Source organism: Roseiflexus sp. (genome assembly GCF_057785375.1).
In genome coordinates this window covers 1-55,955 of the sequence record NZ_JBYNRX010000066.1, presented here as the reverse complement: position 1 = coordinate 55,955, position 55,955 = coordinate 1, and the positions used below count along the sequence as shown (strand labels likewise).

General features: G+C 60.7%; 38 protein-coding genes, 1 pseudogene and 1 CRISPR repeat array. Of the genes and pseudogenes, 31 read left to right on the top strand and 8 right to left on the bottom strand.

Going from position 1 to position 55,955, the window contains the following annotated elements; genetic code table 11:
* Positions 1-141: 141 nt before the first annotated feature.
* The gene (locus AC3EA7_RS11905) at positions 142-969 is read right to left on the bottom strand and encodes a class II aldolase/adducin family protein (RefSeq protein WP_488614276.1); all 828 of its coding nucleotides are present in this window, start codon (positions 967-969) and stop codon (positions 142-144) included.
* 222 nt (positions 970-1,191) lie between these two features.
* Between AC3EA7_RS11905 and AC3EA7_RS11900 the strand changes: the two genes are divergently transcribed.
* From AC3EA7_RS11900 to AC3EA7_RS11890, 3 genes are all read left to right on the top strand, one after another.
* A complete protein-coding gene (locus AC3EA7_RS11900) occupies positions 1,192-3,117 on the top strand; it encodes a histidine kinase N-terminal 7TM domain-containing protein (RefSeq protein ID WP_488614275.1) in 1,926 nt (641 codons plus the stop codon).
* Positions 3,114-4,064, top strand: coding sequence for a carbohydrate kinase family protein (locus AC3EA7_RS11895; protein ID WP_488614274.1), 951 nt, complete (start codon positions 3,114-3,116; stop codon positions 4,062-4,064). Before AC3EA7_RS11900 ends, AC3EA7_RS11895 begins: the two co-directional genes overlap by 4 nt.
* A 233-nt stretch (positions 4,065-4,297) precedes the next feature.
* Positions 4,298-6,355, top strand: a complete 2,058-nt coding sequence (locus AC3EA7_RS11890) for a S9 family peptidase (protein ID WP_488614273.1) — start codon at positions 4,298-4,300, stop codon at positions 6,353-6,355.
* Positions 6,356-6,446: 91 nt separating this feature from the next.
* On the opposite strand, the gene AC3EA7_RS11885 is transcribed toward AC3EA7_RS11890, so the two are convergent.
* Positions 6,447-7,166, bottom strand: coding sequence for a DUF4397 domain-containing protein (locus AC3EA7_RS11885; RefSeq protein ID WP_488614272.1), 720 nt, complete (start codon positions 7,164-7,166; stop codon positions 6,447-6,449).
* 264 nt (positions 7,167-7,430) lie between these two features.
* On the opposite strand from AC3EA7_RS11885, the gene AC3EA7_RS11880 reads away from it, so the two are divergent.
* Together AC3EA7_RS11880 and AC3EA7_RS11875 are read left to right on the top strand one after the other, a co-directional pair.
* Entirely contained in the window at positions 7,431-7,841 is a 411-nt protein-coding gene (locus AC3EA7_RS11880) for a hypothetical protein (RefSeq protein WP_488614271.1), read from the top strand.
* A gap of 270 nt (positions 7,842-8,111) precedes the next feature.
* Positions 8,112-10,613 carry a beta-mannosidase gene (locus AC3EA7_RS11875; RefSeq protein ID WP_488614270.1) on the top strand — a complete coding sequence of 834 codons (2,502 nt, stop codon included), beginning with the start codon at positions 8,112-8,114 and terminating at the stop codon, positions 10,611-10,613.
* A gap of 9 nt (positions 10,614-10,622) precedes the next feature.
* Here AC3EA7_RS11875 and malQ read toward each other — a convergent pair whose 3' ends face one another.
* The gene (gene malQ, locus AC3EA7_RS11870; RefSeq protein WP_488614269.1) at positions 10,623-12,173 is read right to left on the bottom strand and encodes a 4-alpha-glucanotransferase; all 1,551 of its coding nucleotides are present in this window, start codon (positions 12,171-12,173) and stop codon (positions 10,623-10,625) included.
* An 897-nt stretch (positions 12,174-13,070) separates the two neighbouring features.
* Here malQ and AC3EA7_RS11865 point away from each other — a divergent pair.
* Positions 13,071-13,865 (top strand): hypothetical protein, encoded by a 795-nt coding sequence (locus tag AC3EA7_RS11865; RefSeq protein WP_488614268.1) that lies wholly within the window; start codon positions 13,071-13,073, stop codon positions 13,863-13,865.
* Between the two features lie 25 nt (positions 13,866-13,890).
* On the opposite strand, the gene AC3EA7_RS11860 is transcribed toward AC3EA7_RS11865, so the two are convergent.
* Both AC3EA7_RS11860 and AC3EA7_RS11855 read right to left on the bottom strand, forming a co-directional pair.
* A complete protein-coding gene (locus AC3EA7_RS11860; protein WP_488614267.1) occupies positions 13,891-14,322 on the bottom strand; it encodes a hypothetical protein in 432 nt (143 codons plus the stop codon).
* Between the two features lie 73 nt (positions 14,323-14,395).
* Entirely contained in the window at positions 14,396-15,643 is a 1,248-nt protein-coding gene (locus tag AC3EA7_RS11855) for an MFS transporter (protein ID WP_488614266.1), read from the bottom strand.
* Positions 15,644-15,869: 226 nt separating this feature from the next.
* Between AC3EA7_RS11855 and AC3EA7_RS11850 the strand changes: the two genes are divergently transcribed.
* The 7 genes from AC3EA7_RS11850 (at position 15,870) to AC3EA7_RS11820 (ending at position 20,931) form a co-directional block, all read left to right on the top strand.
* Positions 15,870-16,082: a type II toxin-antitoxin system VapB family antitoxin gene (locus AC3EA7_RS11850; RefSeq protein WP_488614265.1), complete on the top strand. Its 213-nt coding sequence runs from the start codon at positions 15,870-15,872 to the stop codon at positions 16,080-16,082.
* Positions 16,079-16,486: a type II toxin-antitoxin system VapC family toxin gene (gene vapC, locus AC3EA7_RS11845; RefSeq protein ID WP_488614264.1), complete on the top strand. Its 408-nt coding sequence runs from the start codon at positions 16,079-16,081 to the stop codon at positions 16,484-16,486. Before AC3EA7_RS11850 ends, vapC begins: the two co-directional genes overlap by 4 nt.
* 405 nt (positions 16,487-16,891) lie before the next feature.
* Positions 16,892-17,203, top strand: a complete 312-nt coding sequence (locus AC3EA7_RS11840; RefSeq protein ID WP_488614263.1) for a hypothetical protein — start codon at positions 16,892-16,894, stop codon at positions 17,201-17,203.
* Between the two features lie 266 nt (positions 17,204-17,469).
* The gene (locus AC3EA7_RS11835; protein WP_488614262.1) at positions 17,470-18,117 is read left to right on the top strand and encodes a hypothetical protein; all 648 of its coding nucleotides are present in this window, start codon (positions 17,470-17,472) and stop codon (positions 18,115-18,117) included.
* Positions 18,118-18,199: 82 nt separating this feature from the next.
* Positions 18,200-19,261, top strand: a complete 1,062-nt coding sequence (locus AC3EA7_RS11830; RefSeq protein WP_488614261.1) for a chymotrypsin family serine protease — start codon at positions 18,200-18,202, stop codon at positions 19,259-19,261.
* The gene (locus AC3EA7_RS11825) at positions 19,258-19,497 is read left to right on the top strand and encodes a hypothetical protein (protein WP_488614260.1); all 240 of its coding nucleotides are present in this window, start codon (positions 19,258-19,260) and stop codon (positions 19,495-19,497) included. Before AC3EA7_RS11830 ends, AC3EA7_RS11825 begins: the two co-directional genes overlap by 4 nt.
* A gap of 15 nt (positions 19,498-19,512) precedes the next feature.
* Positions 19,513-20,931: a helix-hairpin-helix domain-containing protein gene (locus AC3EA7_RS11820; RefSeq protein ID WP_488614259.1), complete on the top strand. Its 1,419-nt coding sequence runs from the start codon at positions 19,513-19,515 to the stop codon at positions 20,929-20,931.
* 181 nt (positions 20,932-21,112) lie between these two features.
* Here AC3EA7_RS11820 and AC3EA7_RS11815 read toward each other — a convergent pair whose 3' ends face one another.
* Positions 21,113-22,843: an AfsR/SARP family transcriptional regulator gene (locus AC3EA7_RS11815; RefSeq protein WP_488614258.1), complete on the bottom strand. Its 1,731-nt coding sequence runs from the start codon at positions 22,841-22,843 to the stop codon at positions 21,113-21,115.
* 569 nt (positions 22,844-23,412) lie between these two features.
* Between AC3EA7_RS11815 and AC3EA7_RS11810 the strand changes: the two genes are divergently transcribed.
* Positions 23,413-25,665, top strand: a complete 2,253-nt coding sequence (locus tag AC3EA7_RS11810) for a methyl-accepting chemotaxis protein (RefSeq protein WP_488614257.1) — start codon at positions 23,413-23,415, stop codon at positions 25,663-25,665.
* 1,050 nt (positions 25,666-26,715) lie between these two features.
* On the opposite strand, the gene galE is transcribed toward AC3EA7_RS11810, so the two are convergent.
* The gene (galE, locus tag AC3EA7_RS11805; RefSeq protein WP_488614256.1) at positions 26,716-27,705 is read right to left on the bottom strand and encodes a UDP-glucose 4-epimerase GalE; all 990 of its coding nucleotides are present in this window, start codon (positions 27,703-27,705) and stop codon (positions 26,716-26,718) included.
* 280 nt (positions 27,706-27,985) lie between these two features.
* On the opposite strand from galE, the gene AC3EA7_RS11800 reads away from it, so the two are divergent.
* Positions 27,986-28,417, top strand: coding sequence for a hypothetical protein (locus AC3EA7_RS11800; RefSeq protein WP_488614255.1), 432 nt, complete (start codon positions 27,986-27,988; stop codon positions 28,415-28,417).
* On the opposite strand, the gene AC3EA7_RS11795 is transcribed toward AC3EA7_RS11800, so the two are convergent.
* Positions 28,409-29,743, bottom strand: coding sequence for a CpXC domain-containing protein (locus AC3EA7_RS11795; RefSeq protein ID WP_488614254.1), 1,335 nt, complete (start codon positions 29,741-29,743; stop codon positions 28,409-28,411). The genes AC3EA7_RS11800 and AC3EA7_RS11795 overlap by 9 nt on opposite strands.
* 179 nt (positions 29,744-29,922) lie before the next feature.
* Here AC3EA7_RS11795 and cysK point away from each other — a divergent pair, with 179 nt between their 5' ends.
* From cysK to AC3EA7_RS11715, 16 genes and pseudogenes are all read left to right on the top strand, one after another.
* On the top strand, positions 29,923-30,852 hold the full coding sequence (gene cysK / locus AC3EA7_RS11790; RefSeq protein WP_488614253.1) for a cysteine synthase A: 930 nt from the start codon (positions 29,923-29,925) through the stop codon (positions 30,850-30,852).
* A 591-nt stretch (positions 30,853-31,443) separates the two neighbouring features.
* Entirely contained in the window at positions 31,444-32,379 is a 936-nt protein-coding gene (msrP, locus tag AC3EA7_RS11785) for a protein-methionine-sulfoxide reductase catalytic subunit MsrP (RefSeq protein WP_488614252.1), read from the top strand.
* A gap of 388 nt (positions 32,380-32,767) precedes the next feature.
* A complete protein-coding gene (locus AC3EA7_RS11780; RefSeq protein ID WP_488614251.1) occupies positions 32,768-35,572 on the top strand; it encodes a cation-translocating P-type ATPase in 2,805 nt (934 codons plus the stop codon).
* 23 nt (positions 35,573-35,595) lie between these two features.
* Positions 35,596-36,240, top strand: a complete 645-nt coding sequence (locus tag AC3EA7_RS11775) for a potassium channel family protein (RefSeq protein ID WP_488614250.1) — start codon at positions 35,596-35,598, stop codon at positions 36,238-36,240.
* Positions 36,241-36,243: 3 nt separating this feature from the next.
* Positions 36,244-36,906 (top strand): potassium channel family protein, encoded by a 663-nt coding sequence (locus tag AC3EA7_RS11770; protein WP_488614249.1) that lies wholly within the window; start codon positions 36,244-36,246, stop codon positions 36,904-36,906.
* A 178-nt stretch (positions 36,907-37,084) separates the two neighbouring features.
* Positions 37,085-39,817 (top strand): cation-transporting P-type ATPase, encoded by a 2,733-nt coding sequence (locus AC3EA7_RS11765; RefSeq protein ID WP_488614248.1) that lies wholly within the window; start codon positions 37,085-37,087, stop codon positions 39,815-39,817.
* 618 nt (positions 39,818-40,435) lie between these two features.
* Positions 40,436-42,166: a sensor histidine kinase gene (locus tag AC3EA7_RS11760; protein ID WP_488614247.1), complete on the top strand. Its 1,731-nt coding sequence runs from the start codon at positions 40,436-40,438 to the stop codon at positions 42,164-42,166.
* Positions 42,126-42,569 carry a response regulator gene (locus AC3EA7_RS11755; protein ID WP_488614246.1) on the top strand — a complete coding sequence of 148 codons (444 nt, stop codon included), beginning with the start codon at positions 42,126-42,128 and terminating at the stop codon, positions 42,567-42,569. Before AC3EA7_RS11760 ends, AC3EA7_RS11755 begins: the two co-directional genes overlap by 41 nt.
* 14 nt (positions 42,570-42,583) lie before the next feature.
* On the top strand, positions 42,584-44,518 hold the full coding sequence (locus AC3EA7_RS11750) for a response regulator (RefSeq protein WP_488614245.1): 1,935 nt from the start codon (positions 42,584-42,586) through the stop codon (positions 44,516-44,518).
* 433 nt (positions 44,519-44,951) lie between these two features.
* Positions 44,952-46,059: pseudogene (locus AC3EA7_RS11745) on the top strand (substrate-binding domain-containing protein).
* 12 nt (positions 46,060-46,071) lie between these two features.
* Positions 46,072-47,580: a sugar ABC transporter ATP-binding protein gene (locus AC3EA7_RS11740; protein WP_488614277.1), complete on the top strand. Its 1,509-nt coding sequence runs from the start codon at positions 46,072-46,074 to the stop codon at positions 47,578-47,580.
* On the top strand, positions 47,577-48,545 hold the full coding sequence (locus tag AC3EA7_RS11735; protein WP_488614244.1) for an ABC transporter permease: 969 nt from the start codon (positions 47,577-47,579) through the stop codon (positions 48,543-48,545). The genes AC3EA7_RS11740 and AC3EA7_RS11735 overlap by 4 nt, the downstream gene beginning before the upstream one ends.
* Positions 48,542-49,504 (top strand): ABC transporter permease, encoded by a 963-nt coding sequence (locus tag AC3EA7_RS11730; protein ID WP_488614243.1) that lies wholly within the window; start codon positions 48,542-48,544, stop codon positions 49,502-49,504. The genes AC3EA7_RS11735 and AC3EA7_RS11730 overlap by 4 nt, the downstream gene beginning before the upstream one ends.
* Before the next feature lie 117 nt (positions 49,505-49,621).
* A complete protein-coding gene (locus AC3EA7_RS11725) occupies positions 49,622-51,664 on the top strand; it encodes a putative glycoside hydrolase (RefSeq protein WP_488614242.1) in 2,043 nt (680 codons plus the stop codon).
* A 61-nt stretch (positions 51,665-51,725) separates the two neighbouring features.
* A complete protein-coding gene (locus AC3EA7_RS11720) occupies positions 51,726-54,104 on the top strand; it encodes a peptidoglycan recognition protein family protein (protein WP_488614241.1) in 2,379 nt (792 codons plus the stop codon).
* 18 nt (positions 54,105-54,122) lie between these two features.
* Positions 54,123-54,878 carry a hypothetical protein gene (locus AC3EA7_RS11715; RefSeq protein WP_488614240.1) on the top strand — a complete coding sequence of 252 codons (756 nt, stop codon included), beginning with the start codon at positions 54,123-54,125 and terminating at the stop codon, positions 54,876-54,878.
* 330 nt (positions 54,879-55,208) lie between these two features.
* Positions 55,209-55,913: a CRISPR direct-repeat array (repeat unit 37 nt; unit sequence GTTTCAATCCCCTTCATTGCGGGGCTTTTGTTTTCTT).
* Between the last annotated feature and the right edge of the window lie 42 nt (positions 55,914-55,955).

The following is a 55,955-nucleotide window of genomic DNA, read 5'->3' as shown; positions in this document are numbered from 1 at the left end:
CGTGCACCATGCAATGTGCAATGACCATCTTTCAACCTTCAACCTTCGCACCTGAAACCTCTCTCGCCTCTCGCCTCTCGCCTCTCGCCTCTCGCCTCTCGCCTCTCGCCTCTCGCCTCTCACCTCTCACCTCTCGCCTCTTTAGCATATCGTCTGCTCAATACCCAGGGCGCGCGCAATGGCGCGGATCTCGTCGGGTTGCAGCCCATCGGCGAGTTCACCGGCGCTCAGGTTGAGCACTTCGTAGCGCGCGCTCGTTTCCAGATACTCGATCAGATCGGCAGCACGCTTCACCGAAACGTCCGAGTGCGCCATGACGCCATGCTTGCTCCAGACAACCAGGCGATGGGTGTGCAACGCTGCCGCCGTCGCCGTCATCAACTCCGCCGAGCCTGGCAGAATGAAGGGCAGGACGGCAATGCCCTGCGGAAACGTCATGATCGTCTCTGGTTGCCAGCGGAAGAGTCGACGGTTCAGTTCAACCGGGTCGCGGTACTGCGGGATGTGGCTGAGGTACGTCAGGTGCAGTGGTTGCGCATGCACCAGCGCGCTGTACAGTGCGCCGGTAGCCGCTGCCTTATCGTTGTGCACCGCCAGGTGTGAATTGAGTTCGCTCGTGAGTCGGGTAAACCGGCGCGCGGGCGCCGTGTACAATCGGGCGTGCCTGCCATCTGGAGCAACCTGTAACACACCAAGGTTCTCCAGCGGACGGTCGTAGACTTCACGCAGCCGCGTGCCGGAGCCGGTCGCCAGCAGCCAACCGCCTGCCAGGGCAGGAGCGACGACCGGCAACTCGATTTCGTCGACCAGCGGGAAAACCGACTGAACCTCCAGCAACCATCCCGCATACACCGAGATATTGCCAGCCGCGCCTTCGCTGGCGCCAATCTCCGCCATTCGCCGTCCTGCTTCGCCAATCTGCAGCATGATGTCATCGAGCGTCGGAAACGGCGGTTCTTTGAGCGACATATGCAAGACTCCGTGTAGTGCAGACCTGCGCGCAATGACGCGCGAGATGATCGCGCGTTCTCACAGATTGTAGCATCAACACGACGCAACTGCTGCACATCTATGATCGGTGAGCGGTTCAAGTGTGGTATTATCAACCAATTACACAAGACGCGATGGAAATCGTATCTTTCGACGTTCCGTCACGGTTTTCTCACAGAAACGCTGCAACGGTATCGTGCCGTGCTCGACGAGACCACAACCGAATGGCAGCTGGCGCTACCGTACACGCTGCCACTGATGATCAGCGCATCATTAGCGGTGATAGTCGCCATCTTTGTCTGGCATCGCCGTACCGTACCCGGTGCACGACCACTGTTCGCCTTGAGCATCGCGGCTGCGGTCTGGTCGTTTGCTTATGCGCTCGAAATCGCCGCGACTCCGATGCCGATTGCGCTCTTTTGGGCGCGGATGCAATATCCGGGCATTATGACGTTACCGGTTGCCTGGCTTGTCTTTGCGCTGGAATATGCCAGCCTGGATCACTGGCTGACCAGGCGAAACCTGGCGCTGATCCTCATCATTCCCGTGCTGACGCAGATTGCCGTCTGGACGAACGATTACCACGGTCTGATCTGGCCACAGATTCAGGTGAATACCGACGGACCCTTTCCGATCCTCGATTTTGACCACGGACCGGCATTCTGGGTCTGTAACATCTATGCCCATATCTGCCTGGCAGTTGGCATATTGATCCTGCTCCGGCGCTTTGTGCGGTCGCAACGGCTCTACCTGAGCCAGATCGCAATCTTCCTGCTTGGAGCGATGGCGCCCTGGATCGGCAATGGGTTGTACGTATTGAGACTGACGCCGTGGACCGGGCTGGATCTTTCTCCGTTTGGGTTCACGTTCACTGCTGGCGCAATCGCATTTGGCGCCTTGCGATTGCGGTTTCTCGATATCGTGCCCGTTGCGCGCGATATTGTACTCGAAAGCATCAACCAGAGCGTCATCGTGCTCGATGAGCATAATCGGATTGTCGATGTCAACTGCGCCGCTCAACATGTGATCGGCTGCGCTGCCGCCGACATCATCGGAAAGCCAGTCCGTCAGGTGTTGAGCCAGTGGCCACAGATTCTTGATCGCTACTACGAGGTCGTTGAATTGAACGAAGAGGTGCAGATCGAGATTGAGGGACGGACGCTCGTTCTGGAGGTCCTTATCTCACCGCTGCGTGATCGTGATGGACGGCTGCGGGGGCGGGTGATCGTGTGGCACGACATTACTCGCCTCAAGCAGATCGAAGAGGCGTTGCGCCAGCAGAATGATAAGCTGATGACTCTCCAGCAGACCGCGATAGTCGCAAAGGAGCAAGCGGAAGCCGCATATCGCGCCAAGAGCAAGTTTCTGGCGTATATGAGCCATGAGGTGCGCACTCCGCTCAGCGCCATCCTGGGCTATGCCGATCTGATACGCATGGATCTCACACGCCAGGGCCAACCCCTGTATCGGGAGGAACTGGATGCCATCCGCGCCTCGGCGCAGCACCTGCTGGCGATTATCAATAACATCCTGGACCTCTCAAAGCTCGATGCGGGGAAAATGCCTCTGCATATCGAACTCTTCTCGATCGAAGCATTGGTGCACGATGTGACGCAGACAGTGCAGCTGCTCGCTGCGCACAATGGGAATACCCTGACGGTCACCCGCGCACCCGACGCCGATCTTATGATGAGCGAAAAGACCAAAATCCGGCAGACGCTGTTGAATCTTCTGAGCAATGCTGCAAAGTTCACCGAAAACGGCGCGATCACCCTCCGTATCTGGCGCGAGTCGCCTGTCACGCCCTCAACGAATGCAGCCGACGAAAGCGCAGACTGGATCACGTTCGAGGTCGCCGACACCGGCATTGGCATTGCACCTGAACATCTACCGTCGTTATTTCAAGATTTCTCGCAGGTAGAAGATACCGAACATCGCAAGTACAGCGGCGCCGGGTTGGGGCTTGCGATCAGCCGGCAATTCTGCCGGTTGATGGGGGGCGATATTACCATTGCCAGCGAGCCAGGAAAAGGTTCGACATTTACGATGAGGCTGCCAGCCGCAATCCGGTCGGATGATGCCAGCGAACATGCCTTCACGTCTGAACTTGAACAGGTGGATCAATGACGATCATCATGACAGTTGGCGATCTGGTGTGGGATGTGCTGGTCAAACCAGACGGACTGTTGCTCCCCGGCGGTGACACGACCGGCAGCATCAAACTGGCGCCGGGCGGATCGGCGGCCAATGTCGCCGTATGGATCGCCCGGTGTGGTGCGCCTGCCGGTTTTATCGGCGCCGTGGGCGCGGATATCTTCGGCGACCTGATCGCCGCCGACCTGCGCCAGGAAGGTGTCGAGGCGCATATCGTCCGCCTGCGCCACAGTGAAACCGGCGTTGTCCTGGCGCTGATCGACCGCGCCGGGCAGCGAAGTATGGTGACCAATCGCGGCGCCGATCATCGACTGCTGCCCGACATGCTGCCAGAAGCGGCGCTGCGCGCCTGCCGCCATCTTCACGTGACCGGATGGTCGCTCTTCAGCGATCCGCCGCGCGCCGCTGCGTTGCACGCGGCGCATATCGCCGGCGCCGGCGGCGCCACGATCTCGTTCGATCCGGCATCGTACCAGATCATTCGTGAGATCGGGTACGACCAGTTCAACCGGATTACTGCCGAGTTGCCGGTCGATATCCTGCTTCCGAATCGTGATGAGGGTGAAGTGTTGACCGGCGAGCGTGATCCGCAAGCAATCGCCGCAGCGCTGCGTGAACGCTTCCCCGGCGCACTGGTGGCGCTTAAGCTTGATCGCGACGGTTGCTTCATCATGACCCCCACGCTGGCACAGCATGTACCGGGACAGTCCATCGATACGCCGGTTGATACGACCGGCGCAGGGGATGCGTTCAATGGCGCATTTCTGGCGCATTACCTGGCGACCGGCGACGCGCTCACGGCTGCTCGTTTCGCCAACCGGATCGGCGCGTGGGTGGCGCAGCGCACTGGCGCCCGCCCGCCGATCGATGATGAACTGCAACGCATACTGCACGACATTGGACCCAACCCTTTCAAATAACAGGACTTACGCAGTGAGACGTTTTCTGGCGCCGCCAGAGCCCGCGGCAGGGTGACGCTCCCGATGAAGGTGGTGCGGGGCAGCGGCTTTGCCGCCGCACCACAAAAGCAGATACGCACCATGCTGCCGAAGGCAAGCTGTCACGCGGCTCGTCCGTGATGCGACCGCGTATGTCCTGTCAAATAAGCGCGCACAAAAGCGCAAAGATACCTGATCATTCATGAGGTTCCTGCATGCTCACACCCCCCATTCCGCCAAAACGACCGCGGATCATCTCACTTCACGGTGATACGCTCACTGACGATTATTTCTGGATGCGCGAACGCGACAACCCGGACGTGATCGCTCATCTCGAAGCCGAAAACCGCTACACCGAGGCGATGATGGCGCACACCGCCGCGCTCCGTGAGCGTCTGTACGACGAAATGCGCAACCGCGTGAAGGAAGACGACGAAAGCGTCGCGGAGCGTTATGGCGCGTTTGAGTACTACACACGCATCCAGGCGGGGCGACAGTATCCGATGGTCTACCGCCGCACCGCCGGTGCAGACGATGAAGAACTTCTGCTCGACATCAATGCACTTGCAGAAGGACAGACCTTCACCCGCATCGGGCTTTTCCTGCCAGCATACGACGGACGCCTGCTCGCCTATTCGGTCGACGTGGACGGATCAGAAACATATACGCTCTATCTCAAGGACCTGACGACCGGCGCGCTGCTCGATCAGCCCATTCCCAACACGTACTACGGCGCCGCCTGGAGCAACGACGGGCAATACCTGTTCTACACCACGCTCGACGATGCAAAGCGCCCCTATCGTGTGTATCGCCATGCCATCGGGAGCGACCCGGCGGATGACGTTCTGGTGTACGAAGAGCCGGATCCGCTCTTCCATCTGAGCCTGTCACTGACCCGCAGCCGCGCGTATGTCCTGATCACATCCCACAGTAACACAACGTCGGAGGTGCACGCCATTCCCGCTGATGCGCCGATGAACGCACCGCGCATACTATTGCCGCGTCGCCATCGGATCGAGTATACGGCGCATCACTGCGGCGATCATTTCTATTTTCTGACCAACGAGAATGCGCTCAACTTCCGTGTCGTGCGCGCGCCAGTAGCCGATGTGCGCCCGGAACTCCTGGAAGAAGTCATTTCGCACCGCGCCGATGTCATGATCGACGCTATCGACCTCTTCGCCGATCATCTGGTTGCATACGAGCGCTCCAACGCTCAGGAGCGCGTTGAGATCATCGACCTGCGCACTGGAGATGCACATGTACTGTCTTTCCCGGCGCCAGTGTACACACTGCAATCGTGGGACAGGGATGCGCTGTGGGAACCAAACCTGGAATTCGATACGGCAGTGCTGCGCCTGCACTATATGTCGCTGACGCAACCGCGCACCATCTACGATTATGAGATGCCCTCGCGCACGCTGACGCTCTTGAAGCGCGACGACGTATCGGGCTACGATCCATCGCACTACCACAGCGAACGGCTATGGGCGACCGCCAGCGATGGTGTGCGCGTGCCGATCTCGATCGTCTACCGCGCTGATGTGAGCCGTCCGGCGCCGCTGCTCCTGTATGGCTACGGTTCCTACGGCGCCACTGCCGATCCGCGGTTCTCGATCGAGCGGATCAGCCTGTTAGATCGGGGAGTTATTTTCGCCATTGCACATGTCCGCGGCGGCGGGGAACTGGGGCGCGCCTGGTACGAGGCAGGCAAGATGATGCATAAGCGCAACACCTTCACCGATTTCATCGCCTGCGCCGAATATCTGATCGCCGAAGGATACACCTCGCCGGATCGACTGGCGATCCTGGGTCGCAGCGCAGGCGGCTTGCTGGTCGGCGCAGTGGTTACTATGCGTCCCGACCTGATACGTTGCGCGGTCGCCGATGTGCCGTTTGTCGATGTCGTGAACACGATGCTCGATCCGTCGATCCCGCTGACCGCCATCGAATTCGAGGAGTGGGGGAACCCGGCGATTGCAGAGCAGTATGCATATATGCAATCGTATTCACCCTGCGACAACACAACGCCGCGCGCTTACCCGGCGATCCTGGCGACCGCCGGGCTGCACGATCCGCGGGTGCAGTACTGGGAACCGGCAAAATGGGTCGCAAAACTGCGGGATGTCAAAACGAACGATGCCCGTGTGCTGTTGAAGACCGACATGACCGCCGGGCATGCGGGCCCTTCGGGACGATACGACCGCCTGCGCGAAACGGTGTTCGAATATGCGTTTCTGCTCGATGGCCTGGGTATCGGATCAGAACCGTAACCATCAACCCAAACGAGAAGAGACGTTGCAGTGCAACGTCTCTTCGGGGCAACAACCGGTGGAGACGTTGCAGTGCAACGTCTCTGCATTTTTACGGCTTGACGCGCAGTTCGATCAGCGTGAACGTATTCTTACGCACGGAACCGACAGCATGGTAAATCACCGTCTCACCTGGACGCGCCTTCACGCTGCCAACCCGCACCGGATCGGTCGTTCCGGCAAGAGCGAACTGCACCCGGAAGCGCGTATTCACCGGCAATTCAGCCGATACCTGCTGACCATTGGCAAGATTGGGAATGACCGCCAACGCTACCGGGGAGTCGAATGTCTTGACAATCAAATCCACCGGCGGCAGCGGCGCCGTGTGGCGCGCCGTAATGCGGCCATTGCCAGCGCTTGCTGGGGTCACATCGTTGATGAACTTCGAGGCCGTCGGTGCACCGCTGGCAGTCAGGTGGGCAACAATCGTTGCATTCTCACCGCTGGCAAACGGCACGGTCGCAGCGACCGCGACCGGACCACTGCACGGGGGCGTAGACAGAGAGGCGGAGAGATGGATCTTAATGTCGTATGAGCCGGCTGGCAGCTCAATCGGCCCAACGGTATCGGTGTACTTGAAGCGCGTCAGCGCGCACGCGCCGTTGACCGATACATCGACCGGCAAACTCGGCTGGAGACCAAGATCGCGTCCGGGGATGCCGTGTACGACGTAGACCTTCGCGTTGCCAGCAGCCTGTGCAGGGGCGGCGATGAACGATGCAAGCGCAACTGCAACGAGAGCAACGAGCATCACAAATGATCGGCGAACCACGATGAGTGTCCTCCCTTTCTTTCCTTGCGCTTCCTTCTTTGCCGGGGATTGCAAGCGCTTGCGTCAGCAGGCACGTATGTAATTCCAGATCGGATGTCTGGAATGGTGGGCGAGTCTGAATCGAATCGATCGACAGCCAAAAGATGCAACGATCATGCGGGGGGTGAATTTTCTGGACTGCATGGGTGTTTTGCGCATTGTAATGTATGCTATACTTTTGTGCTATACTCTAGCCTGCGATGTAGTCTGCTGAAAGGAAAAGTTATGACACAACGACGCGGCGGCATCAAACGCAGTTCGCAACTGACTTTCCGACGGCGCCTGTTTATTGCGCGCATGTTGCTGCGTGGACCAGCGTCGACCGAGGACCTGATTACAGCCGTGCAACAGGAGCTTGGCGCTGAGGGGTACCCGGCCGCAGCCGTAGCAGCCCTCAAGCACGATCTCGATGCGCTCAAGTCATCCTATGGATGCCGGATCGCGTACCGTCGCGACTCTGGCGGTTATGTGCTGGAAGACCTGGGGACCCTCGCACTTCTGAAAGGTTCGGCTACGGTTCACGAAGCAATACGGGCGCTCGAAGCGCGCTTCCCTGCCGACTCAACCGATGCTGATGCAGCACATATACATACACTGCTCAATCACCTCCGATTGCTGGCGGCGATTGAACACTAATGGTCTATCCGGCAAAGCCTGTCAGGTGAGTGAAGGCAGCGTCTTTACCTACCCGGACGCACGTCACGCGGCGATTTTTCAGATAGCCTCCAGGCGATGGAAAGGATGTTCGGGCGGGCGGGTCTGAGACCCGCCCTTACGGGCAAGGCGGGGCTTTGACCCGCCCTTACGGGAGACCCCCGCGCGCTTGGGGCTGGTCTCAGACCCGCCCTTACGGGAGATGCCTGCACGCTCAGGAGCAGCGTGAGCAGTGAGTGTGAGAGGTCTTTCATGCGGCAGATTGTGCTTTCCGGCGGGTGGCGGCTCAGGCAGTACGATCCAGCGCGTGAATTCGCCGATCAGATCGATGACGACGAGGGATGGATACCGGCAACGATTCCTGGCGTCGTTCATCAGGACCTGATTGCTGCCGGGCTGCTGCCCGATCCGTTCGACGGGCTGAATGAGCACGCCGCACAGTGGGTTGGCGAGGTCGCCTGGCTGTATCGGTGTGATTTCGACGTGCCCGACGATCTTGCGCCGGATGAAACGGTGACGCTGTGCTTCGACGGCCTCGATACGTTTGCAAAGGTCTGGCTCAACGATGCGCTGGTGTTGAACCATGACAACATGTTCGTCCCGCGCCGCATCGAAGCGACCCGCCTGATCTATCCGGGAAGCAACCTGTTGATTGTGCTGTTGGACTCGGCGCTGCGCCGCGGGTGGGCGCGTGAAGCGGAAGGCGGCGCCCTGCCGCTCTGGAACGGCGATAGCAGCCGCCTCTATGTGCGCAAGGCGCAGTACCACTATGGCTGGGATTGGGGACCAACTCTGTTGACCGCCGGTCCCTGGCGTCCAGTTCGCCTGGAGATGTTTACAGCGCGCATTGCCGATCTCTCCTGCCCGGTCGAAGTTGATACCGATCTGCAGAACGCAACGATCGCCGTGCAGGTCGCAATCGAAGCGGGACAACACATTGCGCGCAACGCGGAGGAGATGGCGCGCTTCCTGGCGGGGATGACCATGCAGGTTGATCTGTTCGATCCTGATGGCACGCTGGTTGCTGCGGTCACGCTGCCGGTTGATGGAGGCGGCGGCGCAACCCGGCTGCATGTGTCCGCGCCGCGCCTGTGGTGGCCCAATGGCTACGGCGATCATCCGCTGTATCGCCTGGTTGCCACGCTCCAGAACAGCAATGGCGCACTCGACCGACGCGAGTTGCGCATCGGGCTGCGACGGCTGCGGCTGGTCCAGGAACCGCTCGAAGACGAACCGGGGACAACCTTTTTGTTCGAGGTCAATAACGTTCCCATCTTTTGCGGCGGGGCGAACTGGATCCCCGCCGACAGTTTCGTGACGCGCATCACGCCGGCGCGGTATCGCGCGTGGTGTGAACAGGCGGCGGCGGCGAATATGGTCATGCTGCGCGTCTGGGGCGGCGGCATCTATGAGGACGACGCATTCTACGACGCTTGCGACGAACTTGGGTTGCTGGTGTGGCAGGATTTCATGTTTGCCTGCGGCATCTACCCGGCGCCGGGATGGTTCCGCGACAGTGTGCGCGCCGAGGCGGAAGCGCAGGTGCGGCGCCTGCGACATCACGCCTGCCTGGCCCTCTGGTGCGGCAACAATGAGGATTATCAGATTGCCGCCGCCACCGGACGCTATGATCCCAACCTTACCCCGGAAGAGAACGCCGATCGTTTTCCGGCGCGCCTGATCTACGAACGTCTACTGCCCGACATCTGCGCCACCCTCGATCCAACGCGCCCCTACTGGCCCGGCAGTCCATACGGTGGCGCCGACGGCGCCGATCAAACATTCGGCGACCGGCATACCTGGGAAGTCTGGCATGGACGTGTCGCGCCTTACCAGCAGTATGCCGCCTACCACGGTCGCTTCGTTAGCGAATTCGGCATGCAGGCGTTTCCGGATCGTGCCACGATCGAAGCGTTCGCGCCGCCCGCCGAGCGCTACCCGCAGAGTCGCACCCTCGATCACCACAACAAAGCAGCCGACGGTCCCCGCCGCCTGGCGGTTTACCTGAACGATAACGTGCGCATTCCCTACGACCTGGACGGGTACATCTACGCGACGCAACTGGTGCAGGCTGAGGCGCTGGCAACGGCAATCCGCGCCTGGAGACGGCGCTGGGGAGGACCAGGACGCTATGCGACGGCTGGCGCGCTGATCTGGCAGCTGAACGATTGCTGGCCCGTTGTCAGTTGGTCGCTGATCGACTATTATATGCGCCCCAAACCGGCGCTCTATGCGGTGCGGCGCGCGCTTGCACCCATTGCGCCCGGTCTGGCGCGCACCGCCGATAGCGTCGAACTGTGGGTGGTCAATGGAAAAACGACGACGGCGGATGTCGATGTTGAACTGCGCACCTGGACGCTCAACGGCGACCTGCTGGTGCTCGATAAATTGCAGGTGTCGCTGCTCCCCAACCGCACCACCGAACTGGGGCAGTTTGGCTTCGATCCAGGAGCAGCGCTGATCTTCGACGCCCGTGTCATCGTGAACGGTCAGATTGTGGCGCGCGCCTCGCTCTGGCCCGAACCACTCAAGTATCTGACGTTCCCCGATCCGGTAATCGTGCTCGATCTGGTGTCTGGGGATGAGTTGCACATCCGCGCAGCCCACCCCGCCAAAGGCGTGGTGCTCGCTGCCGGAGACGGCGTTGCCTGGAGCGACAATTACCTCGATCTGATGCCGGACGATGAGCAGGTGATCCACGCCGGCGGCCTGGGCGAACGTGCGGTCAGCGTGCGCTGGCTCGGAATGGAGTGACTCGCCCGCTCACGCATACACCGAATGCGCATCAACCGGTTCGGTCTTGTTCTCCTTCGGTCGCGGTTCGGTATACCGACCGTACAGGATTGTCAGTTCACGCAGCCGCGAGATAACGGCTGGCGCAAGCTGGTGCATGCTGAAGCGCCACGTCCAGTTGCCGCCAGGGCGACCCGGCGTATTCATCCGCGCCTCGCTCCCCAGCGATAGCACATCCTGCAACGGGATGATCGCGGTATCCGCCACCGACGAGAGGGCGACCCGGATAAAATCCCACGCGATGTCGTCGCCGCTGCGTCCCAGGTATAATTGCACATGACGGCGCTCTTTCTCCGAAGCAGTGCGCCACCAGCCAAGCGTCGTATCGTTGTCGTGCGTACCGGTATAGACGATGCATCGCTGAATGTGATTGTGCGGCAGGTAGGGCTGATTGGCGTCTCCGCCGAAGGCGAACTGGAGCACCCGCATCCCCGGAAAGCCAAACCGGTCGCGCAGTTCTTCGACATCGGGCGTAATCACCCCCAGGTCCTCGGCGACGATGGGGAGTGCGCCAAGCGCCCGCTCGACCGCCTCGAACAGGTCGGCGCCCGGTCCTTCGACCCAGCGCCCGTTGACTGCTGTCTCCTCGTCTGCCAGCACCTCCCAGTAGGCGGCAAAGCCGCGAAAGTGATCGATGCGCATAATATCGACCAGCGTCAACGTTGCGCGGAATCGTTCGATCCACCAGTCGTAGCCGCGTTCTTTCAGCACATCCCAACGGTAGAGCGGGTTCCCCCACAACTGTCCGGTGGCGCTGAAGTAATCGGGCGGCACACCGGCCACCACCGTCGGCCTGCCTTCATCGTCGAGGAAGAACAACTCAGGATGCGCCCAGACATCGGCGCTGTCGTAGGCGACGAAGATGGGAATATCTCCCAGGATCTGAATACCCAGGTCATTAACGTACTTCTTCAGTGCCAGCCACTGATCGAAGAAGAGATACTGGATGAAACGCTGGTAGGCGATCTCGTCGGCATACGCGCGGCGCGCCGCATCGAGCGCGGCGGGTTCGCGCCGTCGCAATCCCGGATCCCAGGTGGACCAGGGACCGCCGCCGTTGGCGCTTTTCAATGCAGCGAACAGCGCATAGTCGTCGAGCCAGGATGCCTGAGCCTCACAGAACGCCTCGAAATCGGCGCGCAGGTGATCGGCGTATCCCTGTTGAAATCGAGCGAACGCGCGCCGCAGGATGCGCTGTTTGAATGGAATGACCGCGCCATAATCAACAGCAATATCGGGCAGAATCGGCGCATCGGCAAGGTCCGACGGCGCCAGCAGCGTTTCTTCGAGCAGAATGTCGAAGTTGATCAGCAACGGGTTGCCGGCAAAAGCGGAGAAACTCTGGTAGGGCGAGTCGCCATAGCCGGTGGGACCGAGCGGCATCACCTGCCAGATACGCTGACCCGCAGCCGCCAGCAGATCGGCAAAATCATACGCGCTATCTCCCAGGTCACCAACCCCCCACCGCGAAGGGAGCGATGTCGGATGCAACAGGATACCGCTGGCTCGTTGGCGGTTCATAGGTCGTCCTCGCAGTCATCAGGCTTTTCCCTCTAGTATACCCGAACGACTTACAGTAGCGGCGCGCCTCTACTACCCCGCTCCCGCCACCTCCGTAGCGCGGGCTGAAGCCCGCGCACGCGCCGTCTCCTCAATCCCCCTCACCCCCCTTGCCCCCTCTCCCACCAGGGGAGAGGGGGGCGCCCCACGCTCCCGGTCCGTAGCTCCGCAGGGGCTTCCACTTGCGGTGAGCACGGTCGGGTCGAACCGCGTCCTCAGCGCGGGCTTCAGCCCGTGCACGCGCCCCCCGCGCCCGTCATCTCCGTAGCCCCCTCACCCCCCTTCCCTCTCCCCCACCAGGGGAGAGGGGGGGCGCCCCACGCCCCCGGTCCGTAGCTCCGCAGGGGCTTCCACTTGCGGTGAGCACGGGCGAACCGCGTCCTCAGCGCGGGCTTCAGCCCGTGCGCCATGCGACCTCAGCCGCCAGGGGGAGTAATACCGTTATCAATCGATAAATATGCTCATTTGCAGACTTTTTAGAGAACAATACCCCTCTCCTGAACGTCCAACCATGAGAGTACGCTTTTATCGTTGTGGTTGACCAATGGAGCGACCCAACCCGAATGGTGAAAGGAAAGAAGCATATGAGGCTCACACGCTTTCTGTGGTCGGCGCTGCTGATTGGCGCGCTGGTCATAACAATGTTCAGCATTCACTGCGCCAGGCGCTGCACAGCACACCGGCGATCCTCCGCCGGTCGTCACTCCAGACGACGCGCTCACGCTGCGCGAGGAGGACCTTGGACCGGCAACCCGCGATATTGCAGTCGATTTCGACACGCTCATCCGCCCTGCACTCGATGCCTACCTCCAGCGAACCGGGGGCATGCCGGGCGTCGCCACAACAGAGGCGCCTGTCGTGAGCGCTATTCCCACCCCCATCCCGCCCGTCTATCTGCCACTGATCGTGGGACCGCCGCCGCCGCTGGTCGTTCTTCCACCAGAACCCACGCCTGTCCCGCCGCCGCCGGGCGCTGATGTCACCGCCGTTACCTGGTCCGAGCCGAGCATCCGCGTCGGACGCGGCATGACCCTAACCTACGAGAGCCGGGCGTACAACGACGGCAAGGGAGATGCCAGCAGCACAACCGTCGTCATTCCGTACAACCGCAACCATATCCTGCCAATCGCCAGCCGCTTCGACCGCGCCGCCGGCGATTGGGTGAGTGAACTGACTCCGACTCAGATCACCGTGACGTTTGGTCGCCTCGGCAGCAGCAAAATGCGCAGCGGCTTCATCGATTTCAGGGTCAGCAATGCACTCGCAACCAATACCGCCATCGAAACGCGCTCGACCTTCCGCTGGTCGGACGAGGATCGTGGCGGCAACGGGCGCAGTAACTGGGCGCCGGTTCTGGTCGGCGGCGGCAACGATACCGCGCCGTTCGTCTGGCTGATTGTCGAACCGGTGCGGGGCACGGCGGCTGAAACACGCACCTTCTTCAGCGATCGTTTCGTTCCAGGCGAGAATGTGGTGACGTGGCTCAACACACCACGGGGGGTGAAGCCGCTCAATGTGGCCGCTGCTGCCGACCCGTCGGGACGGGTGTGGCTGACGTATCGACCGTCCGATCTGACGCCGGGGACCTATCAGATTGTGGCGCATGGGACGCGCAGTCGGCTGACCGGTGTTGTGTCGTTCGTTGTGCAGTGAGGGGAAAAGCGAACGGGGAGCGGTGTCAGGAAGAGATTCGCTCCTCGAGCGGATCGAGAGCGGTATTCCAGAGTTTCATGCGCTCGGCGTCGCCGCCGGCATCGGGGTGGTGCAGGCGCGCCATTGCTTTGCGAATGGCGCTGATTTCGGCAGCGGTGAGCGCAAGGGGAATGTTGCCAATCTTCGGGACCTCCTGTTCGCGCATGGCGCTCTCGGCGCGCGCCTTCCACATGTCGCGTTCGCGTTCGAGCGCGACATTTTCACGACTGATCTCAACCAGATTGGCGACGGTTTTGTTGTAGGCGCGCGCAATCTCAGCCTGACGATCCTGTTCTTTGCGAAGCTGCCGAAGCAGCGCGCGGATCGTCTGATGCGCCTCTTTCAACTCATTCAACAGCCACGCAGGGTCAAGAGTTGCGGGATCGATGTCACGCAGCGGATTGTCGTTGCGAGCCACTCCAGTGTCCTCAGTTTCGAAAAGCGCCTGCACGTCTGTAGTATAGCGACATGACCGGTCACTCGTCAAACGGTCATGGTCCCTCGTATTCCCGCAATTCCCGCACGTTGATCGATGTGCCGGCAACCAGGAGGATGCACGCCACACCGCCGAGGGTCACTGCCGCAGGCGCGCCGATCAGACTGGCGATAAATCCGGCGTTGGTTTCTCCCAGTTGCGGACCGCCGGCAAAGAAGACCATAGTGACTGCCACCATGCGCCCGCGTAGCTCATCGGGAGTGAACAACTGACGGATCGTACCGCGAATGACCATGCTGATCGTATCCGCTGCGCCCATGCCCGCTAGCGCAATCAGTGTCAGCGGGAGCCAGCGCGACATCCCGACGACAGTAACGCACACACCGAACGCCAGCACCGCCGCGAGCAGGGTCATCCCCTGGCGCGGAATGCGCACACTGCTGAGCAGGGTTGCCGCAACCACCGCCCCCGCCGATGGCGCAGCGTACATCCAGCCGAGTTCGGTCGGACCGACGCGCAGGACCTGATCGGCAAAGATCGGGAGCAACACTCCGGTAGCGCCAAAGAAAGTGGCGAAGAAATCGAGCAGCATGGTTGCAGCGATCAGGCGATGCGAGAAGACGAAGCGCAGCCCTGCCAGCGCCGCCTGGAGCGAAACCGGTTCGCTGCGCACCGGCATGTTCCGTGTACGCATAAGCGACGCCGCTGCTGCAACCGCCAGAAAGGTGGCGGCATCGATCCAGTAGACCGGCGCAACTCCGACTGCTGCGATAAGCACGCCGGAGAGCGCCGGACCAATGACCGTCGCCAGTTGCCAGGCGACAATGTTCAGGCTCAATGCATTCGGCAGGTGTTGCGGTGCAACCAGGTTGGGAATGATCGCCTGGCGCGCCGGCAATTCAAAGGCGCCTGCTACCGACGCCAGCGCCACCATCGCATAGATCAGCAGCAACGGCGGACGCTCCATATCGCCGGTCAGTGCCAGTACGACGGAACACGCCAGCGCCACGAGCGACATCAGGATCAGGATTTTGCGCCGCTCGACGCGGTCGGCGACCATGCCGCTGAACAGCGCCGTGACAACCAGCGGAATAACGCGCGCCAGACCGATCAATCCAAGCGCAATTTCCGCCCGGATGCTGCTGTCCGCCTGCGCCAACTGGTACACCTGCCAGGCAATGGCAACATTACGCATTTGCGTACCGGTGATTGATACGAACTGACCGGCCCAGAGCAGTCGGAAATCGCGGTAGCGCAGCGCCGTCAGCGCTGCAAACCGGGTCGAAGGCGTTGATGGGTGCATCAATTTTCGTGCAGGTTCCAGAGAGAATATAGGAGCGGCTATCATATCACATTACTCTGAGGATGTCTCATCGGGACGGGGCTGAGGGGTGCGAGTATGCATGGACCGGAAACGCCGTAGAGGACAACAGGATGTTGGGACGCGGGGCTGATGGCGAGAGAGGCTGGCGCCAGCTGGACGTGATTCATACACACGGAATTGCATCTTTATACACACAAGGAGGAGCGTGAAGCGCACGAACATTGTTCTGGACGATGAACTCATCGAGCGCGCACTGCAGGTGACCGGTCTGAAAACCAGGCGTGAGGTCGTTCACGAGGCGTTGCGCACCCTGATCCGCCTGCACGAACAGGCCGAGGTGCGCGCCCTGCGCGGAAAACTGAAATGGGAAGGCGATCTCCACGATCAACGTCTGGATCGTCTGGAGCGTCCACGATGATCCTGGTCGATAGCACGGTCTGGGTGGACTATTTCAATGGCATCCAGGCTCCTCATACCGAATACCTGGATAGTCTTGTGGATCAAGACTTGATACTGGTTGGGGATCTCATCCTCGCAGAAGTCTTGCAGGACTTCCGGGAAGATGCTGATTTTGAACAGGCGCGCCGCGCTACGGGGAAATTTCTTCAAGTCAGCATGGTCACACCGGATCTGGCAGTGAAAAGCGCTCACAACTACCGTATGTTGCGGCTTAAAGGAATAACCGTGCGCAAGACAATTGACAGTCTGATCGCTGCGTGGTGCATCGAACACCGTGTTCCCCCGCTCCATCACGACACCGACTTCGATGGGTATGAGGCGCACCTTGGCCTGCGCGTCGTACACCCGGAAGCGCTCTCGTGAATTTCTCCCGCGCTGCTCGCACATCGGGCGTCGTCATGATCACTGGATGCGCTCACGCGAGCGGATCGCGCTCTGTGAGCGCCGCTTGATTCCAGAATCGTTCACAGCCGGGTTCGGCTGTTCCGCCAGTTGATCAACTCGAAGGTTTGGGGCGGACCCTACCTCGATAGCGGACACAATGCCCGCGTTCCAGACGCGGATGATGCCTGCGCGCCCAGGCGCGAATGGAGACGCATTCCGCATGCGGGCAGGATGCCCGCGCGCCCGGTCCATAGCACTTCGCATGCGGGCAGGATGCCCGCGCGCTCAGGAGCATCGTGCATGGTTTCACCAGGTTACTCTTTTGTGTATAATTGAAGTTAAGAGATTATTGACTAATCGTTCTTCACGAAAGGAACACACGCAATGTCGGATCAACCCCTGCACACGCTCCAGCTCCGTCACAGACACGCATCAGGGGCGGAAGAATGGTCGTGCCCGCACTGTGGTCGTCGTCTGCTGATCCACCTGGCGCCGGTCCGCCGCCGAACGGTCCTGGCGCAGGGGGACGCCTCGGCACTGCACATCGGCGGCGGTGGTTCCCGCCAGACAACTCACGTGCCGCTTCGGCTGCCCTCCGCGCGCAATCTGCCGGTTCTTCCTGAAGAGCCAGGGCATATCCCGGTAACCGATGCGCTCCTCCCCTGGATCCGTTGGATGGATCAGGCAGGTCTGTAGTCCTCAATCACTCTCTCCGATCATCGAGCGTGAGCGCTGGCTGAGTACAGCGTGTCCGGCGCACCACCGTCAGTCGCTCACGCGCTGCTCTTCAGCACCTCTCCTCCTACCGCGCGTCGAACCTGTTCGCGGCGTAATTCAGATTTGTGGCATTCCGCAGTTTCCGCGCATTCATCGCCGAGTGCGCCGTGAGCGGCGCAGCGTAGGATGTCCTTGCGCGTAAGCAACGCACGTGCATGTAAGGTAAGGAAAGGGAGGTCACAACCATGGCAGTCGCAACTGCGAAACGAGAACTGGTGGCAGCGAAGGGAGCGGAGGTCGAGAGGGAAGAACTGGCGGTTGAAGAGCTGCAGGCAGCACTGATGGAGCGCCTCGAAGCGGCGTATGAGGAGGCCAAGGCAAGCTGGCGACCTGAGATCGCCGCGCCGACGAACTGGTGGGACATTATGGCGGTCGGTCCGTTCTCCCAGCCGTTCGATCTCGGCTTCCCCAAGCCCAATCCGATTGTGCGGGTCGGCCAGCCGCTGGTGATCTTCACGGTGCTGTTCCTCAACCCGGTTGGTCCGCCAGCGCCATCGCCGATGCAGATCGTCGGCGGCGCCCTGCTGCCCTACCGGATCACGTACAACACCAACAACGTCATCACGATGAGCCCCGAAGCGACGCTGAGCGGAACGGTGACCGGCAACCTGGCGCCTGTGCCGTTCATCCTCAACGCGATCACGCTGACGCCGAACACGCCAGGGTTGTATGAAGTCCATCTGCGCGCGCAGATTCTGACGGCGATGAGCACCACCATGGTTCCGTTCGCCGGGTATGCGTCGCGGGTCGACTCGATCCACGCCTCGATCTTCGGTCCGAGCGGTCTCGTCATTCGCTTCGAGCAGCCGGTGCGCTTCGATGTGTATGCGTAAGGCGAAGGTCTGTCGGTAATCGGCATCTGTGGCGACGCTGCAATGCAACGTCGCCACAGACGCCCCTTCAGGGAGAAAGACAATGGACGATGACCGTCTCCGCGCTGCACGGGCGCGCCTTCTGGTGCGCCGGATGGCGCCGATGTTCCTCTACAACCCTGCCTACCGCGTCAATATGGTCGATTTCGGCATCCCGATCCGCGCCGAAGCCGCCGATGAACGCCCGACGATTCGCTTCCACGTGCCGCAAAAACTGTCCCGCGCGCAACTCGAACGCGCCGGCATCGAAGCAGTGCCGCGACAGATCGGCGAATTTGTCACCGATGTGATTGAAGGCGCCTATGTGCCGCACGTCTGGGGCTGGTGGTATCCCCCGCAACCGCCTGCCAGCAGTCCGCGGGCGCGCCACGATCCGATGCGCGGCGGGATCAGCGTGTCGGTCGCGCGTGATTACAGCGCGGGCACCCTCGGCGGGTTGGTGCGCGATCGCACCACCGGCGAACTGATGATCCTGAGCAACTGGCACGTGCTCGCCGCTGAACGCTGGGTCTCCGCCGGGTTGCCGATCTGCCAGCCGGGGCGGCTTGACGGCGGTATGCCGTATGATGTTGTTGCAACCATGACGCGCCACGCGATGCGGCAGCAGATCGATGCCGCCGTAGCAATCCTCACCGGTGATCGTTCGTTGATCAACAATCAGTTGAACATTGGTCCAGTCAGCGGCGTGGCGCTGCCGCGCCTCGGCATGCGCGTCACCAAGTCCGGTCGCACGACCGGCGTGACCGAAGGAATCATCACGGGGGTTGAAGGACAAGCGCGACTGTGGTATGGTTCTATGCAACGCGCCATTCAACACGTCATGACCATCGTTCCCGCACCTGGAAAGCGTGAAGTCAGCGCAGGGGGCGACTCCGGCTCGTGGTGGCTCGATGCCGAAACGCGCGCAGCGGTTGGGTTGCACTTTGCAGGAAGTGACGATCCGGAGCAGGCGCTGGCAATCGATATGTTGAGCGTTCTCAACGCGCTCAACGTCGATATCGTCACCAAACGACCGGCAATGACCGACCGACGCCGACCGGAAGCAGTGGTGCGAGAAGCGTGGCAGGCGGTCGAGCGTGAGATGCTGGAGACACTGGCGCGATGAGTTCGCAATCGGCAGCGTGGTGGCGCAAGGCGCGGCGAGCGCGCGATCATCTGATCGCGCGTTTCAGCGCACATCCGGCGGTTACCAATATCGACATCGGGTTGCTCGATCCTCCCGAAGCCGGAGTGATCGGCGTGCGCATTCACGTGCGCGGCACACCCGACGACCTGAACGTTCCAGAAGAGATCGACGGCGTTCCGGTGGGGATGATACGGGGAGATTATCGCTTGCAATGAGCGGGGAGATGTCCTATGACCGTGCGCGAACGATGGTCGCCTGACAATGAAATGCGAAGCGGCGGACAAGGTGATGAGACCCCATGGAGCGAGCGTGCCGCATTTCGCATTGCTGTCGAATCGCGCGACGCCGGGGAAGGGCGGCTGGCATGGCGCACCCGCGCCTACCACGAAGAGCACGACCAGCACAAGGTCTGGACCGGCGTGCCGGATGAGGCGCTGATCGAATGGCTCCACGAGCAGCTCCGGCAGTCAATCGGCAGCGCCGTTCCTTCGCCGATCAGACGTCTCCCTGAAAGCATAGCGCCCACCGCGCCGGACTCCGCCGTCCCTCCCGACGACCTCCAACAGATTCCAGGGATCGGACCGGCGATTGCGCGACGATTGCACGCTGCGGGCATTACGACCTTTGCCGCGCTGGCGGCATGCTCACCGTCCGATCTGGCGGCCTGGACAGGACGATCCACCGAGCAGATTACCCGGATGGGCTGGATCGAACGCGCCCGCGAACTGGCGCATCCTCCAGCACTCACCACACCTGCCCTGGAACCGGCGGCAGAACGTTCGGTCACGATGGAAGCGCCGCCACCACCGGCGGAAGCCGAACCGCTCACCACCGCAGTCCCACTGCAAACGACGGAAGCCGAACCGCTCACCACCGCAGCGCCACCGCAAACGGCGGAAGCCGAAGCTGAACTGCTCACCACAGAAGCGCCCCCACTGGCGGCAGCCGAACTGCTCACCACCGAAGCCCCACCAGCGGCAGCCGAACCGCTCACCACCGAAGCCCCACCAGCGGCAGCCGAAGCAAAGCCCGTCGAAGAAAAGCCGATTGTCGAATTTGCCGAACCGCTTGGAGAGACAGTGCTGCCAATAGCAGCAGAAGCAACCCGGGAGGCACAGGAAATGATGCTCGAAGAGTCGCCGATCATGTTCGCCGCCATTCTGCTCGACGAAGAAGGAGACGTGCGGGGCGTCTGTCTGACCATGACCGACGAGCAACCGCCGGAGTGGAACGATCAGCAGGTAGCGCGATTCTTTATCGAGACCAGAACGCCGCTCCCGGCGGAAGCCGTATTCGCTTCTCTTCATTTGAATGATGTGCAGATCGAGACGGTTCCCGCACAACGCGGGAAAGGCGGCGCCTCCCAACTACACGCGACCGCCACAGTGCATCTCGAAGGTGCGGCAACCACAGGCAAACAGAGCATGTCCTGTCACGTTGTGCTCCTGGCGTATGACCTCGCATCCGGCGAAACGCACATTCTGAACACAACAAGAATTGAATGTGCGCCTGACACGCTGGATATCCCGCTCACCCTCGATGCCGACCTGCCCGAAGTCGGCAGGTATCAACTGCTCCTGGCAGCGCTCATGCCCGAAGCGCGCGTCCTGAGCGCCATTTCAGGACCGCGATTGCGGGTGACGCCCTAGCCTTGTTAGGAAGATCAACCGGATATGAGACAATCTCGTGATCGGCGTTGGCTTCGACAGGCTCAGCCAACGCCAACCGCTCCACCAGCGCATATGCACTGATCTCGTAATCGGCGTTGGCTTCGACAGGCTCAGCCAACGCCAACCGCTCCACCGGTGCATATTGACGGCAGCGCGGCAGTCACTCCGCCTTTTCGATCACCCGTCGCACAAAGGCTTCGAGGTCGTCCGAGGGACTCAGCCCCAACTGGCTGCGGAGCGTGGTCACACATATCTGATACTGGCGCATCGCCAGGTGGCGCAATCCCTGCGCCGCATAGCAGCCGATGAGCACCCGATGCGCATCCTCATCGCAGCTATCGACGGCGAGCGCGCGTTGACTGAGCATAATCGCCGTTGGATAGTCTTTCCGTTCCTGGTACAACCGCGCCAATTGGTGGAGCGCTTCGAGGTACGCCGACTGAAAGACGATCCGGCGCTCTTCCGCCCAGTCCTCATAGCGTTCTTCCGCCATGTAGTCGCCCTGGTACAGATCGATGGCGCGTCCATACGCTTGAAGCGCGCACTCCACATCGCCGCGACTCCAGGCGGAGCGCGCCGTTGCGATTGCCTCCTCGAACGCATCGGAGTCGACCCACAGCGGCAGATCAGGCGCGAGCAGGTAGCGGTCATTGATAAACAGCACCACCGGAATGTCTCCCATCACCCGCTTGAACGTCTGGCGCAGGCAGTAGACAGCCTGGTGCAGGCTGCGCCGCGCCAGTTCCGATTCTGAGTCGGGCCAGAAGAGAGTTGCCAGGCGTTCTTTTGCAATTGGCGTTTGACGGTGGGCGACCAGAAAACGAAACAGCGACCGCGAACGCACCCCTTCCCACTGTTCGATCAACACATCATTGAAGTACACACGCAGCGTTCCAAAGGTGTAGACGGTCAAGCCAGACGGACGCGCCGCCGACTCGGCCGCAACCGGCGCCGTGGATGACACTGAAGCAGGCGTCGTCGTTTCAGTGGAAGGCGCGTTTGCTGCTGTATTCACATCGAGTGGCATCGCTGCGCCAGCGACATTCGTCTCAACCGTCGGGGGGACCTTCACATTCACCAGAGGTTCTATCGATTCGGCGGAAACAAGGTCTTCAATGACAACCGGCTGACCGGCTAGTAAGTCATCAGAGGCTGAACGTTTCGGCGGGCCGGGAGGAGCAAGGATGGCGCGCCACCAGCCAAGGAAGCGCTGCAACAGCGATGGTGAGCGGTCGACAAGCAGTGGCGGCGGCAGCGGCAGGAGTTCGACATTGATCCGGGTCCACTCTTCGGCGTCTGCATGAATCTGCACAGCGATATGCTGATGGATAGCGATCAGGTGGCGCATCAGTTCTGCGCGGGCCTCATTAATAGCAGATTCTCCCTCAGAACGCTCGATGCGCCCCTGTGCTATCACCTGCTGCCAGCGCACCACCTCGGCACAGAGTTGCGCGGTTGCCGCCAGCATCCCGCCCGGTGGCGCGATATCCGCCGCATCGAGACAGAACTGAGCGTGCTGCAAATAGGCGCCCGCCGCGCGATAATCTCCCTGGCGAAGGGCGATCAATGCCACACGCCACGCCAGCAAACCGCAGGCGCGCGGATCGTCGAGTTGCTCGACTAGAGTCAGCGCCGCCAGCGCGCGCGCCATCGCCAGATGTGCGTGACCCTGATAGAGATGCAGTTCCGCCTGCGCTATCAGCGCGCGCCACTGCCCATCAGCATCATTCGTCGTCCGAAATGCTACTTCCGCTTCGGCCAGCAGACTCAGCGCTCCATTCCACTCCTGGCGCCGCAACAGATCCAGCGCCTGACGGTATGCCTGCCATCCGGGTCGGTCGTGTCCACTTTGTCGAGAGCGACGCGACGCAGCATGATTGGGAGAGGTCATACCCGCTCTTTTCACGAAGTGCTGTGGCATGATTGCTGATGGTGACAAACATCCGGTATGCCTGAACGGAATTCAGGCCATAGACACGATGCCATCAAGAACCAGGCAGAACAGATAGCAGCCGGGAATGCGTCCGGTCTTTGGCGTGCGCATCGTTGCAGAAGGAGTACAGAGGAAATAAAGGTATCTGCAGCGGACTATGCGCACGATCCTTTCACATGTAGTATAACGCAGCCCATGGCAAAATCAACGTTGAGGTTTCGTTAGGAACACAGACGGTCTCCTCTGATCGGACTTAGCGGACGACGCGCCCGATCATCAACGATATTGTCACCATTTCGTTTACATCCTGCCTCTTGTCAAGACAACGCTGATATGGTATGTCACTAGCAATGCGTCTATGCAGGCGCAGCATCAACGCCATGCTCCACGCGCTCGACTAACGCCGCGCTTCCGCTCGTCGAGCGCAGAACCGCGCCCCGCCTGCGCACTTTTCCGACAGTCACCGTAGCGTTGACGGAAACCATGCGACGCAATCCGCCCATCCAGAGATTGCAAGGAGACCGGAGATGTTGAATACCTTTTCTCCTACACGTTCGCTCAGTGTTCGACTGGCGCTCTTCACCATCACAATTGCATTGATGGCGATGCTGGCGTTGACCCTGCTGACCAACCAGGTTGCGACCGAGAACGCTATTGCGAGCGCGCGGCATCAGATTGACACACAGGCGCTCAATGGCATTGAGCGAGTCGAAATGTATCTTCAGGACCGACAATCCGGCGTGGCGCTGACGGCGCAACTGCCGCTCGTGCGCCTGATGCTCGCAAACCAGGAAGACCCCGAAGCGCGCGAACGAGGGCAATCGGTCATCAACGCGGTGCAGAGCACGTTCAATTACGAAACAGTATCATTGCTCAACACCGCCGGACAGACGGTGCTCAGCACCAACCCGACAATGGTTGGGCAGGATCGCAGTCAGCGCCCAGAAGTGAACAGCGCGCAGCGCGGCGCGTTGGGGATGTCCGATGCTATCACCGATCCGGACAATGATCGAGTCTACCTCCATTTCACGGCGCCTGCCTATGGTTCGAACAACCAGTTGATCGGCATTGTGGACGGTCGCGTACCGCTTGATGAAATTCACCGTCTGGTGGCGTTGGATGCAAATCGCAGCGGCAAAGGAAGTTACAGCGTGATAGTTGACCGTCACGGAATCCGTCTCTCCATTCCGAATTTTCCGCACCTGCTGTTCCATCCTGCTGCCCTGCTGGACTCAACTGTCGCACAGGAAATGATCGGGTCCCGTCGCTTTGGCAATAACACAGCGACGTTCTTGCAGCAACCCTCCGCCATGCCCGAAGTTATCGAAGGCATTCGCCTGCTGGACCGGAGCGTCGATAACCGTCACTTCTTTGCGGGAAAACTCAACTCTGGCGAAGACGGCGAGTCGGTGATCCGTAAACTACGCTCGGTGGACTGGTACTATATTCATCGTGTTCCGATCGAACAATTCTACAGTGTGGTGCATGGGCAAACGAACTATGCCTTGATGGTGACCGCGATCACGGCGTTGATTGCCATTGTCGTCACCCTTTGGTTTGTGCAAACCTCGCTGCGCCGACCATTGCTCCAACTGGTCGAAACTGCAAGCGCGATTGCTGGGGGCGATCTGCGCAAACGCCTGAACATGCAGCGGAGCGACGAAGTCGGCATCCTGGCTCAGCGTTTCGATTCCATGGCGGATGCGCTGGAGGCGCGCATTATCGAAGCGCAGACAGCACAGACGGAGGCGCAGCGGCTTCAGCGCATCGAAGCCGAAGGGCGCGCATCGCTCGAACGGAGCGTCGCCGAGTACCTGGCATTCGTGCAGCGCGTGGCGAACGGCGACCTCTCGCAAAACCTGCATATCGATCGTCAAGATGCGCTGGGTCAGTTAGGCGAAGGTCTCAACCGCATGGTCGAAAGTCTGCGCGCAATGGGACGACAATCGCAGGAAGCGGCGGATGCCATTGCCACAGCCGCAGCCCAAATCCTGGCGACGACGACGCAACAGGCATCAGCCGCCAACGAACAATCCACCGCTGTTGCACAAACGATGGCGGCGCTCGATGAAGTTCGCGCTATTGCCCGACAGACCGCCGATCAGGCCGATCATATTGCGCGTGACGCACAGGCGGCGCTCACCGTCGCCCAGCAAGGGATCGCCGTTGTGGAAGAAACGGTGCAGAGCATGAGCGACATTCGTCAGCGGGTCGAGGGAATCGCCCAAACCATTCTTTCGCTTGCCGGTCAGGCGCAGATGATCAGCACGATTACGGGCACGGTGTCTGAACTTGCCGATCAATCTAACCTGCTGGCGCTCAACGCCGCCATCGAAGCGGCGCGCGCCGGAGAGCAGGGCAAGAGTTTCTCGGTCGTCGCCCAGCAGGTGCGCGATCTGGCCGAACGCAGCAAACAGGCGACCGTGCAGGTGCGCTCGATTCTGGGTGACATCCAGAAATCAACGAATGCGGCAGTGGTTGTCACCGAAGAAGGCGCAAAGCGCGTGGACTCCGGCAATCGTCTGGTCAGTCAGGCGGGTGATGTGATCCATCGGATCGCCAGCGAAGTCGAGACCGGGGCGCAGATCAACGTACAGATGGCAGCCAGCGCGCGGCAGGCGACTGCTGGACTCGATCAGATCGGTCAGGCGCTGAACTCCATTCAAAAGGCGGCGAGCGAGACGCTGACCAGCACTCGCCAGGCGGAACGCGCCGCGCAGGACCTGAACGCGCTGGCGCAGTCGCTCCAACGCATGGTCGCCGTGTATCGGCTGGCGTGAGAGGGAGATTCCGGGGCGCTTACGGGTCGCGGAGACGCCGAGCCAGGGCATCTCACACGTGGAGGTTGACGACCCATACCATTCTGCGCCGACCTGCCTGGCGCCTGATGCACATGTACAAAATAATCCGGCATTCCGCTGGGAAGCCAGGCCCACCTGCGCAGGCTGGAGCGGGTATGCGCCGCTGCAACAGTAGGGCGGGCTTCCACCCGCCACGCCGCAACAGTAGGGCGGGCTTCCGCCCGTCCCAACGCGCCGCCGCAACAGTAGGACGGGCTTCAGCCCGCCCCAACGCCGCAAGAGCAGGGCGGGCTTCCGCCCGCCCGCTGCACTGCCCGCCGCGCCGCCGCAACAGTAGCGCGGGCTGAATCCCGCCCCAACGTGCCGCCGCAACAGTAGCGCGGACTTCCGCCCGCCGCACCACAAGAGTAGGGCGGGCTTCCGCCCGCCCCAACGCCATCCGCCTGCGCGGGCGCGACCGGGCGATGCCCGACCAGGGGAGGTGCGCCATTCTGCGCGTCAACCGGGCACTGCAACGCGGGCGTGTCGGAACAAGCCAAACCCTTCGTGCGCAGCCCCGCAGGGGCTTGCATACCCTCAGCCAGGGCTTCAGCCCGCAGTCCGCTGGCGCCGGAAGGCGCAGGCGCTAGCAGGCAAAGCCCGACTGCGCGGGCTGGAGCGGGCGGGACCGGATTATTGTCTCCAAAACCGTCACAGTTGGGCGGGAGCGCGGCGGATCAGGCCTTTTTTTCATCAGGAAGCCGCTCTCATAGAGTGATCAACCAAAACCTGGACTATCAAGGACGTGGAGCGGCGAACGTTGGCTTCGACAGGCTCAGCCAACGTCCGCCGCTAGACAGTCAAAACGGGCAAGTATTGGGCAACATCTGGTTGATCGCTCTATCAGACGTGTGGGTTAACGTATAGTCTCCAATAAGGCAAGAGGGATGAAGAGAAAACGGGCGTCGGAATGCCGAGAACGCACGTCGTGTCGCAAAAACGCTCCGCTCATAAGGCGAAGGGTGTTGGAACGAGATCGCGCCTCGTCCGTTAACCCCTAACCCCATACCCATACGGATGGCGGCGATGCCACTCCCAGGCGCTGCCGATGATCTGTTCCAGGTGAGGAAAGCGCGGCGTCCAGCCAAGTTCGCGGCGGATCGTCTCGGACGACGCGATCAACACCGCCGGATCGCCAGGACGACGAGGACCGAACTCATACGGGATGGGACGACCGGTGACGTTTCGGGCCGTCTCAACGACCTCCAGGTTGGTGAACCCGTTGCCGTTGCCCAGGTTATACTTGCGGCTGCCAAGCCGGTCGAGCGCCTTGAGTGCCAGAATGTGCGCCTGCGCCAGATCGAGGACGTGGATATAATCGCGCACACAGGTGCCATCTTTCGTCGGGTAATCATTGCCGAAGATGATCACCTTTTCGCGTTGACCAAGCGCCACCTGCAACACGATTGGAATCAGGTGCAGTTCCGGCTCGTGGTGTTCGCCGCGGTCGGGAGTGCCGCCAGCCGCATTGAAGTAGCGCAGGCAGGCGTATTTCAAACCGTAGATCCGCTCGAACCAGTGGAGGGTTCGCTCGATGAAATACTTCGACTCGCCATAGGGCGAACCAGGCACAATCCGCTCGTCGGCATCAATCGGGATGGTTTCTGGATCATCGAACAGATTGGCGGTAGAGGAGAGGATGAAGCGCCCGACGCCATGGGCGACGGCGTGTTCCAGCAAATTCGCGGCTGCTACCAGATTATCGCGCAGATACTTGAGCGGCTGCTGCATGCTTTCGCCGACCAGCGTAAACGACGCAAAGTGCATGATCCCATCGAAGCCATGGTGCTGCTGAAACAGACGCACAACCGCATCGGGATCGCGCAGATCGCCCTCGACGAAGGCTGCATCGGCGGGAACCGCTTCACGATGCCCCTGGTAGAGATTGTCGAAGACAACGACGTCGTGACCTGCGGCAAGGAGTTCTGCGGCGCAGATGCTGCCAATATAGCCAGCGCCGCCGGTGACAAGGATTTTCAAGATGGTCCTCCCTGGTATGGCGTCAGATAGCCGCCAGATTCGAGTGATGACGACGATCATGCAATGCCCAGGCAAGGCGGCGACGTTTACCGCAGTACCCGGGCATCCTTAGTATAGCGTAACCGTGTGCTGTTGAAATCAATGCCTTCGCCAGCAGCCTGAAACAGAGTTTGGGGTAAACCCTCGACATGGCGAGCGCGCCGCAAGTATGTACAACATCGCTCTTTTATGCTATGCTACTGGAAGTATGTACGACACTGCTACGTTCAGGAACTTTGCCATGACCATTACCGATCGTATGCTCATCGGCGCAATTGCAAGCAACCCTGGCGATTTCAATGGAGCTGGCGAGTATCGTTGCTGCCGCACGTGCATGGTGATCTACTTTACTTCAGCAAAGAATCCCGATACCACCCACGAGGGACACGATACCTTTCCACTGCCTGCGCTCAATCCCGATGGATCGGGAAAACTGGTGCGCGCATTTCAGCGCTATATCGAGCGCTGGTCGCCGGAGCGACGCGAACAACTCGAGCGCTTTGCGCAGCGCAAAGGGTGGGATATGGCAATGGAGTTGAAGTACGGCGGCGGGGCGCTTGAGGATCACGAGGCCGCCGAATGGCAGGAGATCGTCAACGCCCGGCTCGAGCAATTAATGCGTCAGGCGCGCCAGCAGATCGAGTCCGGCGCGCCCGCGCCGCAATCAAAATAGCATCACGCCTGCCTCGCGCGCCAGCTGACGTAGACGATCGCCCGCAGGCTTACGCCCGTTCTGGTCCATCTGATCTGCCAGTTCGTTCAAATGCTTGACAAATGCCGGCGTAATCATCGTCGGGTTCTGCCGTAGCAGTTTCGTGGCATCTTGTGGCGTCTCCGCCTGGAGCAACTGGCTGATGAACCGATCTTCCGGCGAAAGCGATTCCTCAACAATGCGGGTAGCCAGATGTTCGATGGCGCGCAGACGTTCCGCCAGATGAACCTGACCGCTGCGTTCCGCTGCTGCAAGGTTCGACTGCAACACCAGCATGAACGCTTCGTTGATCTGATCGCTGTGCTCGCGCAGCACACGTTCGGAGTCCGCCGTATCGAGCGCCTTACGTAACAGGTTCGCTCCGGCGTCGAACAGTTCCTGCGCCTCGCGGTCCATCCGCTCGACGGTTGACAGAATAACGCTGCGCCGCGCTGTCAGGCGTTCCGCCGTTACACGGTCACCAGCCTGCTCCGCCTGATCGATACGCGCCGTCCATTCCTCGAAGAAACTGTAGTCGATGACAGGACGCAGTTCGGCAATCATCGCTTCCAGTTCGCTGTCGCTTGCGGCTATCAAACGATCGACCGCCTCCGCCGTGGCGATGTCGGGCGTGTCGCCCGGTAGTGCGTCGCCTTCGCCGGTGAAACCGACCAACTCCGCCAGGCGACGACGCAACGTCAGCAGCACCTGTGCCGAGTCATCGCGCCCGATCTGGCGACTGGCTCTGATGAAGGCATCGATTGTGGCGAAAAACTCGTCGTTGATTTCGTCGCGGTGTTGGTCGACGAGCGCAGCAAGCGCATCGTCACCACGTTCGGCAGCCTCGGCAAGACGACCGATCAGATCGATGCGCTGCCGCTGCGCCTCGATTGTCTCACGCGACACGCCATCCGCTTCGAGGATGGCGTCGATCAGCGAGTTGAGCGTCAGAAAGCGGCGTGGAGCGAGCAGATAGCCACGCGGCACATTGGGCGGCAGAGTGCGCATAATGAGCGACGTAGCATCGCCGATGAAACGTTCCTGCTCGTCCTGACGTGCGTTGAGTTGTTGCGGAATATGCACGAGCGCCAGTTGTTTGGCGGCATCGTGGTAGAACAACGGAGCACCGATCATGATCGCCATGCCGCAACTGGGACACATGGCCAGATTCAACTGCCCGGCGATCAGACGCGCTTTCAGTTCGGGGTGCTGTGCCGCATCAACAATCGTGACAACCGATGCGCGCAGCGGCGCCCGACAGGATGGACAGGTTAGTTGAATCGCCTGTGATGAGGGACCGGAGGTCACACGAAGCCCTTTCAGAATCGTGCGCGCCGGACGCACCGGCGCGACAGGTAACCAGTCTTTTATATTATAGCACGGATCACGCGCCGGTGATGCCGTATCTCGCTGCGCTTGACGGGCACAATCATGCGACGTATACTTTCAATGTTACGTAACAAAGATAACAAATGAAAGAGGAACGCATGCGCATCTATGGCAGCATTACCGAACTGGTGGGCAACACACCGCTTGTGCGCCTGAACCGGGTAAACGACACGCACGCCACGGTGGTCGCCAAACTCGAATGGTTCAACCCCGCCGGCAGCGTCAAGGATCGCATCGGGCTGGCGATGATCGAAGCCGCCGAGCGCGATGGTATCATTCATCCCGGCGAGACGGTGATCGTCGAGCCGACCAGCGGCAATACCGGCATCGGGCTGGCGTTCGTAGCGGCAGCGAAAGGATATAAGGTCATTTTGACCATGCCCGAAACGATGAGCATCGAGCGGCGCAAACTTCTGCGTGGCTTCGGCGCCGAACTGGTGCTGACGCCTGGCGCCGAGGGAATGCGCGGCGCGATTGCGCAGGCGGAGGCGATTGCCGCTGAACTGCCAAATGCCTGGATTCCGCAGCAATTCAAGAATCCCGCCAACCCCGAAATCCACCGCCGCACGACCGCCGAGGAACTGTGGCGCGACACCGACGGGCAGATCGATATTCTGGTCGCCGGCGTCGGCACCGGCGGAACGCTCACCGGCGTGTCCGAGGTGATCAAGCCGCGCAAACCGTCGTTTTACGTCGTCGCGGTCGAGCCGGAGGCGTCGCCGGTGCTGTCGGGAGGCAAGCCTGGTCCGCACAAGATTCAGGGGATCGGCGCGGGATTTGTGCCTGATGTCCTCAACACCAGCGCCTACGACGAGATTTTCCGCGTCTCGAATGAGCATGCCTTCGAGGTGGCGCGCCGCCTGGCGCGTGAAGAGGGGCTGATGGTTGGCATCAGTTCCGGCGCAGCAGCGTATGCGGCGCTGGAGATCGCTCGCCGCCCCGAAAATGCCGGTAAACTGATCGTCTTCATCTCCGCCTCGAATGGCGAGCGCTACCTGAGCACGCCGCTGTACGGCGATGAGGTCTAGAGCCGATCTCTAACGGGAGTTACGCGGTCGCCTCACGAACGTCTCGCTTGATGGCTCTTTTGCCTTCGTCAAAGCGGCGCTCGTCTTCTTCTGCGATACAGTGCGGCGACTTTAGCCGGGTTTTCCCGGCGCGCTCCTGCTCTGTCACCCATCTCACGCATCAGAACGCTGGTTTAGGCGAGGCGGCGCCTCGCCCCCCTCCTTCCCTCCTTGCTATGCATTACCCACAAGGCTAAGATCGGATTCCTGATGAAAAGATGCCTGAGCCATCACCCTCCCACGCATCGGTAGGCGTTCTTGAGACAATAATCCGGTCTCGCCCCGTCCAGCCTGCGCTACCCCTGCAGTGCAGCAGGCAGCGCGGCGGGCTTCAGCCCGCCCTACCCCTCCGGCGGCGCATACCCGCCGGGTGGGCGTAGGCAATGCCTTCGCCAACCCAAAATGCCTTCGTCCACCCAGTCGTCGCTCACGAGACGAGTCTTCAAACATACACGAAGCTCGACCCAACCGTTTCTGTCCTCAGCGCGTAGAATCCGGTAGGCTATAGTGGACAATCAGACTGGCGGACAGGTCGCTCAAGAGGGGTCAGCAATGTATAAGATTCCGTCTTCCGAGATTACACCCGAACATATCTACCGCTCGCGGCGGCAGTTCCTGCGCGGGATCGGCGCTCTGGCACTCGCGGGGTTGGGTGTCGCCGCCTGTGGCGACACGGCGAATCCGTCGTCTGCGCTGACACCAGGGCCGGTCTCCCGGCAGACTGACGATCTCGGCGATCCGCTCAACACCTATGAGCAGATTACCACCTACAACAACTTCTACGAATTCACTACGCAAAAAGAAAGAGTCGCGCAACTGGCGCGCGATTTCCGCACCTCGCCATGGACGATCAGTATCGGCGGGTTGGTGCATAAACCACAGACCATTGCGATCGAAGACATCCTGAAACGTTACCCGTCGGAGGAGCGTATCTATCGCCTGCGCTGCGTCGAAGGGTGGTCGATGGTCATTCCCTGGCTCGGTTTTCCATTGCGCAAATTGCTGGCGGACGTCGAGCCAATGGCAAATGCACGGTATGTGCGCTTCGAGACGCTCTACGACCCGGAGCAGATGCCTGGTCAGCGTGATCGCTGGTACGCCTGGCCCTATGTCGAAGGGTTGCGCCTCGATGAGGCGATGCATGACCTGACCATCCTGAGCACAGGGTTGTACGGCACGATGCTCCTGCCACAGAACGGCGCGCCGCTGCGCCTGGTCGTTCCATGGAAATACGGCTTCAAGAGCATCAAGTCGATCGTTGCAATCGATCTGGTCGCCGATCAACCAACCTCGTTGTGGATGGCTGCCGCACCGCACGAATACGGGTTTTACGCCAACGTCAATCCCAACGTCCCGCACCCGCGCTGGTCGCAGGCGACCGAACGGCGCATCGGCGAATTCGAGCGCCGTCCGACGCTGCTGTTCAATGGTTATGCCGATCAGGTGGCGCACCTCTACAACGGCATGGATTTGCGGGCAAATTACTGAACCGGCGCAACGGCACGGGACTCACCCAACGTTGAACCCGTCGCGCCGATCGCATCAGCGGCGCGCCCGCGCCCGGCTTTGAAGCATCCCGAAGTCCCACGCCAGTATATCGGCGCCATCAAGTCGCACATTCGTAGAAGCCCCACCGGGGCTTTCAGGCTCTCAGCCAGGGCTTCCGCCCGTAGCGCAACGCTTTCAGATTCTCAGCCAGGGCTTCCGCCCGCAGCGCAACGCTCATCCCGACGTAAAAGATCTGACGGGGCTTTCTGGTGCTCAGCCAGGGCTTCCGCCCGCAGCGCAACGCTGTGGCTCCTGACAAACCAACCACGCCCCAGAGCGTCGTTCATGTAGCGCCAGCCCGCTTCATCGTCTATACTGTCCCCCGGATATGCAAACGATAGCGATACATGATCTGCCAACCGGTCAGGTCTTTGCAGCACTCGACTCGAACCCCCAGGGATTGACCCCCGAAGAGGCGCGTGAACGCCTGGCGCAGTATGGTCTCAACGTCCTCCATGAACCGCCGCGCAAACCGCTGATCCGCGCCTTGCTGGCGCATTTCACGCATCTGATGGCATGGCTGCTCTGGATCGGCGGAGGCGTTGCGTTCGTGGCGCAAACGCCGACGCTCGGCATTGCCATCTGGCTCGTCAATGTCATCAATGGGTTGTTCAGTTTCTGGCAGGAGTATAAAGCCGAACAGGCGACCGCCGCGCTCCGCCGCATGCTGCCGTCGTATGCGCGGGTGCGTCGCGCCGGCGCAGAGACGCGCATTCCGGCGGAGCATCTGGTTCCCGGAGATGTCCTGTTGCTCGCCGAAGGCGACCATATTTCGGCAGATGCGCGCCTGGTGCGCGAATCGGAACTCCGGGTCGACCAGTCGGCATTGAGCGGCGAGTCGCATCCGGTGCGCAAGACCGCCGAGCCGACGAGCGGCGCGGGACTATCACGCGCGGAACTGCCCAACCTGGTGTTTGCCGGTACAAGCGTGGTATCCGGCTCGGCTGAAGCCGTGGTGTTCGCCACCGGGATGCGCACGGCGTTTGGCGAAATCGCTCGCCTGACCCAGAGCGTCAGCGATCAACTCAGCCCGTTGCAGCGCGAAATGGAACGCCTGACCCGTGTGGTCAGCGCGATTGCCGTCGGCGTCGGTGTGTTCTTCTTCGTGCTGGCAGTCGTCATTGCAGGGATCGATCTGGCGAATGGCTTTATCTTCGCCCTGGGCATGATCGTCGCCTTTGTTCCCGAAGGGCTGCTGCCGACCGTCACACTGGCGCTGGCGATGGGCACACAGCGCATGGCTCGGCGCAATGCGCTGGTGAAGCGTCTCTCCGCCGTCGAAACGCTCGGATGCACGACCGTCATCTGCACCGACAAAACCGGCACCCTGACACAGAACGAAATGACCGTGCGCGAGATCTGGGTCGGCGGACGACAGATCTCGGTCAGCGGCGCCGGCTATACGCTGGAAGGGACGTTCAGCGAGCGCGGCGCGCCGCTGGAACGGCCAGCCGATGATCCTGAACTGCGGCGGGTGCTTCTGGCTTCCGCGCTCTGTAATGATGCTCGCCTTATTCCGTTGCGCACAACGGCGCCACCCGACGACCAGAGCCGCCACGATGATCGCTGGAGCATCCTGGGAGACCCGACCGAGGCGGCGCTGCTGGTGGCAGCGCGCAAAGCGGGCATCGACAGCGACAACGAAGCCCGACGGACGCCACGCATTCGCGAGTTGCCATTCGAATCGCGCCGCAAGAGGATGAGCGTTGTCTGTTGCCTGCCGCAACCGCAGATCGCAGCGGATGAACCCGCCGGGTTCACGGTGTATGTCAAGGGCGCACCGAAAGAGACGCTGGCGCTCTGCACATCCTCTGCCGCTGGCGATTCCATCCAGCCGCTCGACGAAACGCAGTGCGCACAGATCCTTGCAGCCAACGATCAGTATGCGCGCGCCGGGTTGCGGGTACTGGCAGTCGCGCAACGCACCCTGCACGCCGCACCCGCTTCGTTCGACGCCGAAACCATCGAACGCGACCTGACATTCCTCGGTCTGGTCGCCATAATGGATCCGCCACGTCCAGAGGTCGAATCTGCCGTGGCGATGTGCCATTCCGCCGGGATTCGTATTATCATGATAACCGGCGATTATGGACTGACGGCGGAAAGCATCGCCCGGCGCATCGGCATCATCCATGGCGCGCAGCCGCGGATTGTGACCGGCGCTGAACTGGACAGCATGGATGACACGGCACTCCGCGAAGCGCTGACCGATGAAGTCATCTTCGCGCGGGTAGCGCCTGAACACAAACTGCGCGTCGTGAACGCGCTGCGTGCACAGGGGCACGTTGTGGCCGTGACGGGTGACGGCGTCAACGACGCTCCTGCACTCAAACAGGCGGATATCGGCGTGGCAATGGGGCGCGCCGGAACGGACGTCGCACGGGAAGCGGCGGATATCATCCTGACCGACGACAATTTCGCCTCGATTGTCAGCGCCGTTGAAGAAGGGCGCGCGGTCTATGCCAACATCAAAAAATTCGCCACGTACATCTTCACCAGCAACACCCCCGAGGCGACTCCATTCGTGCTGTTTGCCTTCAGCGGCGGGCGCATCCCGATTGCGCTGAACGTCATGCATATTCTGTCGATTGACCTGGGGACAGACATCGTGCCGGCGCTGGCGCTCGGCGCCGAACCGCCGGAACCAGGCATCATGGAGCGCCCGCCGCGCAGTTTGCAGGAGCACGTGGTCACCGGCGCTATGCTGCGTCGCGCCTATCTCTGGCTTGGGCCGGTGCAGAGCCTGGCGGCGATGGCAGCGTTCTACTACCAGTACTGGACGAATGGGTACTGGGGGCGGTGGTTCGACCTTCCGGCAGACGGTCCGTTGTACCGTTCGGCGACGGCAATGGCGCTGGCGGCGGTGGTGACGACGCAGATTGGCAATCTGTTTGCGCAGCGCAGTGAACGGCTCTCGTTTCTACGCCTGCCGCTGATGGGCAATCGGTTGATCTGGATCGGCATCGCAACCGAGGTGATCCTGATCGCGGCGATAGTGTATGTGCCGTTTTTGCAGAACCTGATTGGCACAGCGGCATTCGATCCGACCAACTGGGCGTTTCTCGCGCTCTGGGCGCCGGCGCTGCTGCTGGTGGATGAATTGCGCAAACTCGTGATCGCCTGGCGAAAGTGACGGTCACGTGAAGGAGGCGCATCATGCGTGTAATCATTGTGGGGTGCGGGCGAATGGGCGCGGGGTTGGCGTTGAAGCTCATTCGCAGTCAGCACGAGGTGACCGTCATCGATCGTGATCCTGGGGCTTTTGCAGCATTGGGCGAACGCTTTGGCGGTCAGACGATCACAGGGCACGGTTTCGACCGCGACGTGCTGGTACGCGCCGGGATCGCTCGCGCCGACGCGCTGGCGGCGGTTACGTCCAGCGATGAAACCAATGTCGTGACTGCGCGCCTAGCGCGGCAGTTCTTCCGCGTGCCGCGCGTCGTCGCCCGCCTCTACGATCCGCGCAAAGCCGAGATTTACCGTCGCCTGGGCATCCTGACCATTTCAACAACGGAGTGGGGCGTTCACCGCATCGCCGAACTCCTCAGTTACTCCTGGTTCGAGCCGATTGTCAGCCTCGGAGCGTCGGTCGACATTGTCGATGTCGAAACCCCGTCGGCGCTGGTCGGACGCTCGCTTGCCAGCCTCACCGTGCCAGGCGAAGTGCACCCCGTGGCGATCAGTCGCGGCGGACGCTGTTTTCTGCCGACGCAGGAGATGCAGTTACAGGCGGGCGATCTGATCCACATTGCCGTGCTGACGACCTCGATCGAACGCCTGAAGGCGTTGCTGGGAGTCTGACCTATGTTCGTGTTGATTGTCGGGGGCGGGAAGGTTGGCGAACATCTGGCAGGTTTGCTGCTTGCCGGCGGGCATCAGGTGCGCATCATCGAGCCACGCGCTTCCAGCCGCGACCATCTGGCGCAAACTCTGCCGCCGGAGACAATTGTTGCAGGAAGCGGCAGCGATCCCGCCGTGCTGGAGGCATGTGGCGTGCGCCAGGCGGATGTTGTGGCAGCTGTTACCGGCGATGATGAGGTTAACCTGGTGGCGACCAGCCTGGCGCGCTTTGAGTTCAATGTGCCGCGCACGATTGCGCGGGTGAACAACCCAAAGAACGCATGGATGTTTACCGCCGAAATGGGGGTCGATGTCGCGCTGAGTCAGGCGGATCTGATGGCGCATCTCATTCTCGAAGAGATGTCGCTCGGTGACATGATAACGCTGCTCAAGCTGCGCCGGGGACGCTATTCGCTGGTCGAAGAGCAAATCGCCGCCGATTCGTCTGCCGTGGGGCGCACCATCGCCGATCTCAATCTGCCGGACGAGTGCGCGATCGTCGCCATTATCCGGCACGGTCGCCTGATTCTGCCCTACGGCAACACCGTGCTGCAGATCGGCGACGAAGTCCTGGCGCTGACATCAGCACAGCAAGTGCAGCGGCTGGCAGATATTCTGGGAGGGTGAGTCGAAGGCTGTGGGAGGTGACGAGCGATCCTGTTCAGATAATGACAGGGGTTGGCTGAGCCTGCCGAAGCCAGCGACCGCCTCTGATGACAGGGGTTGGCTGAGCCTGCCGAAGCCAACGCCAACGCACGCTGGGAGAACCGGGTTCCTGAACAGGTTTGAATGGAAGGAAGAGATCATGCAAACAGCAACCGTGGCGCCGTCTACCGACAATGTATGGCATGCCATGCCGCCGAACGACGTTATTGTGCGTTTTGAAGGCGACGAGCGCTTCGGTCTGACCACCGCCGAAGCGGAACACCGTCTGAAGCAGCACGGTCCGAACGTTATCACTGCAAAACGCGGCAAAAGCCCGTTGATCCGCTTTCTGCTCCAGTTCCACAATCCGCTCCTCTACATCCTGCTGGTCGCCAGCGTCATCACCTTCGCGCTCAAGGACCCGGTCGATGCTGCGATCATTTTTGGCGCAGTGCTGGTGAACGTCATCCTGGGTTACATCCAGGAAAGCCGCGCGGAGAAGGCCATGGAAGCGCTGGCGCGCACGATGACGATGGAAGCCACCGTTGTGCGCGATGGGAAGACCATCCGCATTCCGGCGGCATCACTGGTTCCTGGCGATCTGGTGCTGTTGCAGAGCGGCGATAAAGTTCCTGCCGATATGCGTCTCATCCGCGCCCGCGATCTGCAGATCGCCGAAGCCGCGCTCACCGGCGAATCGGTGCCGGTGGCAAAGCAGGCGCACGCCACACTCAACCCCGATACCACGCTGGCAGACCGGATCACGATGGCGTATGCCTCGACGCTCGTCACCTATGGCCAGGGGGCGGGCATCGTTGTGGCGACCGGCGACAGCACCGAGGTGGGGCGGATTTCGCAACTGATCGCAACCGCGCACGATCTTCAGACGCCGCTGACGCGCAAGATTGCGCATTTCAGCCGATTGCTCCTTTACGTCATCCTGGGGCTGGCGGCAGTGACCTTTCTGATCGGTGCATTCCGCGATCAACCATTCCTCGACACCCTGATGGCCGCGATTGCGCTGGCGGTCAGCGCCATTCCCGAAGGACTTCCCGCCGCTGTTACCGTCACGCTGGCGATCGGCGTCACACGCATGGCGCGGCGGCGAGCGATCATTCGCAAACTGCCGGCCGTCGAGACCCTGGGAAGCACCACGGTCATCTGTTCCGACAAAACCGGCACGCTGACGCAAAACCAGATGACGGTGCAGCGCATCGTGGCTGGCGACGCACAGTACGAAACGACCGGGACGGGGTATCAGCCGGAGGGTGAGATCCGGCACAACGGCGCTCCCGTCGATCTGGAGGCGCATATTGCCCTGATGGAATGCCTGCGCGCCGGTCTTTTGTGCAACGATAGCGAACTGGTCGAGAAAGAGGGACGCTGGGATGTGCGCGGCGATCCGACCGAAGGGGCATTGATTGCAGTGGCGCACAAAGCGACCATCCACCGCGAGGATCGGCTTCCGCCGCGCATCGACTCGATTCCTTTCGAGTCGCAGCACCAGTACATGGCAACGCTCCACGACGCCGGACCTGATCAGGAGCGCATTGTGTATATGAAAGGCTCGGTGGAGGCGATCCTGTCGCGCTGCGACACAATGCTCGATGCAGCCGGTCGTCGCGTGCCGTGCGATGCGGATGCCGTGCACCGCGCCGCCGACGAACTGGCGGCGGAAGGATTGCGCGTACTGGCGTTCGCACGTGGCTGCATGCCCGTTGGAACCGCTTCGCTGAACCACGACGATGTGAGTGGCGGGCTGACATTCCTGGGGTTGCAGGGCATGGTCGATCCGCCCCGTCCTGAAGCGATCACCGCAGTACACGCCTGCCAACAGGCGGGCATTCGCGTGAAAATGATCACCGGCGACCACGCCCTCACTGCCGCTGCCATCGCCGAACAGATCGGGATCAACGGCGGGCGTCAGCCCTCGGTGCTGACCGGTCGAGACATCGAGCAACTTTCCGATGCAGCATTTGCCGACGCTGCCGAGCGAACAACGGTGTTTGCGCGGGTCACGCCGGAACAAAAATTGCGCCTGGTTGAAGCGTTGCAATCGCGCGGTCATGTCGTCGCTATGACCGGCGACGGCGTGAATGACGCTCCGGCGCTGAAACAGGCGGACATCGGCGTCGCCATGGGACTTGCCGGCACCGACGTGGCGCGCGAAGCGGCGGATATGGTGCTGACCGACGATAACTTCGCCACGATCGAGGCGGCGGTTGAGGAAGGACGCGGCGTATTCGATAACCTGACCAAGATTATCGCCTGGACGCTGCCGACCAACGTTGGCGAGGGGCTGGTCATTCTGGCGGCCATTCTGATCGGGTCGGCGCTGCCGGTGCTGCCCGTGCAGATTCTGTGGGTCAATATGGCGACGGTTGCCACACTCGGCATGGTGCTGGCAGCCGAGGGGAAAGAACCGGGCATGATGCGGCGCCCGCCGCGCAAACCGGATGCGCCGATCCTGGATGCCACGCTGATCTGGCGCACTCTGGCGGTTGGCATCCTGATCGTGATCAGCGCGTTTACGCTCTTTGAATGGGAAGTACAATCCGGCGCCACGCTGGCTGAAGCGCGCACGGTGGCCGTCAATGTCATCGTGATGATCGAAGTGTTCTACCTGCTCAACTGCCGTTCGCTCACGCACTCGATGTTTCAGATTGGCGCGTTCAGCAACCGCTGGCTGTTCGTCGGCGTTGGAGCGATGATCTTGCTGCAACTGGGATTCACCTATCTGCCATGGATGAATCAGATTCTGAACAGTGCGCCGATCAGCCTCGAGGCGTGGGGGCGCATCCTGATTATTGCGTTCACCGGGTATATGCTGATTGAACTCGAAAAATGGCTGCGTCGCCAGTATGCCGGTGAGCGCCATGCACTGGCAGCATGATAGTCAGACGGGGAGAGGGTTGCTGGTAGAGCGATCAACCAAAACCCGGATAGACGTGGCGCGGCTGCCGTTGGCTTCGACAGGCTCAGCCAACGGCAGCCGCACGACGGTCAACACAGGCAATGATTGTGCAACATCTGGTTGTTCGTTCTATGAGAGGCTGTCTGCAACATTGCCGCGTAACGTGCGATATTATTAATACTAACTTGCGGTCAGTCAGACAAGATGTTCGAGCGCCCGGTTCGCACGGTGTAACGATCTACGACGCGCGTTGGCAGTCGTGGACGCACTGTGCATTGGCATCAGCAGCCCCAGCGGGGCTTTCTGGTCCTCAGCAAGGGCTTTAGCCCGCAGCGCCCCTGCGTCTCGCCGCGCGTTCCGGCGGTATTGACCGCGCACGAGTATAAGAATTGAGTCTGGTAGAGCCTGCGCAGGCAGGCTTCGCAACCGTAGCCTGCGGCTTCAGCCGCCGGGCGCAGCGCAAATGCCAGATTATTTTACATGCTCATCAGCCCGCAGCGCCCGGCGTCCCGCTGCGCGCACCGGAAGTATGGTACAAATGATCGCGCATCAGTATAAGGTACAATGTGAAACAAACACCTTAAGTGCAAACACGGAATGAAACGTTCGCTCTTAAGACTGTTCCAGCCTCCTTTCTTCGATGACGAAGAGCAAACGCGCATTGCGCAGACCCAGCATCTGATGCTGCGTGTCTGCCTGGCGGTTGCATTTGGCGCTGCGACGATCAATGCGTTCCTTGGACGCTCGACACCGACCATTGCGCTGCTCGCAAGCGGCAGTGTTGCGATCATCGCCCTGCTGCTGCTCTACGCACGCCGGTTGCACCTGTCGATCGCCCTTTTGTTGAGCCTGTTCATCGTACTGACCGCCTCGCTGCAATTCATTGGTCGCGGCGCACACGACACAGTGACCAGCCTCTACGCCACGGTGATCGTCATCGGCAGCCTCCTCCTCGACCGTCGCGCCTTCATTGCGATGGTTGCGACGATCCTGCTGGTGATTGCCGGGATTGTGACGGCGGAAACGTATGGATGGACCAATTCGCCATACGATGGCGAACCCGGCGACTGGTTCGATCTGGCGCTCATTCTGGGTTTAACAGCGTTCGCGGCGCGCCTGTTGAGTGAAAGCCTGCACCACAGCCGTGCGCTTGCGCGCCAGAACGCGGAGGCGCTGAAGACGCAGGCAGCAGCGCTGCGCATCTCAGAAGAACGTTACCGCATCCTGGCGGCAAACCTGCCCGATAGCGCCGTGCTGATCTTCGACCACGACCTGCGGTTTGTACTGGCTGACGGACCGGAACTCGCTGCGACCGGCTACTCGAAGGAGATGCTCGAAGGGCGTCTGCTGTACGAGGCGATTCCCCATTCGTTCGCAGCGCAAGTTGAAGGGAATATCCGCGCCGCATTGAGCGGCAGGCGCTTTGCAGCCGAGATCCCCTACGAGGATCGGATGTACCAGTACCAGTATGTGCCGCTGATCGACGATAGCGGACAGGTGAAGTACGCCATGGTACTGGCGCGTAATGTGACCAAGCAGCACCGGATGCAGGCAGAGCGCGAACGCCTGATCGCCGAACTCGAACAGAAAAACGCCGAACTGGAACGCTTCACCTACACCGCATCACACGATCTGAAGAGTCCGCTGATCACGATCCGGGGGTTTCTCGGTTATCTGGAGCGTGACCTGTGTGAAGGAAACACGGAGCGCGTGCAGAACGACATCCGGCGCATTGATGCCGCCGTACAGAAAATGGAGCGTTTGTTGCACGATCTGCTCGAACTGTCGCGGATTGGTCGCCTGCGCGCTGCCCCGCACTATGTGCCATTCAACGCGATTGTACAAGACGCGCTTGAACTGCTGGCCGGCAGGATCGCCGAACGGCAGGTGCGCATCCGTGTCGCTCCCGATATGCCGGTGGTGCATGGTGATCGCGATCGTCTGGTGGAAGTCGTGCAAAACCTGGTTGATAATGCGCTCAAGTTCTGCGATAATCAGCATGCGCCCGACGTTGAGATCGGCGTGATCCGCGAGTCACAGGAGATGCCGATCTTCTTTGTGCGTGATAACGGCATTGGGATCGATCCGAAGTACCATGAGCAAATCTTCGGCCTGTTCAACAAACTCAATCCGCACACTGAAGGAACCGGCATCGGATTGACCATTGTTCGTCGTATCATTGATGTGCATGGAGGACGCATCTGGGTCGACTCGCACGGATCGGGTAGTGGCGCTACCTTTTACTTCTCGCTTCCTGCTGCCCCTACACCACTCGAGGAAGTAAGCTATGACCAACGCCACACTCAGAGTGCTCCTGGTGGAGGATAGTGACGACCACGCAGAACTGATCCGGCGCACGCTCGACGGGCAACCATGGGTGCCGCAGATCATCCATATTAGTGATGGCGAGAGCGCCCTTGATTATCTGCATCGCCGCGGGGCATGGGCCGATCCCGACCAAAGTCCCCGTCCGCATGTTATTCTGCTCGATCTGCGTCTGCCGCGTGTCGATGGGCTTGATGTACTGACAAGCATCAAGCAATCGGCGAACCTGCGTCGCATTCCGGTCGTGGTGCTGACGACATCCTCGGCAGAGCGTGATATAACTCGCGCCTATGACGCGCATGCCAACAGTTACCTGGTCAAGCCGTTCGGTTTTGAAGCATTTCGTGATCTGATGCAGGATGTTGGGGTCTACTGGCTGACGCGCAACACGGTTTCTCCAGCGTAAACGCGGAATCGACAGTGTCTGGCATCGAACACGTCCGATTGTTGCTCATCGAAGATGATGAATCGCACATTGAACTGATCCGGCGCGCCTTTGACGCCTGGCAATCGCTCTTCGATCTGTTCGTCGCCCATACCCTGCGGGAAGCGCACGCGCTGCTGGCTGGCGACACGGCTGGCTTTGACCTGATCATCTGCGACTGGCGCCTGCCTGACGGCAACGGTCTGGAACTGCTCGATCCATCCCACGCGCTACCGGTCATTCTGATGACCGGCTATGGCTATGAGCGGGTGGCGGTCGAAGCCATTCGCGCCGGCGCGCTCGACTATATCGTCAAGAGCGAAGCCGCCTTCCTTGATCTGCCGCGTATCGCGCAGCGCGCGTTGCGCCAGTGGCAGTCGATCCAGTCGCAGCGCCACTTCGAGCAGGCGTTGCGCGACATCGAAGCGCGCTACCGTCTGATCACCGAAAACACCTCGGATCTGATAGCGATTCTCGATAATCACCATCGGTTCTGCTACGTCAGCCCTTCATGCATCAATCTGCTGGGACGCTCCCCCGAAGAACTGATCGGACGCGATGCCTTTGAGGGGTTGCATCCCAATGATATGCCGAACAGTGCGGAGTACTGGCAGGGTATCGTTCAGCATCAACGCGCCACTGTCACCTTCCGCTACCGCCATACCAATGGTTCCTGGCGCTGGTTCGAGTGCGACATCAAAGCCGTTGAGCACGAGAATGCGCCTGCGGCTATCGTTATCGGGCGCGATATTACGGCGCGCCGTGAACTGGAAGAACGGTTGTTCCAGGTTCAAAAAATGGATGCGCTTGGTCGGTTGTCGGGCGGTATCGCCCACGATTTCAACAATCTCCTGGCAGTGATCACCGGATGCGCCGAACTGGCGCGCCAGTCGCTTCCCGACGACCACCCGGCGACGCTGGAATTGATCGAGATACAGCACGCCACCGAGCGCGCCTCGACGCTGACCCGTCAGTTGCTCGCCTTTGCCCGCCGTCAGACGTTCGATCCGCGCCCGACCGACCTGAATGCGCTTATTCGCGATATGCACAAACTGCTGCGCCGCCTGATCCATGAGAATATCGCCTTGCACATGCATCTCGCTCCCGATCTCTGGCGGGTGCGCGCCGATCCAGGACAGATCGAGCAGGTGCTGGTCAATCTTGCCGTCAATGCGCGTGATGCTATGGCAGACGGCGGCGCCCTGACGATCACAACCGAGAACGTTGTGATCGATGAGGCGTTCGAGCGCATCTACCCCTCCCTGAACGTGGGAGAGTACGTCCGCCTGACGGTCAGCGACACCGGCATCGGCATGGACGAAGAGGCGCGCCAGCGCGCCTTCGAGCCATTCTTCACAACGAAGAACCCTGGTGAAGGTACAGGATTGGGTTTGGCGACCTGCTACGGCATCGTGATGCGTCACGGCGGCGCTATTGATCTGGCGAGTGAGCCAGGACGCGGCACAGTCGTTACCATATATCTGCCGCGCGCCCCGACTGTCGATCCGCCAGGGTGCGCAACTGTTGATCAGTGCGCCGATCTCGGCGGCTCAGAAACCATCCTGCTGGTTGAGGATGATCCGGCAGTGCGATCACTGGCAATGCGGGTTCTGCGTGCGCATGGGTACACGGTTCTCGAAGCGAGCAACGGTCGTGAAGCGATTGCTCACGCCGAAGGGGGCGCAACCATCGATTTGCTTCTGAGCGACCACGTGCTCCCTTACACCAGCGGAATTGCGCTGGCAGATCATCTGACCTTCCTGCAACCACAGATCAGGGCGCTGTTCATGACCGGGTACGCCGTTGAGTTGCAACAACCCACGCATCAAGCAACCGATGCGCCCGTGATCCAGAAGCCGTTCACTCCTACCGAACTCCTGCAAAAGGTGCGCGCTATTCTGGATACGAGGAGGAAAGATCACAGTATGTGAACCATCCATTGACCTCTACACAGTAAAATTTTCAAAAAAACGATCATCACCCCTCTCGCCGCTTGCCGATTTCAGCACTCTGATCTACAATCGATGGCGCAGGTTTGCCATCACACGCGCCGCGAAGCGCCGCAATCGATGGACAGCGGATCAGGTAGTAGTTCGCTGGTGCGATTGGCGACCCTTCTATGCCCGAACATCCCGCCCCTGAGCCGTGCGAAGGAGGTTCGCGAAGTGTTGCTGGCGAAACGGCGGGGCTGTACGCCGGTGCACAGCGCCCCACCACTCCGCCGAAACGCAAACCGCTACACCGGTAGAGCGTGAGATAGCAATGTTCACTCACCGCGCTGAATGAAAGGAGGTGGCGACCGATCAATCTCGTATCGTCCTCACTTCATCGCATCAAGATTCTGACAAACAGGAGGAACAGGCAATGACTCGCCGACATTTCGTATTGATTGCGATCGTACTCATGAGCGCGACACTGATCGCCGCGTGTGGCGGCGCGCCGTCCACAACCGCGCCAACCACCGCACCCGCGCAGCAGCCTGCAACTGCACCGGCTCCAGAAGGCAGAAAGTTCACCATCGGCATCTCCAACCCGTTCATCAGCAGCGAATATCGCACCCAGATGATCCAGTCGTTGATCGAGGTCAATAAAGAATACATGGACCTCGGCATCACCAACGAACTCGTGATTGAAAGTGCCGATACCGATGTCGCCGGGCAGATTCAGCAACTCCAGAATCTCATCAATAAGGGGGTCGATGCCATCCTGGTGAACCCCAGCGATGTCAACGGACTCAACGACACGCTGCAGGAAGCGATCAACAAAGGCATCATCGTCATCTCGGTCGATCAAGAACTCAACACCCCCGGCGTCTACAACGTCGGCATCGACCAGAAGGAATGGGCGAAGATCTCAGCCCGCTGGCTGGCGGAAAAACTGAAATATTGTGTTGATTGAAGGCTTTCCCGGACACCCGGCGAATGTCGCGCGCATGGAAGGCGTTGAGGAAGTGCTGAAGGAGTACCCTAACATCAAGGTGCTGGGCCGTGAAACCGGCAAATGGGACGAAGCCACCGGACAGCAGGTGATGTCGAACTTCCTGGCGTCATTCCCCAACCTCGATGGCTATTGGACGCAAGACGGCATGGCAATTGGCGCAATGCAGGCAGTGATGGCGGCCAACCCGCAGAAGTGGCCCGTGCTCGTCGGCGAGGGGCGCTGCCAGTTCCTCCAGTTGTGGGATCAGCGACTGAAGGAAGATCCTAACTTCGAGACGATCGCCGTCGCCAACCCGCCCGGCGTGTCGCCGACCGGTCTGCGCATCGCCGTCAATATGCTTCAGGGCAAGCAGGTGGACAAGAGCAAACTCGGCGGGGCGAATGGTCTGTCGTTCATCATTCCGGTGCCGGTGATCGTGACGAAGGAGAACTTCCAGGAAGTGTTCACTACCGTGTGCAAGGACAAGCCGGCCACCTACCTGCTCGACGGCATCATGACCGACGAGGAGGTACAGCAGTTCTTCGTGAAGTAGCGCCATGGCGCCCTGCTTGCTGTTCGTAATGTCGCCAAGCGGTACGGCGCCGTCCAGGCGCTGATCGATGCCAGCCTGGAGGTCAGCCCCGGCGAAACGCTGGCGCTGATCGGGGCAAACGGCAGCGGCAAGAGTACGCTCAGCAAAGTCATCAACGGAGTAGTTGCCCCCGATGGGGGGCAACTCCTCTTCGCCGGCCGCGCAGTGCGTTTCGGCTCGCCGCACGCCGCAAAAGATGCTGGCATCTCGACGGTATTCCAGGAACTCAGCCTCATCCCGCAGATGACCGTCGCCGAGAATATCTGGCTCACCCGTGAGCCGTTGCGGCGCGGCATTCTGATCGACCATCGGACTGAACGGCAACGCACCGAAGCGCTGCTGTCGCTCTTTGCCGGCACATTCCGCGCTGACCTCACGCCGGATACGCCGGTGTCGGCGTTGCTCCCCGATGAGCGGCAGATCGTCGAAATCCTAAAGGCGATCAGCGTCAATCCACGCCTCTTGATCCTGGACGAAGCAACGGCAAGCCTGGATAGCCGCCAAGTGCAACGACTGTTCGACCTGATCGGGCAATGGAAAACGCAGGGAACCGCGATTATCTTTATTTCTCATCGCATGGTCGAAATCGAACAGATTGCCGACCGCTACTCCGTATTGCGCAACGGTCAGACGGTTGGCGAGGGGGCGATGAAGGACGCAACTGCGGGTGATCTGGTGGCATTGATGGCGCCGGAGGCCTCCGGCGGCGCCATCGAACGCCGCCGCCTGTCGCCCGACGATCTGGCGACGCGGCGCGTTATTCTGCAGATCGATGATCTACGCACCGGCATACTTCGCGGGGTCAGCATGCGGGTGCACGAGGGAGAATTGCTCGGCATCGGCGGGTTGAAAGGCCAGGGACAGCGCGACTTGCTCCTTGCCATCTTTGGCGGCATACCGTACAACGGACGCATCATGCTCGACGGCAAACCGGTTCATTTTACCCATCCACGGCAGGCGATGAAGCACGGCGTGGCGCTTGTGCCCGGTGATCGCACCGGCGAGGGATTGCTCTCCATCCGCTCGATCCTGGAGAATCTGCTCGTTCCCTCATGGCGTGACTATGGTTTTCCGCTGCGTATGAAACGCGCCCACCAGAACGCCGGTGTCATCGCAGCCCGCCTCGACCTGAAAATGGCCGGGCTTGATGCGCCGGTCAGCGCCCTCTCCGGCGGCAATGCCCAGAAAGTGGTCATTGGGAAATGGCTCCTGCGCAATCCAAGCATCCTGCTCCTCGACGACCCGACCAAAGGGGTCGATATTGCCACCAAAGCCGAGTTCTATCGTCTGCTCACCCGGCTGTGCGATGAGGGAACCACCGTGATCCTCTACAGCAGCGACGACGAAGAACTGATCAGTCTGAGTGACCGGCTGCTCGTCATGCACGATGGACGGATCAGTTCCGAACTCGCCGGCGCATCGCTGACAACCGCCAATCTGGTCGCCGCAAGCCTTGGAGTTGCTCGCAGGGAGACGCCATGAAACAAACGCGCTGGCAGCAGGCGACCTATCGCCATCCCTATCTGTTTGCTTTGCTGCTGCTGGTCATAGCATTCACAGCTAATGCACTGTTGCAACCAAACCTGCTCGAACCGACGACTCTGAACAGTAATATGCGCGTCTTTTTGCCGCTGATCCTGGTGACCATCGGGCAGGCGATCGTGATGATCGGCGGCGGCATCGATATTTCGGTCGGCTCGATTGTCTCGGTGGTCAACGCATTACTCGCCACACAGATCGGGTTGAGCGGCGATCTGAGCACTGCGGGAGTTATGATGGGCGTCGCATTGTTCGTTGGTATGGGCGCCGGCGCGCTGAATGGGTTGTTGATCGCCTATGTGCGTCTCCAGCCGATCATTACGACCTTTGCCACCAGTTTTATCTATGCCGGGCTGGCGCTCTTCATCCTGCCGAACCCTGGCGGCGGCGCACCATCGCGCCTGACGGCATTCTACCGCGAGACGATTATTCTCTGGCTGCCGCTCGCTTTCTATATCATTGCACTGCTCCTGTTCATCTGGGCAATCATGCGGCGCACGCGCTACGGACGCTACCTCTACGCTGTCGGCGGCAAGGCGGAGGCTGCCTACGAGACGGGGGCGCCGGTGCGGGCGATACAGTTCAGCACTTATGTCATCTCGGGGTTGATGGCGGCGCTGGGCGGGATTGCGATGACACTCCTCACCGGCTCCGGCAATGCACAGGTCGGCGATCCGCTGACCCTTTCATCAATCACGGCGGCCGTGATCGGCGGAACACCGTTGAGCGGCGGCGCTGGCGGCATCACCGGGCCCATCATCGGCGCGGTGATCCTTGGCTTAATACGCAATATCATCTCGTTTGCCGGCGTCGCCACATGGTGGCAGACATTCGTCAACGCCGCAATTATCGTGCTGGCGCTGGCAATGCCCGGCATCATCAGGCTGGTGCGCAGGAGGAGAGGATGAAGCGACCGACGATCTCACCGCCGCTCGCTGCGGTATTGCTGGCGATGGCGCTGTTTCTGCTCAGCGGATTCCTGCCCAACGGCTTCGGCGGCAATCTCGATGTTGCCACAGCGCAGGCGATCAATATCGTGCGTCTCTCGGTCTTCCTGGGCATTATCGCCGCCGGGCAGACCCTGGTGGTTATCAGCGGCGGAGAAGGCATCGATCTCTCAACAGGCGCCGTCGTCACCCTGACTGCGATTCTGACCTACACCATCGTCAGCGGCAAAAACGAACAAGTGCTGCCCGCACTGCTGGCGGTGCTGGTCGTTGGTGGATTGATCGGGCTGCTCAACGGCGCTGGCGTGGCGTTTCTCACTATCTCGCCACTGGTGATGACCCTCGGCATGGCGGGCGTGGTGAGCGGGTTAATCCTGGTTATCACCCAGGGAAATGTCAGCGGCGCCGTTGCGCCGATCATGACGCAATTGATCGTCCGTCCGGTTCTGTGGGGCATTCCTGGCGCCATCCTGATCTGGGCGGTGTTTGCCGCTTTCATGTGGCTGTTGCTGGAACGCACCACCTTCGGGAAAAACCTGTTCGCCATTGGAACGAACCGCACGACTGCACGCCTTTCCGGCATTAACGTGACCGGCATGATTATTGCTACATATGCGCTTTCAGGAATGCTTGCCGGGCTTGGCGGCTTTCTGGTTGTCGGCAATACCGGCGTCGTGCATATCCGCATTGGCGAACCCTTCCTCTTTCCATCGATTGCGGCGGTCGCCGTCGGCGGAACGCTGCTGACCGGCGGCAAAGGAAGTTACTTCGGCACGATGGCGGGTGCGCTGGTGTTGACGCTGATTACCAGCCTGCTGACGACCATGCAGATGCAGGAGTCGGTGCGCCGTATGGTGCTCGGCGCCACCCTGCTGGCAATGATCGCAATCTATGGACGTCAACGCGGTTTTCGGCAATGATTTGACACCCCTGCATTGATCGATTTACTATCAAGCCATTCTTGACAATACGCTGTCAAGCCTTTATTATACGCGCAGTGTAATGCCAGTGATACATTGCGTGGGATGGAGCAATCGATGCGATGGATTCGAGTATGCGCGCTCATAGGGGTCATGCTCCTGGCGCTTGTGGCAACGGCATGTAGCCGGCCCGCCGTTTCACTCACGGGCGCCGTTACCAATGCATACACCGGAGAACCGGTCGTCGCTACCGTGACGGTTGGCGACCTCCAGGTGACAACCGATGCAAACGGGGTCTATCAGATTGATCGCTGGAGCGCGCGTGATGTCATCAAGGTCATTGCCAGCGGGTACGAGCCTGTCGAGATCGATCTTTCCACCCTGCCACACCTGGAACGACCAGAACCGCCGGTTGTCACCCTTGATCCGGTGCGGGTGCGTCCCAACACCCTCAGCGGCGTGATTACCGACCTGTACACCGGCGCTCCCGTCGTCAGCGCGCTCGTGCAGGCGTCCGAAACGATCAGCGCCACAACTGACGCCGAAGGACGGTATACGCTGACCGGCGTGCCGGAAACGTTTCGCGTGACCATCATCGCCGACGGATACGCGCCACTGGTCAGTGATATAGCGCGCGCTACATCGTTCGACACCGCGATCCGTCCCGATACCCTGCGCGGCACAGTAACCGACGGGTATACCGGTCGTCCGATTGCCGGCGCATCGGTGTCGCTCGGCGATCAGACGACGACGACCGACAGCGATGGGACGTATGTCCTGCAGGATACTCCTGAGAAAGGGACGATCACGATCAGTGCCAGGGGATATGCGCGTCTCGACCAACCCGTGGAGCGCCTGACCGCGCTCGATGTGGCGCTCCGTCCCGATACACTGAGCGGACTCCTGATTGACGCGCAATCGAAACAACCGATCCGCAATGCCACCGTGATTGCGACGATCAATCTAGAGAGCAGCGATGTGGCGATGACACGGATCGACAACAGCCCTGATGGATCGTTCACGCTCGAGGGCATTCCAGAGCAGGGGTATCTTCAAGTGCTGGCGCCGGGGTATCGTAAAGCCGTGATCGAACTGCGCCCCGGCAGTGTGCCGACAACCATCGAACTCGAGCCGTTCTATTCGAAGGCGCTCTATGTGACTGCTGCGGTCGCCTCACGCTGGAACCTGTTGATGCAGTATTTCGACATCATCGATGCAACCGAATTGAACGCCATCGTCATCGATGTCAAGTCCGACCTGCGCGACGACCTTGGGCTGATCTATTACGACTCGCAGGTCCCCATTGTGCGTGAACTGGGGACGTTCAAGCCCTATATGGACCTGCGCGCCATCCTCGATGAAGCCAGGCGACGCGGCATTTACACCATCGCGCGCGTCCATATCTTCAGCCACGACAATGTGCTCGCCGAGGCGAAACCGGAGTGGGCCGCAAAAGATCGCACCACCGGCGGCATCTTCTATGATTATCCGGCTCCAAGTATTCGCTACGCCTGGCTCGATCCGTGGAATGAGAACGTCTGGGATTATAACATTCAACTGTCGGTCGAAGCGGCGCTGCTCGGCTTCGATGAGATCCAGTATGATTACATCCGGTTCCCCTCGCTCGAGTTTTCACCGACCGATAAGGACCGGTTGCTGCTTTCACGCGAAGGAACACCCGAAGAACGTTGGGCGAACATTACGGAAATGCTCAAACGCTCGCACCGCGCGATCAATGGCGCTGGGGCATTCTTTTCAGTTGACGTGTTCGGCTACACCGCTTTTGGTCCTTCGCGATTGCTGGGGCAAAATCTGAGCATGATGGCGGAGTATACCGATTATATCAGCCCGATGATCTATCCTTCGCACTTCAATCCGGGTGAATTTGGCTTCGACAACCCGGCAAAATATCCCTATGAAGTCGTCCAGAAAGCGATGACTGCGGCATTCAAACAAGTTGAGGGCAAACGCGCGCTGCTGCGCCCCTGGTTGCAGGATTTTACGCTGATCTGGGTGCCGAAAGAACTGCTGGTTGAATACACGCCCGCTCAGGTGCGTGCACAGATTCGCGCAGTCGAGGAGTTCGACGCCAGCGCAGGCTGGATCCTGTACGACTCGACGAATGTGTATCATGTCGAAGCGTTGAAGCCGGCGGAGTAGGGTTAGAAGTTAAGGCTGCTCGAAACCCTTGATTGCACGATCACCGGACCAGGGAGACGTTATGTACCGCCTGATTGCTGCGGTTCTACTGGTTGGCAGTATGCTCGGCGCCGTTCCAGCGCCAGCGTTCGCGCAGGCGCCGGTGCAGTCGGGGCGGATTGTGTTCAGCACTCAGGCGGATTGGCAGCGCGGTACACGCACCGGTGTGCAGATCATCACGAATGCCGACGGCGAACTGCGCCTGGAACGCGGCGCCACCCGCGGGACGTTCGTCTCTGAACCAATTTCGCTGACCACTTCTCTGAATGCGGTAGGCGTCGTCTGGCATGCTGACGTTCCGCCCGGCACAACGCTCACGCTCGAGATTCGCGGTGGCCCCTCACCCGATCAACCAGGTCCCTGGCAGCCGCTGACGGCAGGCGAACTGCGCGCCCGATCAACCCCGGACGCTTTTGCCACCGAAGGAGTGCGCCCGCTGCCACCGGATACGCGCGCCTTGCAGTTCCGCGCCATATTGAGCAGTACGGTCCCCAACGCTTCGCCCATATTGAGCGATGTCAGCATCAGTTACTTCGATACAGGCGCGGGACCGCCACGCGCAACCGGCGCCATTCCCGCCGTGGGCGGACCGGCGACGCTGACCGTTCCGCCACAGGTGTTCACCCGTACATCATGGACTGGCGGCAATCCCCGCGCCTACCGCGGAACGCGATCAGCGCCGCAGGGCATCGTGCTCCATCAGGTCGGCGCCGATGCACTCGACGACCCGCTGCCATTCCTGCGCGCGCTCGCTGCGTACCACGAGCAGACGCTCGGGTTGAACGATACGGTTTATCACTACATCATCGGACGTGATGGCACGATCTTCGAGGGCCGAAATGGTGGACCGACCGCTTCTGTCCCCGAATTGAGCGGCGGCGCAGCGGTCCACATCGCGCTTATCGGCGAAGGGTCGCCGCCTGCGGCACAACTCGACGCGCTCCGCTCGTTGCTGGCATGGCTCTGTGATGCATATCGCATCGAACCGACCGGTCAGCGTATTATCGCCCTCAACGGTTCCAACGTTGTTGGACCGACCATCGCGGCGCATAGCAATCTGGCGCCTTCCGCCGGCGATCCCTCGAATGCGCTGCGTGACGCGCTGCCGCAGATCCGGCTCTCTGCCAGCGCCGCAATGGTGCGCTCGCGGTGGTTCTTCGCCGAAGGGAACCCCCGTGATTACGAAGAACGTCTCGCTGTGCTCAATCCTGGCGAAAAGCCTGCCACGGTACGCTTCATCATTGTGCGACAGCCAGGCGTCGAGGTCATCCGCGAAACAACCGTTGCACCCGGCGCGCGCGCCAACCTGGTGATCAACCAGGTCTTCAACGATACCCCCGACGCCCCGGCAATGATTGAGTCCAATGCGCCAATTATCGCAGAGCGTTTCATGAATTTTGGCGCCGACCTGAGCGTACAGCCTGGCATTATGCGCCCCTCGCGCGTCTGGTACTTCGCCGAGGGTTCGACCGAGGGCGATAAACGCACCTTTCTGGTCTTGTTCAATCCACAATCCGAGCCAGTGGGCGCGCGTGTGCTGCTGATCACGAATGATGGCACAACCTTCGTGTATCCGCCGTTCGACAGCGAACCGGTCACATTACTACCGCAGCAGCGGACGGTCATCGTGATGAGAGATCTGCTGCCGAACGCCTCCTTTGGCATGCGAGTCACCGCCAGCCAGCCAATTGTCGCAGAGCGCACCATGATCTTTGGTCCTGGCAGTACGCTCACCAGCGGTGGCATGCACATATCGCCCGGAGTAACCGAACTGTCGCGGGAGTGGTATTTCGCCGAGGGAACCACCGCACCACCATTCCAGATGTCGCTGCTCGTTGTGAATCCAAACGGCGACCGCGCCAATATTACGGTGCGTTTCTTGACCCCTGATGGTACATCGCTGGCGCGACGCTACGCGATTCCGCCGCTGGCGCGTCTATCGATCGATGTCAACGATGTTGTGCCGGAACTGGGTGTCGCAACAACCATTATCTCTGATCGTCCCATTGCTGCGGAGCGCGCGCTCTACTGGCGCGACGGCGCCGTAGGAACGGCGGGACCGGGAGTGACGGCGCCGGCCTACTCGTGGCGCTTTGCCGACGGTCGCACCAGCGGCGATTACCAGCAGTATCTCTTGATCAGCAATCCCTCGCGCAGTCAGGCGCGCATTGATGTCGCCTTCATTCTGGCGGATGGCTCGCCTGCCAGCCGGTCGCTCGTGATGCCCGCCGGCTCACGCTATACCATGGCGGTGCACGAACTCTTCCCCGATCAAACCATCATTTCTGCGACGGTGCGCGCGACACAGCCGGTCGTGGTGGAACGTTCAATCTATGCAGGACCCCCAGCATCCGCCAGCAATCGCGGCGGTGAAACATCGCCCGGTGTGCCGGGTGATTAACATGCAGGATGAGGCACAATGACCAACGCTTCCGAGTCTCCACCTGCCACACCGCCGCCGCCCCGACGTGGCAGCGGCTTTTTTGCCCGCCTGCTGGCAGCCTTCCTGGTCATCCTGATCACGACGGCGATCACGCTGCTGGTGACCGGCGCAACCCTCCTCTGGCTAGGGTTCACGCCCGCTACGCCGCAAGAACTTGCTGCCGCACGAGCACAGGTAGCAACCCTCGAAGCGCGCAACGCGACGCTCGTGAGCCGCGCCGACGCAGTGGCGACCGACGTGGCCGACCTTGCCCGACGCGCCAGTGACGACCGGGAGGCGCTCAGCGACATTCGCAGCGCCATTGATGACGTGCGCCTCCTGCGCGAACAGGTGCGCGAACAGTTAACCGCAATCGTCGGTCAGAACGCCACCCTCGTCGCCGATGCGCGCTCGAGTCGCGATCAGGTGAGTGCATTTGCAACCGCCGAAGCGGGGCGCGCGGCATTGCTGCAGGAACTCGACCGCCGTTCCCAGCGCATCGAGCGTTTTCTACAGCGTCTCAGCGATATTGCTGGCGATGCCGCATTCGATCTGAGCGGGCCAACGCCAATCCTGCCAGCTACCGCGCCGACGGCGACGGCGACCGCTGAACCGACGATAAACCCAACTGTGACACCAAACGCGACGCCGACGATCACCGGGACTCCAGAGGTTACCGCCACCGATACTGCAACGCCATCACCCGCCGTCACTGCCACCCCGACGGCGCGCAATACCCCAGCAACGCCATAGCGAATATATGTGAAGCGCAGAACCCCGACCAGGGAACAAGCGGCGTCCCTCCGCCCCGGTTCCCCTCATCCCCCAACCCCCTTCGTCTGCGCAAGGAGAAGAAGGCGTCGGGGCGAGGCGGCGCTTCTCGCGTCGAAAGGGGCGGTCAATCCCCTTCATCGCGGCGGACACATTGGCCTCGATGGAACGACGGGTCTGAGACCCGCCGCCTGCGTCATTGCGGCGGCCATCTGGCGTCGATAGAGCGGCGTGCGACCCGCCGCCTATGTCATTGCGGAGCTTTTGTTTTCTTGCACTGCGCGCCGCCCCAGGTGACCTACACAGTGTCCTGTTTCAATCCCCTTCATTGCGGGGCTTTTGTTTTCTTGCGAAAACAAGCTTCCGAGCGTGGCAGCGCTCGACAAGTTTCAATCCCCTTCATTGCGGGGCTTTTGTTTTCTTCCCCCGCCGTCCCCACGTGGACGGCGGACACTGACTGGTTTCAATCCCCTTCATTGCGGGGCTTTTGTTTTCTTACGGTGACGCCCTCCGTGGCGCCGACGAGCTCGGCAAGTTTCAATCCCCTTCATTGCGGGGCTTTTGTTTTCTTACGGTGACGCCGAGCAACACGCCGACGCCCTCCGTGGGTTTCAATCCCCTTCATTGCGGGGCTTTTGTTTTCTTCGTTTTAGGGCCACCGCACATGCGCGGTGGCCAGGAGGTTTCAATCCCCTTCATTGCGGGGCTTTTGTTTTCTTGCAAGGCCAAGGCCACCGACACCCCCGTGGTGACGGTGGTTTCAATCCCCTTCATTGCGGGGCTTTTGTTTTCTTCAACCAGGGCGCGGACCTCTCGGGGCGGCTCGGCGGGAGTTTCAATCCCCTTCATTGCGGGGCTTTTGTTTTCTTGCATGGACGCAGCTCCGCATCCACATCAACCGTGTACGTTTCAATCCCCTTCATTGCGGGGCTTTTGTTTTCTTGGTTGTGGTTTCTCGGTACAGCAACAAGGTGCGTAGGGTTTCAATCCCCTTCATTGCGGGGCTTTTGTTTTCTTAGCGGGACCAAGATGCTGATCGAGTTCGAGGACGGCCTGTTT

What these genes read in the sequence shown, in the direction of transcription:
- AC3EA7_RS11815 (WP_488614258.1), bottom strand. Translation starts at nt 22,843, where the DNA reads ATGACCTCTCCCAATCATGCTGCGTCGCGTCGCTCTCGACAAAGTGGA.
- AC3EA7_RS11855 (WP_488614266.1), bottom strand. Translation starts at nt 15,643, where the DNA reads ATGCACCCATCAACGCCTTCGACCCGGTTTGCAGCGCTGACGGCGCTG.
- AC3EA7_RS11720 (WP_488614241.1), top strand. Translation starts at nt 51,726, where the DNA reads ATGTACCGCCTGATTGCTGCGGTTCTACTGGTTGGCAGTATGCTCGGC.
- AC3EA7_RS11725 (WP_488614242.1), top strand. Translation starts at nt 49,622, where the DNA reads ATGCGATGGATTCGAGTATGCGCGCTCATAGGGGTCATGCTCCTGGCG.
- AC3EA7_RS11765 (WP_488614248.1), top strand. Translation starts at nt 37,085, where the DNA reads ATGCAAACAGCAACCGTGGCGCCGTCTACCGACAATGTATGGCATGCC.
- AC3EA7_RS11760 (WP_488614247.1), top strand. Translation starts at nt 40,436, where the DNA reads ATGAAACGTTCGCTCTTAAGACTGTTCCAGCCTCCTTTCTTCGATGAC.
- AC3EA7_RS11755 (WP_488614246.1), top strand. Translation starts at nt 42,126, where the DNA reads ATGACCAACGCCACACTCAGAGTGCTCCTGGTGGAGGATAGTGACGAC.
- AC3EA7_RS11775 (WP_488614250.1), top strand. Translation starts at nt 35,596, where the DNA reads ATGCGTGTAATCATTGTGGGGTGCGGGCGAATGGGCGCGGGGTTGGCG.
- AC3EA7_RS11800 (WP_488614255.1), top strand. Translation starts at nt 27,986, where the DNA reads ATGACCATTACCGATCGTATGCTCATCGGCGCAATTGCAAGCAACCCT.
- cysK (WP_488614253.1), top strand. Translation starts at nt 29,923, where the DNA reads ATGCGCATCTATGGCAGCATTACCGAACTGGTGGGCAACACACCGCTT.
- AC3EA7_RS11830 (WP_488614261.1), top strand. Translation starts at nt 18,200, where the DNA reads ATGGACGATGACCGTCTCCGCGCTGCACGGGCGCGCCTTCTGGTGCGC.
- AC3EA7_RS11730 (WP_488614243.1), top strand. Translation starts at nt 48,542, where the DNA reads ATGAAGCGACCGACGATCTCACCGCCGCTCGCTGCGGTATTGCTGGCG.
- vapC (WP_488614264.1), top strand. Translation starts at nt 16,079, where the DNA reads ATGATCCTGGTCGATAGCACGGTCTGGGTGGACTATTTCAATGGCATC.
- AC3EA7_RS11825 (WP_488614260.1), top strand. Translation starts at nt 19,258, where the DNA reads ATGAGTTCGCAATCGGCAGCGTGGTGGCGCAAGGCGCGGCGAGCGCGC.
- AC3EA7_RS11895 (WP_488614274.1), top strand. Translation starts at nt 3,114, where the DNA reads ATGACGATCATCATGACAGTTGGCGATCTGGTGTGGGATGTGCTGGTC.
- AC3EA7_RS11905 (WP_488614276.1), bottom strand. Translation starts at nt 969, where the DNA reads ATGTCGCTCAAAGAACCGCCGTTTCCGACGCTCGATGACATCATGCTG.
- AC3EA7_RS11840 (WP_488614263.1), top strand. Translation starts at nt 16,892, where the DNA reads ATGTCGGATCAACCCCTGCACACGCTCCAGCTCCGTCACAGACACGCA.
- AC3EA7_RS11735 (WP_488614244.1), top strand. Translation starts at nt 47,577, where the DNA reads ATGAAACAAACGCGCTGGCAGCAGGCGACCTATCGCCATCCCTATCTG.
- msrP (WP_488614252.1), top strand. Translation starts at nt 31,444, where the DNA reads ATGTATAAGATTCCGTCTTCCGAGATTACACCCGAACATATCTACCGC.
- AC3EA7_RS11890 (WP_488614273.1), top strand. Translation starts at nt 4,298, where the DNA reads ATGCTCACACCCCCCATTCCGCCAAAACGACCGCGGATCATCTCACTT.
- AC3EA7_RS11875 (WP_488614270.1), top strand. Translation starts at nt 8,112, where the DNA reads ATGCGGCAGATTGTGCTTTCCGGCGGGTGGCGGCTCAGGCAGTACGAT.
- AC3EA7_RS11820 (WP_488614259.1), top strand. Translation starts at nt 19,513, where the DNA reads ATGACCGTGCGCGAACGATGGTCGCCTGACAATGAAATGCGAAGCGGC.
- AC3EA7_RS11835 (WP_488614262.1), top strand. Translation starts at nt 17,470, where the DNA reads ATGGCAGTCGCAACTGCGAAACGAGAACTGGTGGCAGCGAAGGGAGCG.
- AC3EA7_RS11715 (WP_488614240.1), top strand. Translation starts at nt 54,123, where the DNA reads ATGACCAACGCTTCCGAGTCTCCACCTGCCACACCGCCGCCGCCCCGA.
- AC3EA7_RS11770 (WP_488614249.1), top strand. Translation starts at nt 36,244, where the DNA reads ATGTTCGTGTTGATTGTCGGGGGCGGGAAGGTTGGCGAACATCTGGCA.
- malQ (WP_488614269.1), bottom strand. Translation starts at nt 12,173, where the DNA reads ATGAACCGCCAACGAGCCAGCGGTATCCTGTTGCATCCGACATCGCTC.
- AC3EA7_RS11880 (WP_488614271.1), top strand. Translation starts at nt 7,431, where the DNA reads ATGACACAACGACGCGGCGGCATCAAACGCAGTTCGCAACTGACTTTC.
- AC3EA7_RS11780 (WP_488614251.1), top strand. Translation starts at nt 32,768, where the DNA reads ATGCAAACGATAGCGATACATGATCTGCCAACCGGTCAGGTCTTTGCA.
- AC3EA7_RS11810 (WP_488614257.1), top strand. Translation starts at nt 23,413, where the DNA reads ATGTTGAATACCTTTTCTCCTACACGTTCGCTCAGTGTTCGACTGGCG.